We start from the raw sequence: 57112 nt of genomic DNA, 5'->3' as shown, positions 1-57112 counted from the left end.
ATGAGCCCGAACTCCCCCAACTCGCCCACGGTGCCTTTCACTGAGCTCCTCCTCGCAGGGTTGGTTCACACACTTCGCAGTTGTGCTCCGCGGCCCGACTCGCCGCGCGCGCCGCGCGGGTCTCCCCGCACCGTGCGGTGACGCGGTACCGTGGCGTCTCTTCTTTCCACATGATCCTCGTCGCCGCCCTGGAGGTTCCGTGGTACAGGCGTACATCCTGATCCAGACCGAGGTCGGCAAAGCGTCGACCGTGGCCGAACTCATCGCCAAGATTCCTGGGGTGATTCAGGCCGAGGACGTAACCGGTCCGTACGACGTCATCGTGCGCGCCCAAGCGGACACGGTTGATGACCTGGGCCGCATGGTGGTCGCCAAAGTCCAGCGAGTGGACGGCATCACCCGCACCCTGACCTGCCCGGTCGTCCATATCTAGCTCCCCCGTATGCTCGGCCGGTGACTTTTGAACCTCACCGGCCGTTCCGCTGCCTGCCCGTCGTCGCCGTGCTGTTCGCCGCCATCGGCTGCTCATCGACCGACGACGCGGCGGGGCCGACGGTTCCCACGCCGTCGGCGCGGGCCGCCGGATTCTGCCGGGCGTTGCACAAGGAGCTGCCCAAGTCCGTGGACGGGCTGAAGCGGCGTACCGCCGATCCCGTCTCGGACTTCACCGCGATATGGGGCGATCCCGCCGTGCGACTGCGCTGCGGGATGCCGCGGCCCGGCGTTCTCACTCCGGGGAACGAACATTACAACGCCGACGTGGACGGGGCTGAAGTGAACGGCGTCGGATGGGTCCTGGAGAAGCGGCCCGACGGCTACCGCTTCACCACCACGCTGCGCAAGACCTACGTCGAGGTGACGGTTCCCGGGAAGTACGCCCCCGAGATCGATGTGTTGACCGACCTCGCGGCCGCCGTCAAGAAGACCGTCCCGTTCGGCCTCTGACGGTCCGGACCCCGGCTTCCCAGGGCCCGGACCGACGCGCTCGGGCCTCAGCGCAGGCCCGTCGGGCGACGCAGCGCCGCCTGGACGAGCCGGTCCACCAGCTCCGGGTACTCGACGCCGGACTCCTGCCACATCCGCGGGTACATCGAGATGGGCGTGAAGCCGGGCATCGTGTTGATCTCGTTGATGACAAACTCCCCGCTGTCCAGCAGGAAGAAGTCCGCGCGGACCAGGCCCTCGCAGGACACCGCGTCGAAGGCGAGCACCGCCAGCGCCTGGACCTCGGCGGTCTGCTCGGCGGTGAGCGGCGCGGGCACCAGGCCGGTCGCCGAGTCGATGTACTTCGCCTCGAAGTCGTAGAAGTCATGGGCGGTGACCGGCGGGATCTCGGCGGGCACGCTCGCGCGCGGACCGTCCTCGAACTCCAGCACACCGCACTCGATCTCGCGGCCGCGCAGCAGTGACTCGACGAGGATCTTCGGGTCGTGCCGCCGGGCCTCGGCCACTGCCTCGTCCAGGCCATCGAGGCCGTCGACCTTGGTGATGCCCATGGACGAGCCACCGCGGGCGGGCTTCACGAAGACCGGCCAGCCGTGGTCGCCGGCGAAGTCCACGATCCGCTTGCGGGCCGCGGCCGGGTCCCGGTCCCACTCGCGGGGCCGGATCACCTCGTACGGGCCGACCGGCAGCCCGAAGGAGATGAACACCCGCTTCATGTACTCCTTGTCCTGGCCGACGGCCGACGCGAGCACGCCCGCGCCGACGTAGGGCACCCCGGACAGCTCCAGCATCCCCTGCAGGGTGCCGTCCTCGCCGTACGGGCCGTGCAGCACCGGGAAGACGACGTCGACCTCGCCCAGCGCCTTGGGCACCGCGCCGGGCTCGGTGTAGACGACCTCGCGGTTGCCCGGGTCGACCGACAGCACCACGCCGCCGTCCGCCGAGTCGGTGAGTTCCAGGACGTTCGGCAGTTCGCGGTCCGCGATGGCCATCCGTTCGGGATCGTCCGCGGTCAGCGCCCAACGGCCGTCCGTCGTGATGCCGATCGGCAGCACGTCGTACTTCGTCCGGTCGATCGCGCGCAGCACGGCGCCCGCGGTCAGTACGGAGATGGCGTGTTCGGAACTGCGGCCGCCGAAGACGACGGCCACCCGCGGCTTGCGCCCGCCGCCGACGGAATCGGCCCCTCCGGGTCGGGAGGGGACAGGGCTCTGGGAGGAGGTCTGGCTGCTCATCGCGTTGAGGTTACCCTGCGGTTCGCTTGCGGGTCGGCGGCGTTCCGGTCCGAACGGAGTCGGATGAGGGAAGTCAGTGCCGCTCGGGCTTGGCGCTGCGCGACATGAGTTCCTTGAGCGCGACGAGCGGCGGCTTGCCCCCGTGGACGATGTCCACGACCGTCTCGGTCAGCGGCATGTCGACGTCGTGCCGGCGGCCCAGATCGAGCACGGACTCGCAGGACTTGACGCCCTCCGCGGTCTGCTTGGTGACCGCGATGGTCTCCTGGAGCGTCATGCCGCGGCCCAGGTTGGTGCCGAAGGTGTGGTTGCGGGACAGCGGCGAGGAGCAGGTGGCGACCAGGTCGCCCATCCCCGCGAGTCCGGCGAAGGTGTGCGCGTCCGCGCCCATCGCCAGGCCGAGCCGGGTGGTCTCGGCCAGGCCGCGGGTGATGAGCGAGGCCTTGGTGTTGTCGCCCAGGCCCATCCCGTCGGCGATGCCGACCGCCAGCGCGATCACGTTCTTCACCGCGCCGCCCAGCTCGCAGCCGACCACGTCGGTGTTGGTGTACGGGCGGAAGTACGGGGTGTGGCAGGCCGCCTGCAGCGCTCGCGCGACCGATTCGTCGCGGCAGGCGACGACGGCGGCGGCGGGCTGCCGGGCTGCGATCTCCTTGGCCAGGTTGGGGCCCGTGAGCACCGCGACCCGCTCCGGCGGGGCCTTGGCGACCTCGCCGATGACCTCGCTCATCCGCTTGGCGGTACCGAGTTCGACGCCCTTCATGAGGCTCACGAGCACCGTGTCGGCGGGCAGCAGCGGCGCCCACACCGCGAGATTGCCGCGCAGCGTCTGGGACGGCACGGCGAGCACGGTGAAGTCGGCGCCGCGCGCCGCCTCGGCCGGGTCGGTGGTGGCGCGCACCGAGGACGGCAGCTCGACGCCGGGCAGGTAGTCCGGGTTGGTGTGCCCGGTGTTGATGGCGTCGACGAGCTCGGCCCGGCGGCCCCAGAGGGTCACCTCGCAGCCGGCGTCGGCGAGCACCATCGCGAAGGCGGTCCCCCAGGAACCGGTGCCGTAGACGGCGCAGCGCGTCACGTGTTCTCCCCTTGATCCAGCTTGTCCAGCCGCTCCGACTGTCGTGCCGCCTTCTCGCGCTGCTCGGCGCGGGCCTTGCGGTGGTCGTACGGCTCGGCGGGGGCCGGCTCCTCGCGCAGTTCGGCGAGGAGTTCGGTGATCGCGGCCATGATGGTGTCGGTGGCCCCGCGCAGCACTTCGGCGGTCGGGTCGCGCCCGTAGTACTGGGAGAGGTCGACCGGCGGGCCGGCGAGCACCTTCAGCGTCTTGCGCGGGAAGAGCCGCAGCTTCTTGTCCGTCGCGTAGGGCGGCATCGCCTCGTTGGCGCCCCACTGGGCGACCGGGATCACCGGCGCCTGGGTGACCAGCGCGACCCGCGCCGCACCGGTCTTGCCCTGCATCGGCCACTGGTCGGGGTCGCGGGTGAGGGTGCCCTCGGGATAAAAGGCGACGCACTCGCCGCGCTCGATCGCGTCGATGGCGGCCCGGAATGCGCCGACCGCGTCCGTGGACTCGCGGTAGACCGGAATCTGGCCGGTGCCGCGCAGCATCATGCCGATGAAAGGCGTGTCGAAGAGGCCCGCTTTGGCGAGCAGTCGCGGCACCCGTCCGCTGTTGTACTGAAAGTGCGAGTAGGACAGCGGATCGAGATACGAGTTGTGGTTGACCGCGGTGATAAATCCGCCATCGGTCGGAATGTTCTCCATTCCCCGCCAGTCCCGCTTGAACAGAACCACGAGCGGTGGCTTTGCGATGACCGCGGCCAAGCGGTACCAGAAGCCGATTCTGTGGCGGGGCACTCGGACATCCTCCTCATTGGGCTTGTCTGCCGCAGCCGGTCCGTCTGTCGGGCAGCCGCACAAGTGTCGCCCCAGGTCCCCGGTCTGTCGAGAACACCGTACGCCCAGCGAAAAGCGACGCCCCACGGGCAACCGGGGGCTGCGAGTGACAATGGTGCCCATCGAGGAGACGGAGCGTTCGTGGCGTGGACCCTGGTGGTACCGCTGAAGCCGTTGGCGCGGGCCAAGAGCAGGCTGGCCGCGGCGACGGGCGAGCTGCTGCGCCCCGGTCTCGCCCTGGCGTTCGCCCAGGACACCGTGGCCGCGGCGCTGGCCTGCCCTTCGGTGGCGGGTGTGGTGGTCGTCACGGACGATCAGCTCGCCGGGGCCGAACTGTCGGCGCTCGGCGCCCGCGTCGTGCCGGACGCCCCCGGCGCGGGGCTGAACGCCGCGCTCGCGCACGGCGCGCTCTGCGTACGGGCGCTGCGGCCGGCGGCGGCCGTGGCGGCGCTCAACGCCGATCTGCCCGCCCTGCGGCCGGCGGAACTGGCGCGGGCGCTCGACGCGGCGGCGGCTCACCCCCGCGCGTTCCTCGCCGACGCGGCGGGAATCGGCACCACCCTGCTGGCCGCCGCCCCCGGCGTGGCCCCCGCGCCCGCCTTCGGCGGCCCCTCCCGCGACCGGCACCGCGCCTCCGGAGCCCGTGAGATCACGCTGAACGGCGTCGACTCCGTACGGCGGGACGTGGACACCGGCGAGGACCTGCGGGCGGCGCTGGCGCTGGGAGTGGGGCCGCGGACGGCGGCTGTGGCGGCGGGCATGCTGATCGCGGACCGGTAGTTCCTCGACCGGCGATGTTTGCCCCGTGAGGCAAAACTTGCCGGGAGGGGCACTCACGGCGGGCGGGAAGCGGCTGCCCGCCGGAGCGGGCCGACTACTCTTCTCGCCATGCAGGCGACCTCTTTCACCTATGACCCCGCGACCCGCTCCGGCAGCGTGCTGCTGGACGACGGCACCCCGCTGCCCTTCGGCACGGCAGCGTTCGACGCGGGCGGCCTGCGGCTGCTGCGCCCCGGTCAGCGGGTGCGGATCGAGGTGACGGGCGAGGGTGCGGAGCGCCGCGTCGACTTCATTACGCTCCAGACGTTCTGAATCCCGGTCCGGACGTTCGGGATGCCGGTCCCGGTGCTCTGAGAACGCCGACCCGGGCGCTCTGAACGCGCTCCGGCCGCGCTGAGCGGCGCTGCCGGGCCTCGCCCCGCGCCTGCCGGGCCTCGCCCGAACCCGTACCGACCCCCGGGGCCCACCGCGTCGGGCGTCCTCCGGACGTACCGCGGGCCGGGCTCCCCTCGGGGAGCCCGGCCCGGCGCGTCGTGTACCGCTGGTCACTTCTTCTTGGCGGTCGCCTTCTTGGCGGTGGTCTTGCGCGCGACGGTCTTGCGCGCGGGGGCCTTCTTCGCCGTGGCCTTGGTGGCCGGCGCCGTCTTCTTGGCGGTGGCCTTCTTGGCCGGTGCGGCCTTCTTGGCGGTGGCCTTCTTGGCCGTCGCCTTCACTGCGACCTTCTTGGCCGTCGCCTTGACCGGCGCGGCCTTCTTGGCCGTGGTCTTCTTGGCCGTCGCCTTCTTGGCGGTGGCGGTCACCGGAGTGGCCTTCTTCGCGGCCACCTTCTTCGCGGTGGCCTTCTTGGCGGTGGCCTTCTTGGCCGCGGCCTTGGCGGTCGTACGGGTGGAAGAACCTCCCGAGAGGCTGCCCTTGGGCGCCTTCTTGACGGCCACGTCGTTCTTGGGGAGCTTCTTCGAGCCGCTCACCAGGTCCTTGAATCCCTGGCCCGCGCGGAATCGCGGCACCGAGGTCTTCTTGACCCGGACGCGCTCTCCGGTCTGCGGGTTGCGGGCGTACCGGGCCGGACGGTCGACCTTCTCGAACGAGCCGAATCCGGTGACCGAGACCCGGTCACCCGAGACGACCGCACGGACGATCGCGTCGAGTACCGAGTCGACTGCGTCGGCGGCGTTCTGCCGGCCGCCGACCTTGTCGGCAATCGCTTCAACGAGCTGCGCCTTGTTCACGTCTTCCCCTTCGGAGACATTGCCCGAACGAATGCGTTCAAGCTCTTTTCGCACGTTAGGCAGATATATACCGCAAATCAAACACGAAACGGGCTAATCACCCTTGTGCCGCAACGAACTCGACCTTCTCGGAGTTCCGTCGGCACGCCCGTCGGGGAAACGCCCCTCGTCGAGGTCCTTCATCAACCGGTCCAGACGCCTTGCTGCGTCAGTGAGATCGTGCTTGGCCGCCGCCGTGATGACGAGCAGCTTCCGGGACAGCGCCATCCGTACGCTCTCCGGCACTTGCAGTGTGCGCACTTTGGTGTGCGCATCCTTGAGTTGGGCGGCGACGACCGCGTAAAGCTCGAGTTGGTCGTCGCGTTCCATGCACTGATTGTGCCATCTGCGGTGAGTTGTCGCCTCAGGGCCCCTCAACAAGCCAATACACCCCCCACCTCATGGTGGGGGGTGTATCCGGCCAATCAGGCCATGAGCAGGGGAAAAGCGGAGTTCAGGCTTCCAGGGTGCGCGGTTTGAAAGACGCCCGATTGGCCTCGTAGGCCGCGATGTGCGGCTCGTTCTTGAGGGTCAGGCTGATGTCGTCCAGCCCCTCCAGCAGCCTCCAGCGGGCGTTTTCGTCGAGTTCGAAGTCGGCCACCAGTTCGGCTCCGTCGAGTCCAACGGTGCGGACCTGCCTGGCGACCAGGTCGACGGTGATCTCCGCGGCCGGGTCGGCCTCGATGACCTGCCACAGCCGCTCGACGGTCTCCTGGGGCAGTACGACCGTCAATAGTCCGTTCTTGAGCGAGTTTCCGCGGAAGATATCGGCGAAGCGGGACGAGATAACTGTCTTGAACCCGTAGTTCTGCAGCGCCCAGACCGCGTGCTCACGCGAGGAGCCGGTTCCGAAGTCGGATCCGGTGACCAGCACGGTCGCTCCGGCGTGCCGCGACTGGTTGAGGATGAACTCCGGGTCCTTGCGCCAGGCCTCGAAGAGCCCGTCCTCGAAGCCGTCCCTGGTGACCTTCTTCAACCAGTGCGCGGGGATGATCTGGTCGGTGTCGACGTTGCTGCGGCGCAGCGGAACGGCCCGGCCGGTGTGTGCGGTGAAAGCTTCCATGATTCAGGCCCCCACGGGAGTACGAGCGTCGGCGAGGTCGGCCGGCGAGGCCAGATGGCCGAGCACCGCGGTGGCGGCGGCGACCTGCGGCGAGACCAGGTGCGTACGGCCGCCCTTGCCCTGCCTGCCCTCGAAGTTGCGGTTGGAGGTGGACGCGGAGCGCTCACCGGGTGCGAGCTGGTCGGGGTTCATGCCCAGGCACATCGAGCAACCCGCGTGCCGCCATTCGGCTCCAGCGGCGGTGAACACCTTGTCCAGCCCCTCCGCGACGGCCTCCAGCGCGACCCGCACCGAGCCGGGCACGACCAGCATGCGTACGTTCTCGGCGATCCGGTGGCCGCTCACGATGCCCGCGGCGGCGCGCAGGTCCTCGATCCGGCCGTTGGTGCACGAACCTACGAAGACGGTGTCGACCTTGATGTCCCGCAGCGGCTGACCCGCCGTCAAACCCATGTATTCCAGGGCCTTTTCGGCGGCTATGCGCTCCGATGCGTCTTCGTACGAAGCGGGGTCGGGGACCCGCGCGGAGAGCGGTGCGCCCTGGCCGGGGTTGGTTCCCCAGGTGACGAAGGGGGTCAGCGCGGTGGCGTCGATGACCACCTCGTGGTCGAAGGCCGCCTCGTCGTCGGTGCGCAGTGTGCGCCAGTACTCGACGGCCGCGTCCCACTCGTCGCCCACGGGGGCGTGGTCCCGGCCCCTGAGGTACTCGAAGGTGGTGTCGTCCGGGGCGATCATGCCCGCGCGGGCGCCCGCCTCGATGGACATGTTGCAGATGGTCATCCGGGCTTCCATCGACAGCTTCTCGATGGCCGAGCCGCGGTACTCGATGACGTAGCCCTGGCCGCCGCCGGTGCCGATCCTGGTGATGACGGCGAGGATCAGGTCCTTGGCGGTGACGTCCTCGGGCAGTTCACCGTCGACCGTGATGGCCATCGTCCTGAACGGGGCCAGCGGCAGCGTCTGGGTGGCCAGCACATGCTCGACCTGGCTGGTGCCGATGCCGAACGCGAGGCAGCCGAAAGCGCCATGGGTGGAGGTGTGGCTGTCGCCGCAGACCACCGTCATGCCGGGCTGGGTCAGGCCCAGCTGCGGGCCGACGACATGTACGACGCCCTGCTCGACGTCGCCCAGCGGGTGCAGCCGGACGCCGAAGTCGGCGCAGTTCTTGCGCAGCGTCTCCAACTGGATCCGGGAGACCGGGTCGGCGATCGGCTTGTCGATGTCGACGGTCGGGGTGTTGTGGTCCTCGGTCGCGATGGTGAGGTCGGTCCGGCGCACCCGGCGGTCGTTCTGCCGGAGGCCGTCGAAAGCCTGCGGGCTGGTCACCTCATGGAGCAGATGCAGATCGATGTAGAGGAGGTCGGGCTCGCCTTCGGCGCGCCGGACGACGTGGTCGTCCCATACCTTCTCCGCGAGTGTCCGTCCCATCGCTTTCCCTTCGGCCGGCGGTATCTCCGGCCCAATCTCGATTCGGGTGTCCTCGCCCGGTTCACCGCGCGGGGCTGCGTCCGCGAGCCCTATCTGTAAGGCCGGGTCGCGAGCCGCCAACTACAGATTGGCTGCTTCAGCGGAAAATTGAACTTGCGTTTCACAGTGTGAGACGCGAATATCGTCGTATGGACAACTCTAGCGGCGTCGGCGTTCTCGACAAGGCGGCTGTGGTACTCAGCGCTCTGGAGTCCGGTCCGGCCACCCTCGCGGGATTGGTCGCGGCGACCGGACTCGCGCGCCCCACGGCCCATCGGCTCGCGGTGGCGCTCGAACACCACCGGATGGTGGCGAGGGACATGCAGGGCCGGTTCATCCTCGGCCCGCGGCTGTCCGAGCTCGCCGCGGCGGCCGGCGAGGACCGCCTGCTGGCGACGGCCGGGCCGGTGCTCACCCACCTGCGGGACGTGACGGGCGAGAGCGCGCAGCTCTACCGGCGGCAGGGCGAGATGCGGATCTGTGTGGCCGCGGCCGAGCGGCTGTCCGGCCTGCGGGACACCGTGCCGGTCGGCTCCACGCTGCCGATGAAGGCCGGGTCCGCCGCCCAGGTGCTGATGGCCTGGGAGGAGCCCGAGCGGCTGCACCGCGGCTTGCAGGGCGCCCGCTTCACCGCCACCGCGCTCTCCGGCGTGCGGCGGCGCGGCTGGGCCCAGTCGATCGGCGAGCGGGAGCCGGGCGTCGCGTCCGTCTCCGCCCCGATCCGCGGCCCCTCGAACCGGGTGGTCGCCGCCGTCTCGGTATCCGGACCGATCGAACGGCTGACCCGGCATCCCGGCCGGATGCACGCCCAGGCGATCATCGACGCCGCCGCCCGGCTCTCCGAGGCGCTGCGCCGCACCGGCTGAGCAGCCGGCACGGCTGCCCCGGTCGGCGCCTTCGGCGCTTCTTCAGCGCCGTTCGGCGTTGCGGGGCCCGGCGAAGCGCAGCCTGATCCGTACCCGGGACCGCCCGGCCCGCACCTCCACCGACTCACAGAGGCTGCGGGCCAGCCACAGTCCGTCCTCCAGTCCGGCGGCCTCGCCCGGCGGCCGGAATCCCAGGAACGCGTCGGGTGAGGGCCTGGTCACGCTGGGTCCGTGCAGATCACAGACCACCAGGCCCGATTCGGCCCAGATCCGTACCGCCACCTCCTCGCCGCGTGCGCTCACCAGGTAATCGACCACCTCGTGGACGGCCAGTTCGGCTAGCGCGAGGCGTTCATTGGCCAGCCCGAGCGCGGCGGCCCGGTCCCGTACGAAGCCGCGCACCGCCGCGGGCTCGCCGGTGGGCGGCAGCCGGTCGGCGTGCGCGGGCACGGCGGGCAGCGGGGCGTCCCCGGCCGCCGCGTAGACGTGCGGATCGATGTACGCCGCGGACGGCAGCACGCTGCTGCCGGTCACACAGGCCGGGTGGGTGGCCCGCGCCGCCTCCAGTACGTCCGGTGGCACGACCCGGGTGTCGTAGGGGCAGATCATCCACAGGTCGGCGTCCTCCAGCAGCACGTTGAGACCCGACTCCATCCGCTTCCATTCGGCGATCTGGCGGGCGGACTTGCCGCCCCACACCGGCTCGGCGATCATCCGGATCTGCCGGCCGGGCTCGGTCCGGCTGTCCTGGTAGCGCTGGAAGGCCGCGACCCGGTCGACCGGGCGGCGGCCGAAGTACGCGGTCTCGGCGGTGTCCAGACCCTTGGCCCGCTCCCCCAGCGCGTCCTGGAGCAATTCGATGTTGGCGGGGGTGGTGGCGGCCAGCACGGACCCGCCCTCGTCGAGTCCGGCCTCGATGAAGGGCACGGCCATCGCGAGGAATGCCTCGTCGGAGCCGTACAGACAGGCGTGGTGAACGAATCCGTCACCGCCGCGCTCGTTGTGGTCAGTGGGCACCGGCAACTCCCAGGCGCAGGCCGGGGGTGTCGTCCCAGCCGATGAGCGAGATGACGTGCCGCAGGTGCGGCAGCAGGCCGGCCAGCTCCACATGGCGCCGGTCGGCGCGGTCGCGGGCGAAGCCGGCGATCAGCCGCAGGCCGCCCAGGTCGAGGAACTCCAACCCGGACAGATCCAGCAGCACGTCGTCGTCCACCTCCGCGATGGAGTCCAAGGCGGCGCACAGATGGCGGCGGGCGCCCGGATCCACCACTCCCGTGATCCGCAGACCGTGCGGGGCGTAGGTCCTGACGACACGCAGTTCGGCGGTCAGTACGAGCAGGTCCACTGCGACTCTTCTCGGAGGGGCCGGTTCGACGGCGTCCGGTTGAGCCCGCTCCGGCCGCGGGGCGTCGCGCCGGCCTCCGGCGCGTCCCTCGCGGGTCCGGAACTCGCGGGCGGTCGGGGCTTCATGGCGCGAGCGCCGGTCATCGGCCGGCCGCGTGCGGCGGGCGGCGTCTGCGAAAGCCATGCGGGGATTATCCGGCCTGGGCAGGGCCGTGTGAAGGTCCGCGCGAACAGGCCGTGTGAAGGTCCGCGGGAAGGTCTGTACGAAAAAGCCCCCCGCGTCAGCGGAGGGCCTTGAAGATTTTGTACCCCCGACCGGATTCGAACCGGCGCTACCGCCTTGAGAGGGCGGCGTGCTAGGCCGCTACACAACGGGGGCCTGTCGTACCACTGATGCACTGCTACACCTGTGTGAGCTGGGGTACCAGGACTCGAACCTAGACTAACGGAACCAGAAACCGTCGGGCTGCCAATTACCCCATACCCCATGGGACCTGCGTACCCCCGACCGGATTCGAACCGGCGCTACCGCCTTGAGAGGGCGGCGTGCTAGGCCGCTACACAACGGGGGCCCTAGCGATCCATTCGTCGCCGCTTCCAGGTGCGACCCGGATAGAGGCGGAGGCAGGATCTGTACCCCCGACCGGATTCGAACCGGCGCTACCGCCTTGAGAGGGCGGCGTGCTAGGCCGCTACACAACGGGGGCTCGCACTGCACTGCTGTACTGCATGCGCTGGGATACCAGGACTCGAACCTAGACTAAGGGAACCAGAAACCCTCGTGCTGCCAATTACACCATATCCCACCAAAACGCAATCCCTTGCGGGATTTTGTTTGGTTTGCGCCTCCGGTTCGAGCTATTCAGCCCTCCAGTGCGGCGCAGGAAGAACATTACCTGACGGGAGGCGGGGCTCCAAAACCGATAACCCCGGGCAGTGGATCACCCGGTGCACAGGACCCGCCCGACCGCTCCCCGAGCACCGGAAAGCGGGTCGGCGGGCCGGGGACTCGCGTCCACCGCTCCGGGGGCCCGCAGGCCCCCGGAGCGTGCCGGCAGCGGCACAGCGGGGCCCCGCTACTCGGTTACGGACTCCAGGGCGGCGCGCAGCCGCCGGAGCGTCTCCTCGCGCCCCAGCAGCTCCATCGACTCGAAGAGCGGCGGGGAGACCCGGCGGCCGGTGACCGCGACGCGCAGCGGCGTGAAGGCGAACTTGGGCTTGATGCCCAGCCCCTCCACCAGCGCCTCGCGCAGCGTGGCCTGGATGGGCTCCGGGGTGAAGTCCGTCAGGTCCTCCAGGGCCGTGACGGAGGCCGCCAGGACCGGCTTCGCGTCGGCGATCAGCACCTTGGCGGCGTCCGCCTCGTCCAGCCGGAAGTCCTCGGGCCGCACGAAGAGGAAGCCGAGCATGCCGACGACCTCGCTCAGGACGACCATCCGCTCCTGGGTCAGCGGCGCGGCCTTCGCGAGCAGCTCCAGCTGATCGGCGGTCGGCTCGGCGTCCGGGAAGAGGAACGGCACGACGCGGCGCACGAACTCCTCGGGCGCGAGCGCCCGCAGGTGCGTGGCGTTGATCGACTCGGCCTTCTTGAGGTCGAAGCGCGCCGGGTTGGCGTTGACGTCCGCGACGTCGAAGGCGGCGACCATCTCCTCCATGGAGAAGATGTCGCGGTCCTCGGCGAGCGACCAGCCGAGCAGCGAGAGGTAGTTGAGCAGCCCCTCGGGCAGGAAGCCGCGCTCGCGGTAGAGGTTGAGGTTGGCCTGCGGGTCGCGCTTGGAGAGCTTCTTGTTGCCCTCTCCCATCACATACGGCAGGTGCCCGAACTTCGGGGTGCTGCCGTTGCCGACGCCGATCTCGGCGAGCGCGGCGTAGAGCGCGACCTGCCGCGGGGTGGAGGACAGCAGGTCCTCGCCGCGCAGCACGTGCGTGATCTCCATCAGCGCGTCGTCGACCGGGTTGACCAGGGTGTACAGCGGAGCGCCGTTGGCCCGGACGATGCCGAAGTCCGGCACGTTCTCCGGGGTGAAGGTCGTCTCGCCGCGCACCAGGTCGGTGAAGGTGATCGGCGCGTCCGGCATCCGGAAGCGGACGATCGAGGTGCGGCCCTCGGCCTGGTAGGCGGCGATCCGCTCGGCGCTCAGGTCGCGGCAGTGGCCGTCGTAGCCGGACGCCTTGCCGGCCTTGCGGGCGGCGTCGCGGCGGGCGTCGAGCTCCTCGGTGCTGCAGTAGCAGGAGTAGGCGTAGCCGCCGTCCTGGAGCTTGCGTGCGACGTCGGCGTAGACGTCCATCCGCTGCGACTGCCGGTAGGGCTCGTGCGGGCCGCCGACTTCGGGGCCCTCGTCCCAGTCGAAGCCGAGCCAGCGCATGGCCTCCAGCAGCTGGCCGTACGACTCCTCGGAGTCGCGGGCCGCGTCGGTGTCCTCGATGCGGAAGACGAGCGTGCCGCCGTGGTGGCGGGCGAACGCCCAGTTGAACAGAGCGGTGCGGACCAGACCCACGTGCGGGTTTCCGGTCGGAGACGGACAGAAACGAACACGTACGTGCTCGTCGGGGACGATGGGTGCGCTAGCCACGCTTGATCACCTTGTTGGTGAGAGTGCCGATGCCTTCGATGGTGACGGCGACTTCGTCGCCGACGTTGAGCGGGCCGACTCCGGCCGGGGTCCCGGTGAGGATGACGTCGCCCGGAAGCAGCGTCATGGCCTCGGTGATGTGCACGACGAGGTCCTCGATCGAGCGGACCATGTCGCTGGTGCGGCCCAGCTGACGCTGCTCGCCGTTGACCGTGCACATGATGGCCAGGTCCGCCGCGGCGGCCAGGTCGAGGTCCGTCTCGACCCAGGGGCCCAGCGGGCACGAGGTGTCGAAGCCCTTGGCGCGCGCCCACTGGTTCTCGCTGCGCTGGATGTCACGGGCGGTGACGTCGTTGGCGCAGGTGTAACCGAGGATGACGTCCTTGACGCGCTCGCGCGGGACCTCCCGGCACATCCGGCCGATGACCACGGCCAGCTCGGCCTCGTGGTGCACCTCCTGGGAGAAGGAGGGGTACGCGATGGTGTCGCCGGGGCCGATCACCGAGGTGGAGGGCTTGAAGAAGGCCACCGGTACGTCCGGCACCTCATGGCCCAGCTCGGCGGCGTGCTCGGCGTAGTTGCGGCCGATCCCGATCACCTTGTTGGGCAGGACGGGCGGCAGCAGCCGGACCTTGTTCAGCGGGACCTTCCGGCCCGAGCGCTCGAACTCGGCGAACGGGTGGCCCTTGATGATGTCGAGGACGAGACCGTCGGGTGACGACTGATCCCCTTCCACGACGCCGAAGGCGACGTTGCCGTCGATGGAGAACCTGGCGATGCGCACGGGAAGCTGCTGCCCCTCACTTGCTGGCTGGAGACGGAGAGCCCGCCGTCGGGTCCGACCCGTCGGCAGGCTCGTGTCCCCAGGCTATCGCGGGGAGGGTGCGCGGCCGGGTCAGCCGGTGGGGGCGTCCATGAGGATCGTGCGGCGCGGGTTGGCGGTCCGCGCGGGCAGCTCGGCGGCCTGTTCCGGTGCTGCGGCCTCTTCGGTCCGCAGGTCCGCCGCGTCGGTGAGATGGGTCAGCGTCGTGCGGCGCGGGTTGGCTATGTTGCGGAACAGCATCGTCGTCTTCATCCGGTCTGGGACCTTCATCGGTATAGGCGCCTCTGCGGCGCGGCTTGTCGGATCGGCTATCCCTGTAAAACGCCAGGCTAAACGCGCCATTCCCCGCCGCAGGGTGCCCGAGTCGGCGATCTCCATGTGAGTTTCCTCACGACTCCTGCGACAAATGCCGCGAAGCGAATGATCATTTTCCTTACCCGAAACGGATATCAACGGATTGAACCGCACATTCCGCCCCTGATCACCGCAGCCGGGACAGCACGTACTTCTGGTCGACTCGTAGGCAATAGTCCGTTATCTCGAGGCGGACTTTCTACATCTCGTGATTCAATCCGCACTGAGCGTCACACGAATCACCACTCGGCACTCGGGTCTTGTTGGAGATCCTGCACTGTGTTGGAATTCCACGGACCGCCGCAGGTTTCAGACGGCGCGCAAGGCGCAAGGCAGCGTCGAGCGGCGGATGAAATGGGGAAGCGCGCCGGTCTCACGACCGCCCAGGGGATCATGTGTCCCCCCACGACTCGACACCGTCCCGCCGCTCACCCGGAGGGACGCCTGGTCCAGAGGTTGCGACGCTAGTGCAGGGACGTTTCAAGAGGGATGGCAGCGCCGCGGCGGACCCGGAGCTGCCCGGTGGGACCACCCACAGCTCCGACGCATCCGCGCGTACGAACGCGAAGGGCGCCGGTGACTCCGGCGACGCCAAAAAGAAGGTGCCCAGTGGGCCGGGCACTCGAATAGCCCTGCGCAACTGGCGGATCAGCACCCGCCTGGTGTCCCTGCTCGCGCTGCCCGTCGTCGCCGCGACCACGCTGGGCGGCCTGCGCATCGAGAGCTCGATGAGCAACATCGAGCAGCTCGAGCACATGAAGCTGCTCACCGACATGACCGAGCAGGCCACCAAGCTCGCGGACGCGCTCCAGGAGGAGCGCGACAAGTCGGCGGGCCCGCTGGCCGGCGCCGGCGACGCCAAGGACGACCGGGTCGTCGCGCCTCGTGAGAAGACCGAGCGCGCGATCCAGACGTTCAACGCGGCCACCGGGGACATCAAGACCGACGACCCGACCATGGACGGCGTCCGCTCGACGGTGCTCGACATCTCCCGTCAGCTGGGCACGATCCAGTCGGTCCGGGAGAAGGCCTACGCGAACGACGACTACATCGCGCAGACCATCACCAACTACAACGCGCTGATCACCTCCCTGCTGGCGCTGTCCCAGGACATGGCGCAGGCCACCAGCAACCCCGAGATGATCCGCAGCACCCGTGCGCTGGCCGCGTTCTCCTCCGCGAAGGAGTACGCCTCGATCCAGCGCGCGGTCATCACCGCCGGCCTCGCCCACAAGGACGGTCCCCGGCTCTCGGCCAACGACCGTGCCTACGGCGGCACCGCCGAGGAGAACGAGCGGGCCGCCCTCAAGCGCTTCTCGCGGCTCTATCCGAGCGCCTCCGAGCTGACCCGCGGTCTGGACGAGGGCATCGTCGAGATCCAGTCCGCCGACACGTTCGCCGGCCGCGCCTTCAAGACCCCGGGCGGCATCAAGGCCGAGAACCGCTCGTACATGGACTGGTACGACCAGGACAGCAACAAAATCGACGAGATGTCGAAGATCGAGACGACTCTCCTCTCGCAGATGGACCAGAAGGCGCGTGAGCTGCAGTCCGCGGCCACCCAGGACGCGCTGATCAACGGTGTCGTCATCCTGCTGGTGCTCGGCATCTCGCTGGTCGGCGCCTTCGTCGTCGCCCGCTCCATGGTCCGCTCGCTGCGCCGGCTCCAGGAGACCGCCAAGACGGTCGCCCAGGAACGGCTGCCCGAGCTGGTCAAGCAGCTCTCCGAGGGCGACCCGCAGGAGGTCGACACCTCGGTCGAGTCGGTCGGTGTGCACAGCCGGGACGAGATCGGCCAGGTGGCCGCGGCTTTCGACGAGGTGCACCGCGAGGCGGTGCGGCTCGCCTCCGAGCAGGCGATGCTGCGAGGCAACGTCAACGCGATGTTCACCAACCTCTCGCGCCGCAGCCAGGGGCTCATCCAGCGCCAGCTCTCGCTCATCTCCGAGCTGGAGAGCCGCGAGGCCGACCCGGACCAGCTCTCCAGCCTCTTCAAGCTCGACCACCTCGCGACCCGTATGCGCCGCAACGGCGAGAACCTGCTGGTCCTCGCGGGCGAGGAGCCGGGCCGCCGGTGGACCCGGCCGGTCCCGCTCGTCGACGTGCTGCGCGCCGCGGCCTCCGAGGTGGACCAGTACGAGCGCGTCGAGCTGACCGCCGTGCCGACCACCGAGGTCGCCGGACGCGTCGTCAACGACCTCGTGCACCTCATCGCCGAACTGCTGGAGAACGCCACCTCGTTCTCCTCGCCGCAGACCAAGGTCAAGGTCACCGGCCACGCGCTGCCCGACGGGCGGGTGCTCGTGGAGATCCACGACACCGGCATCGGGCTGTCGCCCGAGGACCTCTCCGCGATCAACGAGCGGCTCGCCAGCCCGCCGACCGTCGATGTGTCGGTCTCCCGCCGGATGGGCCTGTTCGTGGTCGGCCGGCTGTCGCTGCGCCACGGCATCCGCATTCAGCTCAGGCCGTCCGACTCGGGCGGCACCACCGCACTGGTCATGCTGCCGGTCGACGTCGCCCAGGGCGGCAAGAAGCCGGTTCCGACCAAGGCCCAGAACGCGCCCGCGATGGGCGGACAGGGCCAGGGCGGTCGCGGCGGGCTGAGCGGCATGCAGCCGCGCGGCCAGGTCGGCCAGGGCAATACCTCCGCCCCCGGCGGGCAGGGCGGCGCGGCCGGCTGGGCCGGCGGCGCGGAACCGCGCGGCCAGGTCGGCGGCGGCCAGCGCCCCGCGCTGCCGGGCCGCGGACAGGGCAACGGCCAGCCGAACGGCGGCGGGCTGCCCACCCGTACGGGCAGCGCGGCCGGCAACGGCGGACACGGCGGCAGCCCGCAGGGCAGCGCCTTCGCCGGCACCGGCAACGCCTTCGCCGGCGGTGGCCGCCCCGGTACGCCCAACGCCGCGCCGTCCGGCTCGGGCTTCGGCTCGGGGGACGCCTTCGGCGGCAACCGTACGAACGCACCCGGCGGCGCCGCCCCCGGCCAGAACGACTCCGGACAGCGTCCGCCGCTGCCGCCCCGCGGCGGTTCGCCGAGCGTCGCACCTCCGACCGGCGCCCCCGGGCAGTCCGGCGGCGCGCACTCGGCCGGGTCCCAGGGCCGTCGGCCGCAGCTGCCGCCGCGCGGTCCCGCAGCCGAGCTGCCGGGCGGCTCCGCGCCGTCCGGCCGGAGCACTCCGCCCGACCAGAACAGTCAGAACGAGCAGAACGGCCAGGCCGGCTCCAGCTGGCGCGCCCGGCAGCAGGGCTCGGCCCCGGCCGACGACTGGCCCACCACGCCCCGTCCCGCCGAGGACACCCCCCGCGGCCACGAGGACCACGAGAACACGGGCCGTCCGCCGCGTCCGGAATCCACCGGCTCGTACCAGCCGCAGCGGCCCGGCACGCAGCAGCCCGGTACGCAGACCGGTACGCAGCAGAACAGCTCGCAGCCGTCCCCGACCCTGGGCGGCCGGATCCAGGGCGGGCCCGCCGACACGGCCGCCTTCGTCCGCCCGGACTTCGGCGCGCAGCGACCGCAGCAGAGCGGCCCGCCGCAGAACGCCCTCCAGCAGGACGGCGGGTTCGGCGCCCGGCAGAGCCAGGGGCCCGGCGACACCGCCGAGTTCGTGCCGCCGGACTTCGACGGCCCGCCGCCCGGCCGCACCCCGCGAGCGGACTCCGCGCCACAGGCCCGCCCGACCCCGAACCTTCCGGTCCCGAATCGGCCCGCGCCCAACCTGCCGCAGCCGCGGCAGGACCGCGGCGACTTCCAGCTTCCGCCGGGCGCGCTGCCGCCGGCCGGGCCCGGTGACGGACGGACGCCGATCTTCGAGGCGATCGAGTCCAACTGGTTCCGCGGTCCCGGCGGCAGCGAGGCGCCAGCGGCTCCCACGCCCCCCGCACAGCCTGCCCAGGCAGCGCCTTCAGCGTCGGCGGCCACAGCGCCCACGGCTCCCGCCGCACCCACGATGCCGCGCCGCGAACCCGCGTCCGCGACAGGCACCAGCGGCGGTACCGGCGGCGGCAATGGCGCCGCCAACGGGAACAGCTGGCGCACGTCCCCCAACGACGAGCGCTGGCGGCAGGCCGAACAGGTCCGCGAACCCGCGGCGGGCGGAGTCACCTCCTCCGGTCTCCCCGTCCGGGTACCCCGCGCCAACCTCGTCGCGGGCACCGCCCAGCAGCAGTCCCACTCGACCGGTCCGCAGGTCTCGCGCGCTCCCAGTGACGTGCGCGGCCGGCTGACCAACCTTCGCCGGGGCATCCAGCAGGGCCGCGAGGTCGGCAACGGCCCCGGCACCGACGGCCGCGGTATTGATCCCACTTATCAGCAGGAGCGTTAGTTGAGTCCGATGAGCCAGGCGGCGCAAAATCTGAACTGGTTGATCACCAATTTCGTGGACAACACCCCTGGGGTGTCGCACACGGTGGTGGTGTCGGCCGATGGACTCCTTCTGGCGATGTCCGAAGGCTTCCCCCGTGACCGGGCCGATCAATTGGCCGCGGTCGCCTCCGGTCTGACCTCCCTCACCGCCGGGGCCTCGCGTATTTTCGAGGGCGGCGCGGTCAACCAGACCGTGGTGGAGATGGAGCGCGGTTTCCTCTTCCTGATGTCTGTCTCCGACGGTTCCTCGTTGGCCGTACTCGCCCATCCCGAGTGCGACATCGGTCTGGTGGGCTACGAAATGGCCCTCCTCGTCGACCGGGCGGGCACCGTACTGACCCCCGACCTCCGCGCCGAACTGCAGGGCAGCCTGTTGCACTGATTCGCTGACTCGTTGAAATGCTGCGTCGCCGCATCGATGCGGCGATGAATCGCTGAACCGTTTGATTTCAGTCCGTCTGCTCAACGGCCGACCGTCCCCCCACCGGCCCCGCCCGACGGCACTTCCGCCGTCCTGCCGTTCCGCCCGGAGGATCCATGACCCCGCCCGCCTCGCCCGGCCCCTACGGTGCGCCTTACCACGCGTCGTACGGGGACGAAGGCGACCAGCCGCTGGTGCGGCCGTACGCCATGACGGGAGGCCGGACCCGGCCGCGCTACCAGCTCGCCATCGAGGCGCTGGTCAGCACCACGGCCGACCCCTCCCAGGTGCCCGGCCTGCTCCCTGAGCACCAGCGCATCTGCCACCTGTGCCGCGAGCTCAAGTCGGTCGCGGAGGTGTCGGCGCTGCTGCACCTCCCGCTGGGCGTGGCACGGATTCTGGTAGCGGACTTGGCCGAGGCGGGCATGGTGGCGATCCACCAGCCCGGCGGCGGCTCGGAAGCCGGCGGCACTCCTGATGTGACATTGCTCGAAAGGGTGCTCAGTGGACTTCGGAACCTCTAGCAGCGCGCCGGCCCCGGCCCGCTCCACCACCTCCGCGAAGATCGTGGTGGCGGGCGGGTTCGGCGTCGGCAAAACCACGTTCGTCGGTGCGGTCTCGGAGATCAACCCGTTGCGCACCGAGGCCGTGATGACCTCCGCCTCGGCCGGGATCGACGATCTCAGTCATGTGAAGGACAAGACCACCACCACGGTGGCCATGGACTTCGGCCGCATCACGCTCGACGACGACCTGATCCTTTATCTGTTCGGCACGCCCGGCCAGGACCGTTTCTGGTTCATGTGGGACGACCTGGTCCGCGGCGCGATCGGCGCCGTCGTCCTCGTCGACACCCGCCGCCTCGCGGACTGTTTCCCGGCCGTCGACTACTTCGAGAACAGCGGCCTGCCCTTCGTCATCGCCCTCAACGGCTTCGACGGACACCAGCCCTACCAGCCCGAAGAAGTCCGCGAAGCACTGCAGATCGGTTCGGACGCGCCCATCATCATCACGGACGCCCGGCACCGCAGCGAGACGAAGAGCGCGCTGATCACTTTGGTCGAGCACGCGTTGATGGCACGGCTCAAGTAGGTCCTTCTACCCATAAGCTGCTGAGGGCGAGCTGTGTCCTTCGACACGGCTCGCCCTGTCCACATAACGTTTAGACAGAGAATTACCCTCTGACGAACACCCCATGCATGCGATCAACTTCGCTGCGCTCACTATTCTCTCGCCATTTGCAGCCGCTCGCTCTTTATGCCCGTTTTATCTACCACTCCCCGCAAGTTAGCGACCTTTGCGCAGTGTTTGGAAAGCACCGCCCTGACGTGCTGAAATTCGCTGAACTCCGGAGTAATAACGGGCCACGTAAGCAGCAGCAGAACGGCACAGCGTAAGTGCCGACGCCGAGAGGTTGTTGGACGAGTGAGGCGAAGCAGCGAGAGCTCCGTGCAGCAGACACGGGGCAATTTCACGCCGCCGCGTGCCGCGGCGTCGCTTTCCGACGTGCCCGAAACCGTCTCGGCCGCGCCCGCGGCGAGCGGTGGCAGGTTCTCCCCGCGCAACTGGCGGGTGCCCACCCGGCTGAACGCGATCCTGCTGATCCCGGTGCTCGTCGCACTGGTCTTCGGCGGGTTCCGGGTGGAGAGCTCGGTGGCGATCTGGCAGGAGGCCCAGGACGCCGAGCGCACGGCACAGCTCGTACGGTCCGCCGCGGTCTACGGCCAGGCGTTGATCAACGAGCGTGACCTCACCGCCGTCCCGCTGCTGACCGGTGAACAGGACGACCCGAAGATCAAGCGGCTGCGGGACGCGACCGACGCGGCGGCCGACGCCTTCGACGCCCGTGTCCGGCAGATGCCGGACCAGGCGGGCCTGCAGCGCCGGCTGGACGTCTTCCGCAAGGTCGAGCCCAATCTGCTGACCCTGCGCGCCGGCGCTTACACCGCGAAGCTCAACGCGGTGAAGACCGAAGAGGGCTACGTCAACGTCCAGCACCCGCTGATGGAGTTCGCCAACGAACTCGGCCTGGGCACCGGAAACATCACCTCCTACGGCCGCACCGTCTACGCCATCTCGCTGGCCAAGGCCGCCGAGTCGCTGCAGCGCTCGATCGGCACCCACCTGCTGGTCAAGCCGGGCCCGGCCGTGAAGGACCGGCTGGCCCAGCAGACCGCCTTCGCCTCCTACGCCTACCTGGAGAACATCGCCCTCGGCGAGTTCAACTCCGGCGGCACCCCGCAGGACGTCGCGCGGCTCAAGCAGGAGCTCTCCCAGGCGCAGAAGGAAGGCGCGGCCAAGACCGATCTGGCCAGGCAGGCCGCCGAGGCCGCCGGGCAGAAGTTCGTCCCGCCGCCGCCCATGAACGACATGATCAAGGCCATCGCCTCCGGCGCGACGCCGCAGCAGCTCAAGGGCCTGGGCATCACCCAGGACACCTGGTTCGCCACCGCGACCGGCAAGTTCGACGCCTACCGGGTCATCGAGAAGGGCCTCACCGACAAGGCGGTCGACGAGGTCCAGCAGATCTCCGAGGACGCCCGGCAGGACGCCATCCTCAACTCCGCGATCGTGCTGATCGCGCTGCTCACGGCCTTCGTGATCGCCGGCCTGATGGCCCGCTCGATGAGCCGCAGCATGCGCCAGCTGCGCAACGCGGCCTTCAGCATCGCCGAGCAGCGGCTGCCGATGCTGGTCGACCAGCTCTCCCGTACCGATCCGGGCCGGGTGGACACCCGCGTCCAGCCGATCCCGATCAACACCCGCGACGAGATCGGCGAGGTCGCCCGCGCCTTCGACCAGGTGCACCGCGAGGCCGTCCGGCTCGCCGCCGAGCAGGCTCTGCTGCGGGGCAACGTCAACGCGATCTTCACCAACCTCTCGCGCCGCAACCAGGGCCTCATCGAGCGCCAGCTGACGCTGATCACCGACCTGGAGAACAACGAGGCGGACCCGGACCAGCTGGAGAACCTCTTCCGGATGGACCACCTGGCGACCCGCATGCGCCGCAACGGCGAGAACCTGCTGGTCCTCGCCGGCGAGGAGCCCGGCCGCCGCTGGAACCAGCCGGTCCCGCTGGTCGACGTGCTGCGCGCGGCGGCCTCCGAGGTCGAGTCGTACGAGCGCATCGAACTGACCGGCGTGCCGGAGAGCGAGATCCACGGCACCGCCGTGACCGACCTCGTGCACCTGCTCGCCGAGCTGCTGGAGAACGCCACCATGTTCTCCTCACCGCAGACCAAGGTGAAGGTCACCGCGACCCGGCTGCCGGACGGCCGGGTGATGGTGGAGATCCACGACAAGGGCATCGGCCTCACCGCCGAGGACTTCGCGGACATCAACCACAAGCTGGCCAACCCGCCGTCGGTGGACGTCGCGATCTCGCAGCGGATGGGCCTGTTCGTGGTCGGCCGGCTCGCCGACCGGCACGGCATCCGGGTCCAGCTGCGCCCCTCCGGCGAGCAGGCGGGCACCACCTCGCTGGTCATGCTCCCCGACCCCATCACGCACGGCGGCGGCGGCGAGGATCTGATCGAGGACGACTTCGACGTCCGGCCGCTCGCCCCCGAGCCCGAGCCGCAGCAGATCGCCCAGCTGCCCGACCAGGCCGCCCACCGGGGCAGCATGCGTACAGCCGCCGAACTGGGCTTCGACGAGTCGCGGTACCCGGCCGTGCCGGACGACGCCCGCGACCTCGACCCGGTGGGCCGCTCGCTGCAGCGTGACGAGCGGCGCGCGGCGCTGGAGTCGCAGTCCGAGGAGCGCCCGCTCTTCAGCGACCAGGCCGAGCCGTCCTACCCGGACCAGCAGGGCTACCCGGACCAGCAGGGGCAGGACCAGCGGTACACCCCCGACGGCTACCCCGAGCAGAGCTACCAGGAAACCGGCTACCAGGACCCGCACCAGCAGGGCGCGGCCTATCCCGCCGCCGGCTACCAGGCGCCCTCCGGTTTCCAGCAGCCGGCGGGCTTCCAGGACCCGGCCGAGTTCCAGGGCCCCGGCGGCTACCAGGACGGTTTCCAGAACCCCTCCGCTTTCCAGGACCCGGGCTTCCGGCAGGACGGCGGGCAGCAGGCGTACGACACCTACGAATCGTCGAACCGGCAGGGCGACTGGCCCGGCACGAGCTCCTACGACGGGCAGTACGACCGGAAGGCGCAATCCGCCCCGGACGCCCCCGCCGACGGCTCCGACCGCGTAGGCTTGCGCCCTCCGGGCCCCTCTCCGAGCGACCCCCAATCGTTGACCGACGCCGGGCTTCCGCGCCGCGGTCGGCAGGGGCAGCCCGAGGAGCCGGAGCCCGAGCAGCCCCAGGATTCCGCACCGGAGGACCGCCCGGAATGGCGTACCACCAATGACGAGCGCTGGCGACAAGCCGAAGCGCTCCGCGACCCGAAGGCGGGCGGGGTCACCCCCTCCGGCCTGCCTCGGCGCGTGCCCAAAGCCAACCTGGTCGAGGGCACCGCAGAGCAGACCCCGCAGGGCGGCCCCCAGGTCTCCCGCAATCCTGAAGACATCCGCGGCAGGTTGAGCAACCTGCGCCGCGGTGTCCAACAGGGGCGCAACGCGGGCACGGAGGGCACTCAGAATGACCCCCAGGGCTTTGGCCCTGGCAGCACCTACGAGCAGGAGCGTTAGTGTGAGTCCGATGAGCCAGGCGGCGCAGAATCTGAACTGGTTGATCACCAATTTCGTGGACAACACCCCTGGGGTGTCGCACACGGTGGTGGTGTCGGCCGATGGACTCCTTCTGGCGATGTCCGAAGGCTTCCCCCGTGACCGGGCCGACCAGTTGGCGGCGGTCGCCTCCGGTCTGACCTCCCTCACCGCGGGAGCCTCGCGTATTTTCGAGGGCGGCGCGGTCAACCAGACCGTGGTGGAGATGGAGCGCGGTTTCCTCTTCCTGATGTCCGTCTCCGACGGTTCCTCGTTGGCCGTACTCGCCCATCCCGAGTGCGACATCGGTCTGGTGGGCTACGAAATGGCCCTCCTCGTCGACCGGGCGGGCACCGTCCTGACCCCCGACCTCCGCGCCGAACTGCAGGGAAGTCTTCTCAACTAACAGACAGACAGTGCGTTCAGCGCCGCCGCGCCATAGGGTTCGGTGGCGCGACCGGCAGACAGGCACGTTGGAGGAGGAACCGTGGCAACGCCCCCAAGCGGCTATCCCTACGGCGACGGGCAGCAGCCCCAGCCGAACGGCGATGGCCGGCTGAAGCGCTTCAACTTCCCCTCCGCGCCGAGCCAGGACCAGCAGGCGCCCCCGCCGCCGCCGCCGCACCGGCAACCGTACGGACAGTCGTACGAACCGCCGCAGCCTCCGCCGCCGCGCGCACCGCGCATCCAGCCGGTGCAGCACAGCCGGCGCCCGGCGTCGCAGTCCGCGCCGCCCGGCAGCGCGCACAACCCGTTGGTGCGGCCGTACGCCATGACCGGCGGCCGGACCCGCCCGCGCTACCAGCTCGCCATCGAGGCGCTGGTGCACACTACTGCTCAACCCGGCCAGATGCAGGGCCAGTTGCCCGAGCACCAGCGCATCTGCCACCTTTGCCGTGAGATCAAATCGGTCGCCGAGATCTCGGCGCTCCTCACTATTCCCCTCGGCGTAGCCCGCATCCTCGTCGCCGACTTGGCAGAGGCCGGACTAGTCGCCATTCATCAGCCGGGCGGCGACGAGTCCGCCGGCGGTCAGCCTGACGTGACACTGCTCGAAAGGGTGCTCAGTGGACTTCGGAACCTCTAGCGGGGAACCAGCTCGCTCCACCACCTCCGCGAAGATCGTGGTGGCGGGCGGCTTCGGCGTGGGTAAGACCACGTTCGTGGGCGCGGTCTCGGAGATCAACCCGCTGCGCACCGAGGCCGTGATGACCTCCGCCTCGGCGGGGATCGACGACCTCACGCACGCGCCGGACAAAACGACGACCACCGTGGCGATGGACTTCGGCCGCATCACGCTGGACCAGGACCTGATCCTGTACCTGTTCGGCACGCCCGGCCAGGACCGATTCTGGTTCATGTGGGACGACCTGGTCCGCGGCGCGATCGGCGCGATCGTGCTGGTGGACACGCGGCGGCTGGCCGACTGCTTCCCTGCCGTCGACTACTTCGAGAACAGCGGCCTGCCCTTCGTCATCGCCCTCAACGGCTTCGACGGACACCAGCCGTACCAGCCCGAAGAGGTCCGCGAGGCGCTCCAGATCGGACCGGACGCGCCCATCATCATCACGGACGCGCGGCACCGCAGCGAGACGAAGAGTGCGTTGATCACTCTGGTCGAGCATGCGTTGATGGCTCGGCTGCGGTAGCGGGGTGACCGCGGTGGTTCACCGGTCCGCCGGTGGACAGTGTCCTCAATCGCCTGGGGGCGCCTCCCGGCCGAAGGCTGGGGGAGGGCTAAATTTTTAGACAACGAGGCCCCGACCACGGAAGTGGTCGGGGCCTCGTCTGCGTCGTGCGGCCGTGTGGTCGCGGCTCAGCGCTGCCAGCTGTGCGGGGCGCGGAAGCCCGGCGTGCGCTCCGGGCGGCGCCAGCGCGCGGCGGAGAAGGCGCGCCGGTGGCCGGGGGCGGTGGCGGCGTGCCGGCCGGCCGTCGTCGCGGCGGCTCGGGCCAGCAGCACCGCGGTGACCGCGGCCAGTTCCTCGGCGTCGGCGTGGCCCTTCTCGACGCGTACCAGGTTGTCTGAACTCACTTGTGTCTCCGTCGTCTTCGTCATCGCAGTCGGTGGTCGCGGCGGTGGCCGCGGGACTTACTGCGGGGGGTTGCCGTGCTTGCGGGAGGGCAGGTCCGCGTGCTTGGAGCGCAGCATGGCCAGCGAGCGGATGAGGACGTGCCGGGTCTGGGCCGGGTCGATCACGTCGTCCACCAAGCCGCGTTCGGCGGCGTAGTAGGGGTGCATCAGCTCGGCCTTGTACTCCTTGACCATGCGGGCGCGCATGGCGTCGGGGTCGTCCGCTTCGGCGATCTGCTTGCGGAAGATGACGTTGGCCGCGCCCTCCGCGCCCATCACCGCGATCTCGTTGGTGGGCCAGGCGTAGGTGAGGTCGGCGCCGATGGACTGCGAGTCCATGACGATGTACGCGCCGCCGTACGCCTTGCGCAGCACGATGGAGATGCGCGGCACGGTCGCGTTGCAGTAGGCGTAGAGCAGCTTCGCGCCGTGCCGGATGATGCCGCCGTGCTCCTGGTCGACGCCGGGCAGGAAGCCCGGGACGTCCAGCAGGGTCACGATCGGGATGTTGAAGGCGTCGCACATCTGGACGAAGCGGGCGGCCTTCTCGGACGCCTCGATGTCCAGCACGCCGGCCAGCGACTGGGGCTGGTTGGCGACGATGCCGACGACCTGGCCGTCGAGCCGGGCCAGGGCGACCAGGATGTTGGTGGCCCAGCGCTCGTGGATCTCCAGGAAGTCGCCGTCGTCGACGAGTTCCTCGATGACCTCGCGCATGTCGTAGGGGCGGTTGCCGTCGGCCGGGACCAGGTCGAGCAGCACATCGCCGCTGCGGTCGGCCGGGTCGTCGGTCTCGGCCTGCGGGGGGTTCTCCCGGTTGTTCTGCGGGAGCATCGAGAGCAGGTAGCGGACCTCTTCGAGGCAGGTCTGCTCGTCGTCGTAGGCGAAGTGCGAGACGCCGGAGACCTCGGAGTGCACGTCCGCGCCGCCGAGCCCGTTCTGGCTGATCTTCTCGCCGGTGACCGCCTGGACCACGTCGGGCCCGGTGATGAACATCTGCGAGGTCTCACGGACCATGAAGACGAAGTCGGTCAGCGCCGGCGAGTAGGCCGCGCCGCCCGCGCACGGGCCGAGCATCACCGAGATCTGCGGGATGACACCGGACGCCTTGGTGTTGCGCTGGAAGATGCCGCCGTAACCGGCCAGCGCCGAGACGCCCTCCTGGATACGCGCGCCCGCGCCGTCGTTGAGCGAGACCAGCGGCGCGCCGGCCGAGATGGCCTTGTCCATGATCTTGTGGATCTTCTGCGCGTGCGCCTCGCCCAGCGCGCCGCCGAAGATCCGGAAGTCGTGCGCGTAGACGAAGACGGTCCGGCCGTGCACGGTGCCCCAGCCGGTGATCACGCCGTCCGTGTAGGGCTTCTTCGCCTCCAGGCCGAACCCGGTCGCCCGGTGCCGGCGCAGCGGCTCCACCTCGTTGAACGAACCCGCGTCCAGCAGCAGGTCGATCCGCTCGCGCGCGGTGAGCTTGCCCTTCGCGCGCTGCGCCTCGGTCGCCCGCTCGCTGGGGCCTCGCCGGGCTTGCTCGCGGATGGCGTGCAGCTCGGCGACTCGCCCGCGAGCGTCATGATTGGCCTCGGCGGGCGGATCTTCGAGTGTGGTCATACGTCGACGGTACGTGGCCGGGGTGCCCGAACCGTATGTCGGTTCCCGACAACGTCCGGCCCAATTTCGTGGGCAGGCGGCACAGAACTGCGCAGCGGGACTCGCGTACGCACTGGTCCATCCGGGTGTCCGGCTCTGTCGGGGCCCCACAAATCCGGGCCAGGGCCGGATGTGGGGTGCGCCTCACCGCAGGGCGACTTCGCAACCGTGCGTCGCGCCGTCCGTACCCGCGGTGACGCGCAGCCGGAGCGAGCGGCCGGTGCTGAGCACCCGCACCGCGGGGTCCTGGGAGACCACCGCGCGGACCGGGTGGGCCCAGCCGACGTCGATCGCCGCTCCCGTGCGCATCGGGTCCGAGACACGGATGGCAGCCGTGCGGCCGCTGTTCCGGATGCGTACGAGGACGCTCGCGGGGGCCCCGGCGGTGAGGGGGCCAACCGTGCCGGGAAACCAGAAGTTGACGGCTGTTAGGCCGAGTGAGGCGATGGTGACGCCCTGCGCCTCGTCCGTGTTGGCCAGGACGGTCAGCCACCGCTCGTCGGCGGCGCGGGCGGCGAGGGTGTGCGGGCTCGCGCCGGGCATCAGCAGGCAGGCGTACGAGGCGTCGGTCGGGTCGGTGCCGTGGTCGTGCCAGAGGGTGAGGTAGCGGCGGGTGAGGGGGGCCGGTGAGCTGCCGGTGTTGATGTCCCGCCAAGCGCCGGTGCGGGCCTGGCGCAGCGCCTTGAGGCGGGCGCCGGGGCGGCCGTCCCGGGCCCCGGGGACGCCGGGGAACACGTAGCCGCCGTGTCCCGCGAGATGGGCCCAGCGGGCGCGCTCGAAGGTCTTCGTCCAGCCGAGCGTGCCGGGCTGGGCCGCGCCGTCCACGGTGAGCCGGGCGGCGCCGCTCTCGCCGAGGCTGCGGTTGTCGACGATCGTCTCGACGGCGGTGCCCGCGCCGTCCCGGCCCGTGATGCCCGCGCCGAGGCAGACGACGGTGTCGGCGGCGCAGAACCAGGACTTCCTCGCCCGCAGAGTGCTGGCCAGCCCCTTGACGTGCTGTCCGACGGCCGCGAACTCGCCGTCGCTCGCGCCGCCCACCCACTTCACGGCGGGCTTGGGCTCGCCCCAGCCGCCGCCCTCGTTGTCGGCGAGCCGCTTGCTGGACACGGTGGTGCCCGGCAGCCGGTACCAGTCGACGGTGGGCCAGAAGCCGTCCGTGTACTGGCCGCCGCCGAAGTCCGCGCCCCACCAATAGAGCATCCCCGCGCCGGTGTGCCAGCCGCGCGGGTTCTCGCCGTTGCCGTTCTCGTAGTACGCGATCCGCTCCGAGGCCATCGAGATGTTCGCGGCCCAGCCGGGGCGGCGGTGCACCGCGCGGTCCATCGCGGCGAACAGCCGGTGGCCGACCCGCTCGGGCGTCGCCAGGCCGCCGCCGTCGGCGACCGCCTTGAGCCGGGCCAGGTCCCCTACCTCGAACTGCCGGTCGGCCAGCACCGGGCTCGTGGTGTCGCGCGCGATCCAGCCCTTGACCAGCCCGTTCCAGCGCTGCCGCTCGGCGCTGCCGGCTCCCAGCGCGAGCAGCGCGACGGCGGCGACCAGCAGATGGCCGTGGTAGTGGTCGCCGCGCATGATCCCGCGCTCGTCGTTGAGGAGGTATCCGCGGCTGATGGCGCGCCCGTTGACGCTGTCCATCATCAGTCCGTTGTGGAGCAGCGGGGCGTACGCCTTCTCCACGCTGTCGAAGATGATCTGGCGCTTGGGGTCGGTGACGGCCCAGGAGCTGTCGGCGAGCAGGGTGAAGAGGCGGCCGAGGCCGTCGAGCAGTACGTAGCCGTAGGTGCCGGAGTAGGCGACCCAGCTGTGCTGGATGAAGGAGCCGTCGGCGTAGAGGCCGTCGCCCGTGGTGACGTAGGGGAAGACCGGCGACAGCGCGTCGCGGGCGAGCGCGATCTTGGCCGCGGTCTTGCCCAGGACGCCGCGCAGGGCGACGACGCGGCAGAGGTCGACGCGGTTGGCGCCGGTGCTGGTGCCGGTGTAGTCGCCGAGCATCGAGTCGGGGACGAAGTGGTCGACGGCGGCGAGAGCGCGGCCCCGGCGGCCCTCTCCGAGCAGGTCGTACAGCAGCGCGACGGTGTCGAGCAGCAGCCGGGGGCTGCCGATCTGCCATTCCCACCAGTTGCCGTAGCGGGTGGTGGCGGGGTGGTAGACGGTCGCGTCGAGGTGGTCGAGCCCGGTGACGATGTCGGCGGCGAGGCCCGCGTCGCCGGTCAGGCCGGTGCCGGGCTGGACGTACGCCTGCGCCATGGTGTTGAGCCGGGAGTACGCCTGGGTGATGCCGGTGGGCGGGTCGAAGGGCCAGTCGGGCCACAGCGAGGTGGCGGTGGGGCGCATGCTCGCGCGGAACTGCCGGGCGAGTGCGCCGGTCTCCTTGAGCCGGGAGGCGTACGGCTCCTCGCCCGCCTCGACGCCGGTGCCGAGCAGCAGGTCGAGCCAGCGGCGGCGCAGGGTGTCGAACTCGTCGACGGCGGCCGGCGCGCCGCCGGGCCCGGTCGCTCCGATGGCTCCGCCGGCTCCCGCGCCCCGGGCTTCGTCCGGTGGCACGGCGAGGGTCAGACCGAGAGCGCTTGCCCCGGTGGCGGTCATGAAGCCCCGGCGGGACCAGGCGGGCGAAGGCGACAAGGGGAGTCCTCCCGACGGGACCGCAGTACGTACGCGGCGGCGGCGAAGTGGCATGGACCTGCTGGAAGCTGACGCTTGGTCTAGCACGAGGTCGCGGTACCCGGCAATGGCCGTGCCGACATGGGGCGGATGCGGCGGGAAAGCGCTGTCTGCCGGGCTGTCTCCGCTGCCCGGACGGGCACCCCGGACCCCGGACGGGCACGCCGGACCCCGGCCGCCCCGCCGCGGCACGCCCGCCGCCCTGCCGCCGCTATTCGGACGTGGCGTACGCGGCCCAGATCCGGGGCGGGAGGTTGTTGCCGCGCTCCGAGTCCGCGCCCCCCACGCCCTGCATCGGCAGCAGCTGCGGTGTGCCGGGCTTGGTGCGGAACAGCGTGATGGCCGTGGTCTCGTCCCCGGTGTGGCCGATGAACCAGGCGGACTTCATCCGGTCGTCCGTGCTGGTCCCGCCCGCCGTGACGTCGCCGAGCGACTTGACCGACTCCTGGTCGATCATGCGCCAGGAGGCGAACCGCAGCGCGTCGCTGACGTCGCGGGCCACCGAGGTGTCCATCACCCGCTGCACGCGCGGCTTCGCGAAGCCGTCGACCGGGGCGCCGCCCCGCACCACCCGGGTCACCGAGTACGGGTCGGCCCGGGTGCCGCCGTTCGTGAAGGTCGTGTACGCGCCCGCCATACGTACGGCGCTGGGCGTGGACGTGCCGAGCGGGAAGGTCCGGTCCAGCCGGGCCATGCTCTCCTCGCGCAGCCCGGAGGCGACCGCCAGGTCCCGGACCGTCTTCAGCCCGGTGTCCTTGCCGAGCTGCACGAAGGTGGCGTTGGCGGAGGTCAGCAGCGACTCGCGGAGCGTCGTGGGCGGCTCGTACTTCTTGCCGGCCGGGGTGGCGGGCCGGAGCTGCGGTCCGCCGGAGATCAGCCGGTTGTGCTCGTCGTAGTAGCTGTCCAGCGAGACCTGGCTGCTTCCGGAGCGCGGGCCGTGCTGGAGGGCCGCGGCCAGGACGAAGGGTTTGAAGGCGGAGCCCACCGGCACCCCGGAGGTGTCCGCGTTGTTGGCGAAGTGCTTGGTCGCGTCGGCGCCGCCGTACGCGGCGGTCATCGCCCCGTCGGCGGGCCGTACGGTGGCCGCGCCGACCTCCACATGCCGGTCCTTCGCGCGCTTCTTCGGGTCGAGGTCGCGCTCGCGCACCTGCCGCACGGCCTTCTCCAGCCGCCGCACCTTGTCCTTCTCGAAGGTGGTGTGGACGCGGTAGTCGCCGCGGGCGAGATCCTCGTCGGTCAGTCCTGAGCGCTTCTTGATGTACTTGTTGGCGATGTCGACGAGATAGCCGGTCTGGCCGCTCAGGCTGGTCGGCTTGGAGATCTTCCGGGGCTCGGGGTAGCTGCGGTACTTCGCGCGCTGCTCCGCGCTCATCGCGCCGGCCTTCACCTGCCGGTCGAGTATCCACGACCAGCGGGCGACGGCGCGCTGGTGGTTCGCCGCTCCGTCCGCCGGGTCGTACTCCTCGGCGCCCTTCAACAGGGATGCCAGCATGGCCCCCTGACTGGGGTTCAGGTCCTTGGCGGGGATGCCGTAGTACGCGTTGGACGCGGCCTGGATTCCGTACGCGCCACGGCCGAACCAACTGCTGTTGAGGTAGCCCTGGAGGATCTCGCGCTTGCTCTTGCTGTTGTCCAGCTTCAGCGAGATGAAGAATTCCTTGAGCTTGCGCTCGGCCGTCTGGTCCTGCGAGAGGTAGGTGTTCTTCACGTACTGCTGGGTGATGGTGGAGCCGCCCTGGACCTCCCCGCCGCCCGCCATGCTGACGACGGCGCGCGCGATGCCGGTCACCGAGACGCCCGAGTCGGTGTAAAAGCTCTCGTTCTCGGCGGAGATGACCGCGCTCTCCACCGAGTCGGGTATCTGCGAGAGCTCGACGTTCTGCCGGTCGACCGCGCCGACGCTCACCATCTGGCTGCCGTCGGCCCAGTAGTAGACGGTGGCCTGCCGGCGCGCCTCCGCGTTCTCGTCGGGGATCTCCACGCTGACGTACACGGCGGCGAACAGCCCGACGAACAGTCCGGCGCCGAGCAGGAGCCCGCTGAGCTGCTGCCGCCAGGACGGCAGCCAGCGGCGCGGACCGGTTCTGCCCCGGCGGGGGTAGTCGATGCGACGTTGGCGCCTGCGGCGTTCAGCCATGCTCCGGCAACTCCTCGCTCACGAGCCCGCGCCGGCATGGCGCGGGCTTGTGGGACAAGAGGGGCCGGGCCGCTGCCGGGTTGTCTGCCGGAGCGGAGAATGTCGGGTCAGCAGCCGCCGCAGTCGTAGTAGAGGACGTCCCAGTGGCTGCCCTCGCGGGCGTAGATGTTGCCGGATCCGGACTGGTACATCCGCGCGCCGTCGCCGCGCGTGCCGATGTAGGGGAAGGTGCCGGTGATGTAGTTGCTGACGCAGGCGGACGGGCTGAAGTCCAGTTTGTAGCCGTTCCAGTGGCTGTACGTGCCGCCGGCGTGGCCGGTCTCGGTGCCGCCGGTGATGTTGAGCGCGCAGCCGCTGGCGCTCCTGAGGGTCTGCGCGCCCTGCGCCGAGGCCAGGTTGAGCTGGCTGAAGGACGTGCAGGTCGGGTTGTTCCGGTCGGAACAGCCGCCGGACGACGACCAGGTGATGCCGGACGAGGTGAAGCGGGCGGTGGCCTGTGCGTGGCTGAGCTTGGTGACGGCGGCGGTGTCGGCGCGGCCGGGGCTGTCGGGACCGGCGGTGGCAGGGGCCGCGTGGGCCGGGCCGGCGGCCGATCCGGTGGCCGCGGCGGCCGGGCCGGCGCCGGGCGCGAGAAGCGCGCCGAGAACTCCGGGAACGAGGACGAGCGTGCTGAGGACGGAGCGGAATCTCACGGGAGGACCCTCCTGCTGTGGACCGTGCTGCGAATGAGTCGGCTGTGCAGGGGCGAGCGCGTGGAACACAAGGATGGCGCCCGAGTTCTACGCGCGTCCGCCTGACCCCCGCACGACCCGTCGCACGACCGTCGCGTGAGACGTCGCAGGACCCGTCGATGGCGCGGCCCACGCGTCACCAGGACGCGCCGCAGGAAAGGTTGAAAACTTAACAAGATGGAGCTAGAGTGAATCTCGTTGAACGTTAAACCATATCGTCATCGAGGAGGAGCCATGGCTCTGTTCACCCGCAATCGCAACGCCGCCCCGGCCACCACCGGCACCGTCCTCGAGACGGACCCCGCGCTCGCCGCCCTGACCGGCGACTACGCCATCGACCCGGCGCACACCAGCATCGGCTTCGTCGCCCGGCACGCCATGGTCACCAACGTCCGCGGCTCCTTCCTGGAGCACGAGGGCACGCTGCACCTGGACGGCTCCGCCCCGGCCCGCTCGCACGTCGCCCTGGACGTCAAGATCGCGAGCATCGACACCGGGTCCAAGGACCGCGACGGGCACCTGCTCAGCGCCGACTTCCTCGACGTCGAGGAGTTCCCCCGGATGACCTTCCGCAGCACCGCCGTCGAGCAGGCCGACGGGGACGAGTACCGCGTCACCGGCGAGCTGACGATCAAGGACGTCACCCGCCCGCTCACCATCGACCTCACGTTCACCGGCGCGGCCACCGACCCGTTCGGCAACGAGCGCGTCGGCTTCGAGGGCAGCGCCCAGATCCTGCGCTCCGACTGGGGCCTGACCTGGAACGCCACCCTGGAGACCGGCGGCGTCCTGGTGAGCGACAAGATCAAGCTCACCTTCGACATCTCGGCTATCAAGTCCGCGCCGCAGGCCTGACCCCACCGGCTCGACGGCACCGACTCGACACAGGCGCCGGCGGACCCACCCGGCGCGGCGGCGGGCCGCCTCTCTGATCGGACTGACCGGAGACGCCCGCCACGGCGCCGGCGGCCGCGCTCCACCGGCCCCCGGCCGCGCCAATCCCGCTCCAGGGTGAACAATCGCCTCATGAACCAGGAACACGCTCAGGACGGCGGAGACCCAGCGTGCTGGCTGGACCAGATCTGCGACGCGTGCGGACGCGTCCGGGAGGGGTCCGCGACGGGCGACGTCTGCGAGCACTGCGGGGCGGGCCGATCGGACCGCGCGGACCTCGCGGGGCGGCGACCGGGTGGAGGGGGTCCGGCCGGTAGCGAGGACGGCGGGGATGGCGCGGGTGGCGGCCCCGACGCGGATGCCGGTCTTGGCGCGGGCGGCGCGGATGCTGGTCCCGACGCGACTGCCGCTCCCGACGCGGGCCGCGGCCCCGACGCCACTGCCGCCTCCCGTACGGACTCCCCCGCGGCGAGCCGCCGCGACCGCGACCCGGAGGGACGCGCGCGCAACGCCCGTCCGCGCGACGGCCTGGGCCGCCCGCTCCCGTACGGCACGCCGGGCGTGGAACGGCAGCCCGAAGGGGTCGTGCGCACGCCCGACGCCGCGCTCACCGAGGCCCAGCGCCTGCTGGACGCCGGGATGCCCTTCCACGCCCACGAAGTGCTGGAGGACGCCTGGAAGTCGGCCCCGGAAGCCGAACGGGCGCTGTGGCGGGGCATGGCCCAACTGGCCGTTGGGCTCACGCACGCCGCCCGAGGCAACATCTCGGGCGCGCGAACCCTGCTGACCCGGGCCGCGGACGGCATCGCCGCGTACCGGCAGGACCCGCCGCACGGCATCGACATCGCGGGCCTCATCGACTGGGCCCGCCGGCTGACCGCCGACATCGGCACCGGCCCCCCGGTGGACGCGGGGCGGGCTGCGCCCGTTTTGCGAGTGGGGTGACCGCAATCGTTGCCCGGTCCGCCCGGTGGGCGGTGTCCTCAAACGCCTGGGGGCACCTCCCGGGGAGGGCTGAATTCAGCCCTCCCCCAGCCTTCGGCCGGGAGGTGCCCCCAGGCGATTGAGGACAGCCCGCGCAGGGGCCTACTCCTGCGGCTCAACGCCCGCGCGCAGCAACCCGTACACATACGCGTCGTCCAGCGCCGCCCAGGAGGCCGCGATCACGTTCTCCGCGACGCCGACCGTGGACCACTCGCCCTGCCCGTCGCTCGTGGAGACGAGCACCCGGGTGATGGACTCGGTGCCGCTCTTGCCCTCCAGGATGCGGACCTTGTAGTCCACCAGCTCCAGCTGGGCGAGCTGCGGGTAGATCCGCTCCAGGGCGACGCGCAGCGCGCGGTCCAGGGCGTTGACCGGGCCGTTGCCCTCCGCGGTGGCGACGATGCGCTCGCCCTTCGCCCACAGCTTCACCGTCGCCTCGTTGGCGTGCGTGCCGTCGGGGCGGTTCTCGACGATGGCGCGCCAGGACTCGACGCGGAAGTAGCTGCGGGGGCCGCCCTCGACCTCTTCGCGCAGCAGCAGTTCGAAGGAGGCGTCGGCGGCTTCGTAGGTGTAGCCGCGCTGTTCGCGCTCCTTGACGCGTGCGACGACCCGGCCGACCAGTTCCCGGTCGCCGCCGAGGTCGATGCCCAGTTCCTTGCCCTTGAGCTCGATCGAGGCGCGGCCCGCCATGTCGGAGACCAGCATCCGCATGGTGTTGCCGACCTGCTCCGGGGAGATGTGCTGGTAGAGGTCGGGGTCCACCTTGATCGCGGAGGCGTGCAGGCCGGCCTTGTGGGCGAAGGCCGAGACGCCGACGTAGGGCTGGTGGGTGGAGGGCGCGAGGTTGACGACCTCGGCGATCGCGTGCGAGATGCGGGTCATCTCGCGCAGCGAGCCGGGGGGCAGCACCGTGCGCCCGTACTTGAGTTCCAGCGCCGCCACGACCGGGAACAGGTTGGAGTTGCCGACCCGCTCGCCGTAGCCGTTCGCCGTGCACTGGACGTGAGTGGCGCCCGCGTCGACCGCCGCCAGGGTGTTGGCCACGGCGCAGCCGGTGTCGTCCTGCGCGTGAATGCCCAGTCTCGCGCCGGTGTCGGCCAGGACCGTCGCGGTGACGGCCTGGATCTGGGCGGGCAGCATCCCGCCGTTGGTGTCGCAGAGCACCACGACGTCCGCGCCGGCCTCGTGCGCGGCCCGTACGACCTGCTTGGCGTAGGCCGGGTTGGCGCGGTAGCCGTCGAAGAAGTGCTCGCAGTCGACGAAGACCCGGCGGCCGGCGGCGCGCAGGAAGGCGACGGTGTCGCGCACCATCGCGAGGTTCTCGTCCAGGGTGGTGCGCAGCGCGAGTTCGACATGCCGGTCGTGCGATTTGGCGACGATCGTGACGACCGGTGCGCCCGCCTCCACCAGCGCCTTGACCTGCGGGTCGTCCTCGGCGCGCACGCCCGGCTTGCGGGTCGCGCCGAAGGCCACCAGTTGCGCGTGCTTGAAGTCGATCTCGGCCTGCGCGCGGGCGAAGAACTCGGTGTCGCGCGGGTTCGCGCCCGGCCAGCCGCCCTCGATGAAGCCCACGCCGAAGTCGTCCAGGTGCCGGGCGATCGTCAGCTTGTCCGCGACGGTCAGGTTGATCCCCTCACGCTGCGCGCCGTCGCGCAGCGTGGTGTCGAAAACGTGGAAGCCGTCGTCGGGCAGCGAAGGGTCTGGGGCGTCCGTCATGCTGAGTGACTCCTGTCGGGATCTCGGCCTACCTGGGATCCCCCGTGCCTGTGGCAGGGGGAGACCGGTTCCACCGTCTTCCTATGATCCCTCGCGCTCCGCGCCCGGCCGTGGGTGGGCCGGGAAACGAAAAAACCCCTCGCGGGTGCGAGAGGTCTGCGCGCGGGTCGTGAGACACGGTGTCCACCGACGCTGCGGGTCTGCTGCGGTTCGGCGGTCACTGCGGACCGGCGCGCCTGCTGCCAATAATGGTGGCGAACGAGAGCACGGACGCAGTCTGGCATACGGGGGCGGGGTTCGGAACGTGGGTCTCATGATGCGGGCGGGGCGGATCGGCCGGGTCGGGGGCGGCTCTCGGGCGGCTCTCGGCAGCTCGCGGCGGGGGCGGCCCGCCGCTGTGGGGCGCCCCCGCCACGTAGTCACGCGCCTGCCTCAGCGCGCCTCGGCCTCAGCGCCTCCCAGTGCCGCTCAGCGCACATAGCGGACGAAGACATCCGAGGTGTCGTTGCCGTCCCCCGGTACGAAGTCCCCGTCGTAGCCGGAGAAGGCCGCGACCGAACCGTCCCGGTCGATCACGCCCTCGCCGCCGTTCGGCTCGCCGTCCGTGCCGGGCGTCACCAGCTTGTCCTCGCCGCTCCGCAGGTCTCGCAGATACAGCCCCTCCTGCCCCGCGCCCGCGGAGGAGAACAGCAGCTTGGAGCCGTCGGCCGAGATCGCGTCCGCCGCCGCGATGTCGGTCGGCTGGACGCCGTCGACCCGCTGGAGGGCGCCGGTGCGCAGGTTCCGTACGAACGGGTTCCAGCCCGTGTTGGGGTCGGCGCCGGGCACCAGGTTGGTGGCGTACGAGTTGAAGGCGACCGTCTTGCCGTCCGCGCTGATCAGCGGTGTCGTGGACGCCTTGTCCGCCTCGGCCCCGTCGTGGGTGGCGTCGACGTGCCGCTCGCGCTTCGTTAGGCGGTCGTGGACGAAGATGTCGCCCCAGTCGTCGCCGCGCGGGCCGTTGCTGTACGAGTCCTGGTAGGCGACCATCCGGCCGTCCGCGCTGATGGACGGGCTGACGCAGCCGCGCCCGTAGTCGTCCGGGGCATGGCTGACCAGTTCGGTGCTGCCGGCCTTCCGGTCGCGGACGTAGATCCGGCTCTCGTTGCCCTTGCCCGCACCGGCTCCGAGCGGTTCGCCGCGAAGGCGACGTAGCACCCGTCGGCGCTGATCGAGGGCGAACCCGCGCGGTCGTAGCCCGGGTCCAGTCCCACGTCGACCCGCTCGGTGCGGCCCGTCCGCAGGTCGCGCACGCGCACGGTGGACGCGCGGTCCACGCTCGATCCATAGGCGAGGTAGCGGCCGTCGGCGCTCAGCGCGGGTGGTCCGCGCTGCCGCCCTCGACCGCGATCCGCTGGAGCTTCCCGGTCCGCAGGTTCCGCACGAAGACGTCCGGCTCGCCGTTGGCGTCCCCCGCCGCCAGGTTCGAGGCGTAGGAGGTGAAGGCCACGACGTGGCCGTCGGGCTGATCAGCGGCGCCCGGCCGTCGCTCGGGTGGGTGACGGCGACCGTCGTGCGGTCCCTTGACGGAGGTGTACGGGACGAGGCGGCCGGGACGGTGCGGCTGTCGGCGCGTCCGGCTGGCGCGTCCGGCTGGCGCGTCCGGCCGGTGCGGCTGTCCGGCGCGGCTGTCCGGCGCGGCTGTCCGGCGCGCGGGAGACGGCCCCGGTCAGGCGTCCGGGCACGCGTCGCCCGGAAGCGTGCCGTCCGGCCGCAAAGTGAGCGACTCGTCCAGGTACTCGCCCACGTCCGCGACGATCCGGGCCCTGTCCGTGCCGGGCAGGCCTATGACCAGGTGGGTGCCGAAGCCGTCGAGCAGCGCCCGGGTGCGGGTCGCGAAGCGCTCCGCGTCGACGGCGCGGAATTCGCCCCGCGAGCCCCCCTCGACCAGCAGCGCGACCAGGTCGCGGTGCCAGGCCAGCTCTATGTCGAGCAGCCGGGCGCGGGTGCTCTCGTCGGCGCTGCGCGAGCGGTTCCAGACCTCCAGCCAGAGGATCCAGTGCGGGTCGCGGTGGTCGAGTGGGAGGTACAGGTCGACAAAGGCGTCGAGCCGTTCGCGCGCGGGCGTGCGCCGGGCCAGTCCGGCGCGGCGGGCCGTGCCGAGCTGCTCCTCGCTCCACTGGAGGGTCTGCAGCAGCAGCTCGTCCGTGGTGCGGAAGTAATAGAGGAGGTGTCCGCTGCTCATGCCGACCTCGCGGCCCAGTCCGGCCATGGTGAGCCGGTCCAGGCCGAGGTCGACGATGGTGTTCATGGCCGCGGCGAGGAGTTGCTCGCGCGGCGGCGCGTTCCGCCGGGAGCGGGTCGGACCGGACACCATGGCTCCTTCCGACTCCGTTCGATCACACCGCGGGCTGCTGCTGGGTGATGCAGTGGATACCGCCGCCACCCGCGAAGATCGTACGTGCGTCCACCAGCGTCACGGTCCGGTCCGGGAACAGTCGGCGGAAGATGCCCGCCGCGTGCTCGTCCCGCGGGTCGTCGAAGGAGCAGAGCACGACGCCGCCGTTGCACAGATAGTGGTTGATGTACGAGTAGTCGGCCAGCTCGCCGTCCACCTCGGTCACGGTGGGCGCGGGCACCTCGACGACCTCCAGGGTGCGTCCCCTGGCGTCCGTCTCGGAGCGCAGCTGGCGCGCGATCCCCGCGCAGAGCTCGTGGTCGGGGTGGCTCTGGTCGGGCTGGCTGTGCACGAGGACGACGCCGGGGCGCGCGAAGGCGGCGACGATGTCCACATGGCCGCGGGTGCCGAACTGCCCGTAGTCGGCGGTGAGCCCGCGCGGCAGCCAGATCGCCTTCTCGGTGCCCAGGTGGGCGTGGATCTCGGCCTCGACCTGCTCGCGGGACCAGTTCGGGTTGCGCCCCGCGTCCCGCTGGACGGTTTCGGTGAGCAGCAGCGTGCCCTCGCCGTCCACGTGGATGGCGCCGCCCTCGTTGACGAGCCGGGAGGCGTAGCGGCGGGCGTCGGCCCGCGCGCTGACGTACGAGCCGATCTTCGCGTCGCGGTCCCAGCGGGCCCATTCCTGCGCACCCCAGCCGTTGAAGACCCAGTCGACGGCGGCGAGCCGTTCGCCGTCGGTGAGGAACGTCGGGCCGATGTCCCGCATCCAGGCGTCGTCGAGCGGCTGTTCGACGACGTCGATGCCGGGGCCGAGCACCTTGCGCGCGTTCGCCCGCTGTCCGGGGCCCGCGACCACGGTGACCGGCTCGAAGCGGCGGACCGCGCGCGCCACGGCGGCCCAGGCCTCGCGTGCCTCGGTCAGTGTCGCGTCGCCCTCCTCGCCGAAGGTGAAATTGGGCCCCGGCCAGGCCATCCAGGTGCGCTCGTGCGGCGCCCACTCCGGTGGCATCCGGAAGCCGTCGGCCATCGGGGTGGTGGTGGTGGTGAGGGTGCTGGGGACGGTGCTGGGGACGGTCATCGTCGCAGTCCTTGCCGGTTGTTCAGCTGGGCGTTCGGGGGGGAGGCCGGGGAGCCGGTGGAGCCGCACCCCAGCCACGCCGCCAGCCAAGATCTCATAGTTCGAGCGTCACTCTAACGAGAAAGTCACAGTACGGGAAGCATTGACCGTAGGGCTGAGGTAAGTCACATTGAGCGCAGCTCTAAGAGTCGCCAACACGTACGCCCCCCAGCGACACGTACGCACCCCCAGGGAGACAGCCCATGCCCGTAGAACAACGCGGCGTCGACACCGTCCCGGACGAGGAACGCACCAGCGGCCCTCGTGACCTCGTCAGCATCCTGCTCGGCTCCAACCTGGCCCTCGGCGTCGTGATCTTCGGCTGGCTCCCGGTCTCGTTCGGCCTCGGCTTCTGGCCCGCGGTGACCTCCCTCGTCGCCGGCACCCTCGCCGGCACGCTGCTCACCGCACCGCTCGCACTGGTCTCGCTGCGCACCGCCACCAACCTCTCCACCAGCAGCGGCGCGCACTTCGGCGTGCGCGGCCGGCTCATCGGCTCGGTGATCGGGCTGCTGCTCTCGCTGGGCTACACCGCGCTGACCCTGTGGGTCGGCGGCGACGCCGTCGTCGGCTGCCTCCACCGGCTCATCGGCCTGCCGACCGGCGACCTGACGTACACGCTCGTCTACGCGGCGCTCGCGGGCTGCACCGCCGTCGGCGCCGTCTACGGCTACAAGCTGCTGCTCCGGCTGAGCCGAATCCTCGCCTTCGGCATGACCGCGCTGCTGCTCATCGGCCTGATCGCGTACGCGGGCACCTTCACCACCGCCGCGCCCGGCGGCAGCGAGTACCTGCTCGGCGGCTTCTGGCAGACCTGGCTGCTGGCCGCCGTCTCGGCCGGGCTCAGCGGCCCCATCGCCTTCATCACGCTGCTCGGCGACTACACCCGCTACATCTCGCCCCGCCGGCACAGCCCGCGCAAGGTCTTCTGGAGCACCTGTCTGGGCCTGGTGGTCGGTCTGCTCGTGCCCCAGCTGTTCGGCACCTTCACCGCGCTGGCGGTCGGCGCGGGCGACGACTACGCGGGGCCGCTCGTCGCCGGGGCGCCCTTCTGGTACCTGGGACTGCTGCTGCTCGCCGCCTCGGCGGGCTCCATCGGCAACGCCGGGCTGATGCTCTACTCCATGGGCCTGGACCTGGACGCGATCCTGCCGCGCGCGACCCGCACCCATGCCACCTACGTCGTCGCCGCGCTCTCCACGGTCCTCGTCTACGCCGGGCACTTCGCCTCGGCCGCGCAGGAGGCGATGACCGCGTTCGTCCTGCTGCTCACCGCGGTCGGCACGCCCTGGGCGGTCATCACCGTCATCGGCTATTTCCGCTGTCGCGGCAGGTACGACTCCGAGGCGCTCCAGGTCTACAACCGGGGCACCCGGGGCGGCGCGTACTGGTACCGGGCCGGGTGGCACATCCCGGCGACGATCGCCTGGGCGGCGGGCTCGGCCGCCGGGCTGCTGGCCGTCGACACCTCGCTCTACACCGGCCTGCTGGTCCCCTGGACCGGCGGCATCGACTGCAGCTTCCTGCTCTCGGCGACGGTCGCGGCGATCGTCTACCCGGCGCTCACCACCCGCGAGCCCCGCCCGACCCCGACGGCGAAGCCCGCCCGGCAGCACGCCGACGCGAGCTGACCACCCGGCTGCGACGGAGCCTCGGAGCCTGGGCCCCGTCTCCGAGGCCCAGGGCTGCGAAGCCCAGGCTGCGGCGCTCCGGCTCCGAGGCCCCGGCGAAGATGCGCGAAGACCCGCGGACGTTACGGCCTCGGGCGGTACCGCCCGGGGCCGGGCCGCCCGAGGGCGGCGACCGGGCGTCAGGCCAGCTCGTGCATCCAGCCGTGGGTGTCGACGGCGTTGCCGGTCTGGATGTCGAGCAGCGCCTTGCGCAGCTCCATCGTGACCGCGCCCGGCTCGCCGTCGCCGACGCTCCACTCGGCGCGGGCCGACTTCACCGAGCCGACCGGGGTGATCACGGCGGCGGTGCCGCAGGCGAAGACCTCGGTCAGGGTGCCGTTCGCGTTGTCCCGCTTCCACTCGTCGGTGGAGATCCGGCCCTCGACGGCCTCGTAGCCGAGGTCGGCGGCGATCCTCAGCAGCGAGTCGCGGGTGATGCCGGGGAGCAGCGAACCGGTCAGCGCCGGGGTGACGATCCGCTGCTTGCCGCCGTCCACGCCCTCGTACACGAAGTAAAGGTTCATGCCGCCCATCTCCTCGACCCAGCGGTGCTCGGTCGCGTCCAGCCAGACGACCTGGTCACAGCCGTGCCCGGCGGCCTGCGCCTGGGCGACGAGGGAGGCGGCGTAGTTGCCGCCGGTCTTGGCCGCGCCGGTGCCGCCGGGGACGGCGCGCACGTACTCCTCGGAGAGCCAGACGGAGACCGGCTTCACGCCGCCGGGGACGTACGCTCCGGCCGGCGAGGCGATGATCATGAAGAGGTATTCGTTGGCGGGCTTCACCCCGAGCCCGACCTCGGTCGCGAACATGAAGGGGCGCAGGTAGAGCGTCTGCTCACCCTGGCTCGGCACCCAGGCCACGTCCTGCGCGACCAGCGCGTCGCAGGCCTCGATGAAGGTCTCGGCCGGCAGCTCGGGCATCGACAGCCGGCGGGCGGACGTCTGGAAGCGCGCGGCGTTGGCCTCGGGGCGGAAGGTCGCGACGCCGCCGTCGGGCTGGCGGTACGCCTTGAGGCCCTCGAAGATCGTCTGCGCGTAGTGCAGCGTCATGTTCGCCGGGTCGATCGACAGCGGCGCGTAGGGCACCAGCTGCGCGTCGTGCCAGCCCCGGCCTTCCGTCCAGCGGATCGTCACCATGTTGTCGGTGAAGTAGCGGCCGAATCCGGGGCTGACCAGGATCGCCTCGCGCTCCGCGTCGGACAGCGGATGCGAGGAGGGTTTGAGCTCGATCGTGGGCGTCGTCATGAGTACGTGTCCTTCACCGTGTGGTTATGGCGGACCGCACTCGCGCCGTCCCGATCGGTACGAGGACGTCCGAGTTTCCCGGCGTACAGCGGCCCCACGTTCGATTATCTCTCGCGTGTGGCGGTACGGCGGGAGCGCCCCCGGACGAACTCCTGGGGAAAAACGGCGCGAATGCGGCCCAAGGGTCGATGGTCGCACCCGAACGCCGAATAGCACAGCGACGGGTGCCGGGATGGCGCCGCCGCTGTGCTGTCAGCGCTGTCAGCGCTGTCGGGGTGAGAGCGGTGCGGCGGTCAGCCCGCTACTCGTACGGCGAGCGCGTCGCCGATCTCTTCCGTGCTCCGGACGCCCTCGCGGGCGCCGAGGTCCTCGGCGACGGCGGTCTCGATGCGGGCCGCCTCCGTCTCGAAGCCGAGGTGGCGCAACAGCAGGGCCACCGAGAGGACGGTCGCGGTCGGGTCGGCCTTGCCCTGCCCGGCGATGTCCGGCGCGGAGCCGTGCACCGGCTCGAACATCGAGGGGAAGGTGCCGGCCGGGTTGATGTTGCCGGAGGCGGCCAGGCCGATGCCGCCGGTGATGGCCGCGGCCAGGTCGGTGAGGATGTCGCCGAAGAGGTTGTCGGTGACGATCACGTCGAAGCGCTCGGGCTGCGTGACGAAGAAGATCGTCGCCGCGTCCACATGCAGATAGTCGGTGCTGACCTCGGGGTATTCCTGGCCTACCCGGTCGAAGATGTTCTTCCAGAGGTGGCCGGCGTAGACGAGGACGTTGTTCTTGTGGACCAGCGTCAGCTTCTTGCGCGGGCGGTCCCTCGCGCGCTCGTACGCGTCACGGACCACGCGCTCGACGCCATAGGCGGTGTTGATGCTGACCTCGGTGGCGACCTCGGCCGGGGTTCCGGTGCGCAGGCTGCCGCCGTTGCCGACGTACGGACCCTCGGTGCCCTCGCGGACGACGACGAAGTCGATGTCCGGGCGGCCCGCGAGCGGGGTCGCGGTGTTCGGGAACAGCTTGCTGGGACGCAGGTTCACGTAGTGGTCGAAGGCGAAGCGCAGCTTGAGCAGCAGCCCGCGCTCCAGCACTCCGGACGGCACGGAGGGGTCGCCGATCGCGCCGAGCAGGATCGCGTCGTGGTTCTTGAGCGACTCCAGCTCAGCGTCCGGCAGGGTCTCCCCCGTCTCGTGCCAGCGCTTGGCGCCCAGGTCGTACTGCTGGGTCTCCAACTTGACGTCCTGGGGAAGCACGGCGGAGAGGACCTTGAGGCCCTGGGCCACCACTTCCCGGCCGATTCCGTCACCGGGGATCACTGCGAGGCGAATGCTACGAGACATGGCAGGACCGTACTCCCCGTCCCATGGAATGACACTAGAGGTCCACTATGCGGACCGTGTGTCAGCCTGTCAGCCGCAGTTCACCCGGAAGGGGACGCAAAGCCGGACGGCGGTGGGAACTTTGGCTGCATGACCGCATCCTCCCGGGGGTCCGCCCCCGAACCCGCGACCCCACGGACCGGGATTCCCGAGCGGCTGTCGAGCCGGATGAGCATGGCCGAGCAGCACGCGTATCTGCGGACGAAGCTGACGCGGCGGCGCGCGCTGCGCGGCGGCGCGGCCACCGCCGGGGTGATCGCGGGCAGCGGCCTGCTCGGCGGCTCCGCAGCGGCCGGACAGCTCTCCCCCGCACTGCCGACCCGCGCCGCCCCGGTCCGCGTCGACGGCTCGCTCGTCGCGCCGTTCGGCCGCCACCTGGCCTTCGGCGCCGACCCGAAGACCCAGATGCGGGTGTCCTGGCAGGTGCCGCTGGCGGTCCGCCGGCCCTTCATCCGGATCGGCGTCGAACCGTGGGAGCTGAGCCGCCGGATCGAGGCCGAGGCGCGCGACCTGCACACCCCCGCGCTCACCGACGCGCTGCCCGCCGTCGACCAGCTCTATCTGCACGCCGCCCTGGACGGCCTGCGGCCCGGCACCACCTACTACTACGGCGTCGGCCACGACGGCTACGACCCGGCCGAGCCGCGCCGTTTCGCCGGCCTCGGCACCTTCCGTACGGCCCCCGCGTCGAGCGAGAAGTTCGTCTTCACAGCCTTCGGCGACCAGGGCGTCAGCTATGACGCGCTCGCCAACGACCAACTGATCCTCGGCCAGAACCCGTCCTTCCACCTGCACGCGGGCGACATCTGCTACGCCGACTCGGCCGGCCAGGGCAAGGAGTCCGACGTCTATGACGCCCGCGTCTGGGACCAGTTCCTGGCGCAGACCGAGTCGGTGGCCAAGAGCGTGCCGTGGATGGTGACGACCGGCAATCACGACATGGAGGCCTGGTACTCCCCGGACGGCTACGGCGGCCAGTCCGCCCGCTGGTCACTGCCGGACAACGGGCCCGACGCCGGGCGCGCGCCGGGGATCTACTCCTTCGTCTACGCGAACACCGCCGTCGTCGCGCTGGACGCCAACGACGTCTCGTACGAGATCCCGGCCAACCGGGGTCATACGGACGGCCGGCAGACGAAGTGGCTGGACCGCCGGCTGGCCGCGCTCCGCGCGAGCCCCGGCGTGGACTTCATCGTGGTGTTCTTCCACCACTGCGCCTTCTCGACCACCAGCGCGCACGCCTCGGAGGGCGGGGTCCGCGAGGAGTGGGTGCCGCTCTTCGAGAAGCACGGCGTCGATCTGGTCGTCAACGGCCACAACCACGTCTACGAGCGCACCGACGCGATCCGCGGCGGCGAGGTCGCCAAGCCGCTGCCGATCGGCGCGAGCGTCGACTCCCGTGAGGGCATCGTCTACGTCACCGCGGGCGGCGCGGGCAAGGCGCTGTACGAGTTCCCGGCGCCGGACAGCTACGAAGGCCATGTCAAGGACATCGAGCGGATCGACAGCTACCACTGGACGAAGGGAGCGCACCGGCAGCGGGACGAGGTCGAGTGGTCGCGGGTGCGCTACACCGGCTTCTCGTTCATCGCGGTCGAGGTCGAACCCGGCCGGAACCCGAAGCTGAAGGTGACCGCGCTCGCCGAGAACGGCGAGCGCGTCGACCACTTCGAGGTGACCCGGCCGGGCCGCGGCTGAGCCCTCACCGCGGCCGTCGGCGGACCGCGGCCCGTGTCAGTGGCCGGTGGCGCCGCCGTTGTCGCGGCGGTCGAGCGCGCGCTGCAGAGCGGCGGCGGCGTTCTTGCGGTCCTCATCGCTCCTGCGAGCGGTGGTGTGGCGGGTCCTGCGAGCGGTTTCGGCCATGGTGCACGTCTCCAATGCCAGAGCCCCGAGAGGAAATGGATTTCGCGGAAAGGGCGGGGGCTTTCAGTGCGGCAGGGGTCACCTGCGAGCGGGCACCAGGCCTCATCCGCCAATCGCTGGATACAGCGAGACGTTCAGCTTCTACAAAAGTAGGGCAGCCCAGCCGTGATGTCTGCACAAATACTTGGGCTTCCTACTATCTGAGACGGCCGCTCCACCGCGACCCGCTATGAGCGCGCCCCGCCGACGGCTCCGCGAGGCCTCCCGGACGCCTCCTCACCGGCCGCCACAGGGCCGCTGACCAGCGCGGACAGTGCTCCGGGCACGCCGAAAGCCCGGTCCCTGAAGAGGGCGCCGGGCCTTCGGGTGTGCTACGCCACAGGCCGGACGAACGGCCTTGCGGGGATCAGCCCATGTGGGGGTAGCGGTAGTCGGTCGCCGGGATCATCGTCTCCTTGATGGAGCGCGTCGAGGTCCAGCGCATCAGGTTCTGCTTGGCGCCGGCCTTGTCGTTGGTCCCGGAGGCGCGACCGCCGCCGAAGGGCTGCTGGCCGACGACCGCGCCGGTCGGCTTGTCGTTGATGTAGAAGTTGCCCGCCGCGAAGCGCAGCACGTCGCAGGTGTGGGCGGCTGCCGCACGGTCCTGGGCGATGACGGCGCCGGTCAGGCCGTACTGCGAGGCCGACTCCATCTGGTGCAGCATCTCGTCGTACTTCTCGTCGTCGTAGACGTGCACGCCGAGGATCGGACCGAAGTACTCGTCCTTGAAGATCTCGTTCTCCGGGTCGGTGGAGACCAGGACGGTCGGACGGACGAAGTAGCCCGTGGAGTCGTCGTAGCTGCCGCCCGCGACGATCTCGATCGTCGGGTCGTTCTTCGCCCGGTCGATCGCCGCCTTGTTCTTGGCGAACGAGCGCTCGTCGATGACCGCGCTCATGAAGTTCGACAGGTCGCTGACGTCACCCATGGCGAGCCCGTCGACCTCGGCCGCGAGCTCCTCCTTGAAGCCGTTCTCCCAGATGGAGCGCGGCAGGTAGGTGCGCGAGAGCGCCGAGCACTTCTGGCCCTGGAACTCGAAGGCGCCGCGGGTCATCGCGGTCTTGAGGACCGCGGGGTCCGCCGACGGGTGGGCGACGATGAAGTCCTTGCCGCCGGTCTCGCCGACCAGCCGCGGGTACGTCTTGTAGTTCTCGATGTTGGCGCCGACCGTCTTCCACAGGTGCTGGAAGGTCTTGGTGGAGCCGGTGAAGTGGATGCCCGCGAGGTCCGGGTGGGTCAGCGCGACCTCGGAGACCGCGATGCCGTCGCCGGTGACGAGGTTGATGACGCCCTTGGGCAGCCCCGCCTCTTCCAGCAGTTGCATCAGCAGCACAGCGGCGTGCGTCTGGGTCGGGGACGGCTTCCAGACGACCGTGTTGCCCATGAGCGCCGGGGCGGTCGGCAGGTTGCCCGCGATCGCGGTGAAGTTGAACGGCGTGATCGCGTAGACGAAGCCTTCGAGCGGCCGGTGGTCGCTGCGGTTCCACACCCCGGGCGCGTTCGCCATCGGCTGCTCGGCCAGGATCTGCCGGGCGAAGTGGACGTTGAAGCGCCAGAAGTCGACGAGCTCACAGGGAGTGTCGATCTCGGCCTGCTGGACGGTCTTGGACTGACCGAGCATCGTCGAGGCGGCGAGCGTCTCGCGCCACGGGCCGGACAGCAGGTCCGCGGCCTTGAGGATGATCGCGGCGCGGTCGTCGAACGACAGCGCGCGCCACGCCGGGGCGGCGGCCAGGGCCGCGTCGACCGCGTCCTGCCCGTCCTTGGCGGTGGCGTTGCCGTAGGTGCCGATCTTCGCGGCGTGGTTGTGCGGCTGTACGACGTCGAAACGCTCGCCGCCGCCCATCCGCTTCTCGCCGCCGATGGTCATCGGCAGCTCGATCGGGTTGCCGGCCAGCTCCTTGAGCTTGGTCTCCAGCCGCGCACGCTCCGGGGTGCCGGGGGCGTAGGTGTGGACCGGCTCGTTGACCGGCGCGGGGACCTGGGTCACAGCGTCCATGATGGCCGTTCTCCTTCGATCGAGGTTCACGTTCGAGAGTTGCGGGTGCTCGGGTGCTCGGGTGCTGACGAAGTCTTGAATTCTTGCGGGTCTTGCAGGTCTTGAGGTCGCGGGCTCAGCCGCGAGTGGCGAGCGCGCGGAGGAAGAAGGCCAGGTTGGCCGGCCGCTCCGCGAGCCGCCGCATGAAGTATCCGTACCAATCGGTGCCGTACGGGATGTACACGCGCATCCGGTGACCTTCCGCCACCAGCCGCGCCTGCTCGGCCGCGCGGATGCCGTAGAGCATCTGGAACTCGAACTCGTCGGCCTTGCGGCCGTAACGCCGCGCCAGCTCCTGCGCGATCGCGACCATCCGCGGGTCGTGCGAGCCGACCATCGGGTAGCCGTCGCCGGCCATCAGGATCTTCAGGCAGCGCACATACGACTTGTCGACCTCGCGCTTGTCCTGGAAGGCGACGTCGGCGGGCTCCTTGTAGGCGCCCTTGACCAGCCGGACCCGGGAGCCTTCCACGGCGAGCGCGCGGCAGTCGTCCTCGGTGCGGAAGAGGTACGACTGGACGACCGCGCCGGTCTGCGGGAAGCGCTTCCGCAGCTCGGCCAGGATGGCGAGGGTGGAGTCCGCGGTGGTGTGGTCCTCCATGTCGAGGGTCACCGTGGTGCCGGCCTCGGCGGCGGCCTCGACCACCGGGATGACGTTCGCCAGCGCGAGATCGTGACCGCCCGCCAGCGCCTGCCCGAAGGCCGACAGCTTGACGGACATCTCGGCGCGCACGCCCAGCCCGGCCCCGGCGAGCGCCGCGGCCAGATCGAGGTAAGCGTCGCGGTTGCGCAGCGCCTCGGTGCGCTCGGTGATGTCCTCGCCCAGATGGTCGAGAGTCACTTCCAGGCCGCGCGCGTTGAGGTCACGCACAGCGGTCATGGAGTCATCGAGCCGTTCGCCGGCCACGAAGCGGTCCACCATCGGGCGGGTGACCGGCGCGGCCGAGACGATACGGCGGATGCTGTCGCTGCGCGCAGCGGCGAGGAGCACAGGGCCCAGCACGGGTACCTCCGGAACGACAGGGTGTTATCACCCTGAAACCTAAGGATCGCTCCGATGTCGGGCCATCGACACCTGTCACGCATCCGTGTCCCGGATCTCAGACATATGTATGAGAATGAAGTGACGGGCAGTGCGGACCGGGCCGCGCGGCGGCGCGAGCGGCCGAATCGTCGGAAGCGACACAGCGCGACACAGCACGGCCCGGCGGACATAACCAGACAGAGCGGACATAAGGGGGCGCTGCGGCGGATGCAAGAGGAGTACCAGCAGTTGGTCGATGAAGTCTCGGCGGCTCTTGGCGCCCCGGCGACCCTGGAGAACCGCGACTTCGGGCTGATCGCCTTCGGCGCGCACGACAGCGACGACGACCTCGCCATGGACCCGGTCCGCACCCGGTCGATCCTGCGCCGCCGGTCCACCGCCGCGGTACGCGAATGGTTTGAGAGCTTCGGCATCACCAGGGCGCAGCAGCCCGTCCGCATCCCGCCCGACCCGGCGGCCGGCGTTCTCAAGGGCCGCGTCTGCCTGCCCGTACGGCACCGCGGGGTGGTCTACGGCTACATCTGGCTGCTGGACGACGGCGTCGTGGAGCTGACCGACCCCCGGCTCGCCGCCGCCATGGAGACGGCCGGCCGGATCGGCGCGCTGCTCGCCGCCGAGGTGCGCTCCGGGGCCGAACTCGGCGGCCTGCTGCGGGCCTTGCTGTCCGGCCCAGCGGCGGGCCGCGACACCGCGGAGGCGGAGTTGCGGGCGGCGCTGCGCGGGGCGGCGGACGGCCCGTTCCTGCTGATCGCCGTCGCCCCCTGGGATCGCACCGGCGGGGACGCCTCGCTGCCGGCGCTGCCCGGCGTCGCGGCCATGAGCGATATGCGGGGCGCGGGGCTGGCCGCGCTGGTCCGGCTGCGTACTCCGCACGCCCTCGAACCGGCCCGCCTCACCGCGGCCCGGCTGCTCGAATCGCCGCGCGCGATCGGCGCGGCGGCGGGCGCCGGCCCGCCCCGGCACAAGCTCGGCGAACTCCCCGCCGCCTGGCACGAGGCGTCGGCCGCGGCCCGCGCCGCGGTCGCCGAGCCCCGGTTGGGCCCGGTCGCCGAGTGGTCCGGGATCGGCCCGTACCGCCTGCTGACCGAACTCCCCCCGGGCAGCGCGGCGGGCGCCTGCGCCGACCCGGCGGTCCGCCCGCTGCTGGACCACGCCCACCGCGAACTCGCCCGCACCGCCGAAGTGTTCCTCGACTCCGCGGGCCAGGCCGGCCGCACGGCCGCCGCCCTCGGCATCCACCGGCAGACCCTCTACTACCGCCTGTCCCGGGTGGAACAGCTCACCGGCCTCGACCTGGACGACGGCGAGGACCGACTGCTGCTGCACATGGGGCTGAAGGCGGCGCGGCTCTGAGGGGTGGGCCGCCCCCGACGACTGCGGACAGTAGCTAGCGCTTACCTCCGGGAAGCGACCTTTCCGGCCGGGCGAGCGTCGATTTTCGGCCCCTCGCCCGGCGGCCGGTGGAAGCGTGCGTTCCATGAGCGCACCGCATATGCCCAGGACCGCCCGATGATTCCCGAGGAATTCCGATCCCCGGCCGATCCGGATTCTTTCATTCCGCGTGGCTGAATCGGACCCGTGCGTGCGGGACATCGAGTTGGGCGGGCGGTCCATCGAGCGCGGACAGACCGTGACCATGCTTCTGGGCGGCGCGAACAGGGATCCACGCGTCTTCCCGGACGCGGACCGGATCGACTTCTCCAGGGACCACACGTCACTGCTGACGTTCGGCCGCGGCGTCCACGCCTGCTCGGGCCGGAACGCGGCCCTCGCGCTGCACACCCGCACGTTCGGAGCCTGCTTCGTCGCTCTGCCGCCGAACGGCCTCGCCCAGACCTGGGAGGAGGACCTCGCGGCGCTGCGGGCGACCCCGCTGCCCGTGGCACGCGGCGAGGTAGCGCGCTGCCTCGCCGCGCGGCCGGTCAACGACCCGCGCGTGCTGGCGGTGCTGCACGACGACAAGGTCGTCGGGCGGATCGCCGACACCCTGGATCACGCCTGGCACGGTCTGCCGGCCCGCGACTGGCTCCAGTTGCGGGCGATCTGCGAGCGCGACGTCGTACACCGCACCGGACAACTCGGCACCTCGGGCTGGGCGGCTGCCCTCGACGGCCTGCACCCCCGGCTGCGCTGGCGCGACGGTGGAATCGACATCCTGAACTCCTCCGCGAACAGCACCGTCACGCTCGCGGGCGAGGGGCTGCTGCTCGTCCCCTCCGTCTTCGTCTGGCCCGGCGTCGCCACCCACACGGACGCCCCCTGGCCGAAGACCGTCATCTATCCGGCCCGCGGCACGGCCGCCCTCCGGGCGAGCCCCGCCCCCGTGGAACCCGCCGCGCTGGCGAACCTGCTCGGCCGCTCCCGGTCCCGCCTCCTCGCGGCGCTCGACCGGCCGGCCAGCACCACCCAACTCGCCCAGAGCCTACGGCTGGCCCCCGGCGCCGTCGGCGACCACCTGACCATCCTCCGCGAGGCCGGCCTCCTGCACCGCGCCCGGTCCGGCCGGTCGGTGCTCTACTACCGCACCCCTCTCGGCGACGCGCTGGCGGCGGGCACGGACGTCACGGGCGGCTGAGCGGGTCCGTACTCGGCTCACTCGCCGAACGAGCCCGGCCCACAACTCGTGCCGGCGATGTCGATCACCACGTCCGCGCCGGCCGGCCTCGCAGACAGACGCTGCCGCCCGGCGGGGTGTGGCGGACCGCCATCCGCGCCGCCCGCCTCACCCCGGCAGAGGCCCTCGCCGCCCCCTGACCGTGGATGCGGCGGCCTTGCCCACCGCACCCGCCCCCGGCCGCATGCCGGTCCACCGGTTCGTCCGCCGCCCGCCCGACGAAGGGTCCGCGACCGCTCACCTCACCGCGGACCCTTCGCCGGCTGCCCCACGTCTCACCTCTCGCGGGCGGCCGGACCGGCGGGCGTCATGCGCCGGTCGTCGAGCACCGGGCGCCGGACTCCGTCACGGCTCCCGGCACGATTCCGCTCGTCGGGCTCCGGGCGTTGGACTCCGGCTTCGGACTCCACGCGTCGGGCTCCGGACGTCAGACCGTCAGACCGTCAGGTGCATCAGGTAGACGTATTTGCCGCCCGCGCCCATGTTCAGGTCCATGTCGTAGCGCTGCCACGGCTTCTGCGGCTGCATGCCCGCGTCGCTGGAGATCAGGACGTCGAGGGCCTCGACCGGAACGCCCGCGTCCCGGTCGTGCGTGTAGGCCGCGTAGATGTACTTGCCGCCGGCGCCCTTGTTGAGGTCGACGTCGATCCGGTGGTACCCGGGCGGCACCTCCTGGCTCGGGTCGAGGGTGAACATGATGTTGGTGATGGGCGCGTAGACGCCGTTCAGCTCGTACGCGAAGTACAGGTAGGCGCCTCCGGCCCCGGCGTTCAGATCCTTGTTGATCTTTATCCAGCCCTCGGGCGCCGGCTGGGAACCCTCCAGAACCATGAGTCCCGTAACGGCCATTTACACCACAACCTTCCGCTTGGTCCCAGTAGATGCATCCCCAAGCTAGGCGGGCTCCCCGGGTGCGCACAGCGGTCCGATCCGGTCACCGGCCGCAACCCGCCATCGCGCGCAGCGACGGCATATGACCTGGCACCCGACGGACGGCGGCGGCCCGCGGCGGCGAGCGGGAAAGGCCGTGACCACGGGGGCGGGCTGGCCGAATCGCTACCTTGGGCGTCTTTCACAGCGCACATTCACCGGCTTATGGCGCGAAACAGGCAATAGATCCATGTCGCCGTCAACAAGGCGATATCACCGACATGCACAACGCCGGACCCGTCGCGCCGTGCGATCCCCATGATCCATACGGACGTATTAAACGAACGTTCTATACAAGCGTCATGTACGTCTGTATATTCCCTGCCATGACGCACTCCACCGCACGTGCCGGGCGCAAGGAATGGACCGCTTTCGTCGTCCTCCTGCTGCCCCTCCTCCTGGTCTCGATGGACGTCTCCGTCCTCTACTTCGCGATTCCGGCCATCAGCCAGGAGCTGGAGCCGACCAGCACTCAGCAACTTTGGATCTTCGACGTCTACGCCTTCGCCCTCGCCGGGCTGCTGATCACGATGGGCTCGCTCGGCGATCGGATCGGCCGCCGCAAGCTGCTGCTGGCCGGAGCGAGTGCCTTCGGCCTCGCGTCGGTCGCCGCCGCGTACGCCACCAGCGCCGAAATGCTCATCGCGGCGCGGGTGCTGCTCGGCATCGGCGGGGCGACGCTGATGCCTTCGACGATGGGGCTGGTGCGCAATCTGTTCCACGACGCGAAGCAGCGGAGCAGCGCGATCGGGATCTGGTCGGGCGCCATGGCCGGCGGGATCGCGCTCGGCTCGGTGATGAGCGGTGTGATGCTCAACCACTTCTGGTGGGGCTCGGTCTTCCTCATCAACGTCCCGGCGATGCTGCTGCTGCTCGTCCTGGTGCCGCTGCTGGTACCGGAGTTCAAGGACCCGAAGCCCGGGACATTCGACCTGCTGAGCGTGCCGCTGTCGATGGGCGCGGTGCTGCCGGTGGTCTACGGGCTCAAGAAGCTCGCCTCGGACGGCTTCAGCGTCCCGATGATCCTGGCGATCGCGGCAGGCCTGGCCGTCGGCGCTCTCTTCGTGCACCGCCAGCGGACCACCGCGCACCCGATGATCGACCCGGCGCTGTTCCGCAGCCGCGGCTTCGGGGCGGGCATCGGGCTCAACAGCCTGGCCACCTTCGCCATGATGGGCTCCGCCTACTTCACCGCGCAGTATCTCCAGTCGGTGCTCGGCAAGGGCGCGCTGGAGGCGGCCCTGTGGAGCCTCGCGCCGTCCGTCGCGGTGGGCGTCGCCGCCCCGACGGCGGCCGTGATCGCCGGCAGGGTGAACCGGGCCTACGTCATCAGCGGCGGATTCCTCATCGCGGCGCTCGGCTACGGGGTGCTGGCACTGGCCGGCACGGATGCGCTGTGGACCGTGCTGATCGGGGCCAGCGTGCTGGCCGGCGGCATCGTCACCGTGATGGCCCTGGTCACCGACATGGCGCTGGCCGTCGCCCCGCCGGAGCGGGCGGGTTCCGCCGCCTCCCTGCTGGAGACCGGCCAGGAGTTCGGCGGCGCGCTGGGCATGGCGGTCCTCGGCAGCATCGGGACCGTCGTGTACCGCGACGACGTCACCGACTCGATGCCGAGCGGGCTCTCCCCGAGCGCACTCGACGCGATCCACGAAACCCTGGGCAGCGCCACGGTAGTGGCCGACCAGCTGCCGGGCCGCACCGGCGACGCGGTCCTCACCGCGGCCCGCGAAGCCTTCACCCATGGCATGAACCTCGCCGCCCTCGCCGGACTCGTCATCCTGATCGGAGCCGCCGCCGTCGCCATGGTGGCCTTGCGGAAGGTAGGGGCGGCGGCCCCGGCTCCGGATGCGACGGCGGACGCGGGCACGCTCAGCCGCGTCTGAGGACGCTCGCCGGACCCGCGAGGACGACGGTGGTCAGCACCCGGCCGACGCAGGTCGGCACGGGCCGGCGCCGGCCGGCACCACGAGCAGTAACCGACGGCCGGCAGAGGCCCCAACCCCCGCACCCCCGCACACACCTGGGCCCGGCCCCCGCAGAAGCAAGGACCGGGCCCAGGCGCACAGCAACAGGCGCACAGCAACACGAACAGGTCAGTCGGTGAGATTGACCGTACGGGCCGAGGTCGCGCCGATCTCCTCGGTGATCTCCGCGAGGACCGCCACCGGGATGTTGTCGTCCACGGTCAGCGCCACCAGCGCCTCGCCGCCGACGGCCGCGCGGGACACCTGCATGCCCGCGATGTTGATGCCGGCCTCGCCGAGGATCCGGCCGACCGTGCCGACGACGCCGGGGCGGTCGCCGTAGCGGAGGAAGCACATGTGGTCGGCGAGAGCCAGGTCCACATCGTGCTCGCCGACCGCGACGATCTTCTGCTGGTGCTTCGGACCGGCCAGCGTGCCGGAGATCGACACCTCTTCGCCGTCCGAGAGGGTCCCGCGGACGATCACCACGTTGCGGTGGTCGGGGGATTCCGAGCTGGTGGTGAGGCGGACCTCGACACCGCGCTCCTGCGCGAACAGCGGAGCGTTGACGTAGCTCACCGTCTCGTCGACGACGTCCTCGAAGACGCCCTTGAGCGCGGAGAGTTCGAGCACCTTGACGTCGTGCTGGGTGATCTCGCCGTACACCTCGACGTCGAGCCGCACCGCGACCTCGCCCGCGAGCGCGGTGAAGATCCGGCCGAGCTTCTCGGCGAGCGGCAGACCGGGACGCACGTCCTCGGCGATCACGCCGCCCTGGACGTTGACCGCGTCCGGGACCAGTTCGCCGGCCAGTGCGAGCCGCACCGACTTGGCGACCGAGACACCGGCCTTCTCCTGGGCCTCACCGGTCGAAGCGCCCAGGTGCGGGGTGGCGACGACCTGGTCGAACGCGAAGAGCGGCGAGTCGGTGCAGGGCTCGGACGAATAGACGTCCAGGCCCGCGCCGGCGACCCGGCCCTCCTTGAGGGCGCTGGCCAGCGCCTGTTCGTCGACGATCCCGCCGCGGGCGGCGTTGACGATCCGCACCTCGGGCTTGACCTTGTGCAGCGCCTCGTCACCGATCAGACCGAGAGTCTCCGGCGTCTTGGGGAGGTGCACGGTGATGAAGTCCGAGACCGCGAGCAGCTCGTCGAGAGTCAGCAGCTTGACACCCATCTGGGCGGCCCGCGCGGGCTGCACATAGGGGTCGTACGCGACGATCTTCATGCCGAAGGCGGACATCCGCTGGGCGACCAGCACGCCGATCCGGCCGAGGCCGACGACGCCGAGCGTCTTCTCGCTCAGCTCGACGCCGGTGTACTTGCTCCGCTTCCACTCGCCCTGCCTGAGGGCCGCGCTGGCCTGCGGGATGTTGCGCGCGGTGGCGACCAGCAGGCCGCAGGCGAGCTCCGCGGCGGTGACGACGTTGGAGGTGGGGGCGTTGACGACCATCACGCCGGCCTTGGTGGCGGCGGAGACGTCGACGTTGTCCAGGCCCACCCCGGCGCGGGCGATGACCTTCAGCTTCTTCGCCGCGGCGATGGCCTCGGCGTCGACCTTGGTGGCGCTGCGCACCAGGATCGCGTCGGCGTCGGCGATGGCGGGCAGCAGTTCGGCGCGGTCGGCGCCGTTGCAGTGCCGGATCTCGAAGTCGGGTCCCAGCGCGTCGACTGTCGCGGGCGACAGTTCTTCCGCGATGAGTACGACAGGCTTCCGGGCGGGTGCAGTGCTCACGTGGTCCTCACTAGTCCTTTGCGGACGACCGTCCCGACGGCCGAAGGCGGTGGAGGGGGCAGCCGCGTGGAAGACGCACGACGCTGTGAGCCTGACGCGCTTGGTGCGACGCAGTCTATCGGCGCTTCCGGCGGCGGCATGCGCCGTTCTGGACGGATCACCCGCACGGGTTGGTCCGATGGGATATTGCGCCGGGCTCGCGCCGGGCGCAATAT

The 57112-nt window shown here is 70.9% G+C and carries 49 protein-coding genes, 5 tRNA genes and 1 pseudogene (1 of these 55 cut by a window edge); 20 read left to right on the top strand and 35 right to left on the bottom strand.

Going from position 1 to position 57112, the window contains the following annotated elements; translation table 11 throughout:
- Positions 1–41, bottom strand: the 5' portion of a protein-coding gene (locus QMK28_RS13440) for a thiamine-phosphate kinase (protein ID WP_326437443.1). Its footprint begins 931 nt before the window's first position; 41 of the gene's 972 nt are visible here — the first part of the coding sequence; the start codon lies at positions 39–41; its stop codon lies beyond the left edge, outside the window.
- 158 nt (positions 42–199) lie between these two features.
- Here QMK28_RS13440 and QMK28_RS13435 point away from each other — a divergent pair, with 158 nt between their 5' ends.
- Together QMK28_RS13435 and QMK28_RS13430 are read left to right on the top strand one after the other, a co-directional pair.
- On the top strand, positions 200–433 hold the full coding sequence (locus QMK28_RS13435; RefSeq protein WP_326437441.1) for an Lrp/AsnC family transcriptional regulator: 234 nt from the start codon (positions 200–202) through the stop codon (positions 431–433).
- Between the two features lie 20 nt (positions 434–453).
- On the top strand, positions 454–945 hold the full coding sequence (locus QMK28_RS13430; RefSeq protein WP_326437439.1) for a DUF3515 domain-containing protein: 492 nt from the start codon (positions 454–456) through the stop codon (positions 943–945).
- Positions 946–992: 47 nt separating this feature from the next.
- Here QMK28_RS13430 and QMK28_RS13425 read toward each other — a convergent pair whose 3' ends face one another.
- From QMK28_RS13425 to QMK28_RS13415, 3 genes are all read right to left on the bottom strand, one after another.
- Positions 993–2180, bottom strand: a complete 1188-nt coding sequence (locus tag QMK28_RS13425; RefSeq protein WP_326437437.1) for a D-alanine--D-alanine ligase family protein — start codon at positions 2178–2180, stop codon at positions 993–995.
- A gap of 73 nt (positions 2181–2253) precedes the next feature.
- Entirely contained in the window at positions 2254–3255 is a 1002-nt protein-coding gene (locus tag QMK28_RS13420; protein WP_326437435.1) for an NAD(P)H-dependent glycerol-3-phosphate dehydrogenase, read from the bottom strand.
- Positions 3252–4034: a lysophospholipid acyltransferase family protein gene (locus tag QMK28_RS13415; RefSeq protein WP_326437433.1), complete on the bottom strand. Its 783-nt coding sequence runs from the start codon at positions 4032–4034 to the stop codon at positions 3252–3254. The genes QMK28_RS13420 and QMK28_RS13415 overlap by 4 nt, the downstream gene beginning before the upstream one ends.
- A gap of 180 nt (positions 4035–4214) precedes the next feature.
- Here QMK28_RS13415 and cofC point away from each other — a divergent pair, with 180 nt between their 5' ends.
- Positions 4215–4853, top strand: a complete 639-nt coding sequence (gene cofC / locus QMK28_RS13410) for a 2-phospho-L-lactate guanylyltransferase (RefSeq protein WP_326437431.1) — start codon at positions 4215–4217, stop codon at positions 4851–4853.
- A 108-nt stretch (positions 4854–4961) separates the two neighbouring features.
- Complete coding sequence (locus QMK28_RS13405; protein WP_326437429.1) at positions 4962–5165, top strand: hypothetical protein; 204 nt, start codon at positions 4962–4964, stop codon at positions 5163–5165.
- A 233-nt stretch (positions 5166–5398) separates the two neighbouring features.
- Here QMK28_RS13405 and QMK28_RS13400 read toward each other — a convergent pair whose 3' ends face one another.
- The 4 genes from QMK28_RS13400 to leuC form a co-directional block, all read right to left on the bottom strand.
- Positions 5399–6082: an HU family DNA-binding protein gene (locus QMK28_RS13400; protein WP_326437427.1), complete on the bottom strand. Its 684-nt coding sequence runs from the start codon at positions 6080–6082 to the stop codon at positions 5399–5401.
- A gap of 93 nt (positions 6083–6175) precedes the next feature.
- On the bottom strand, positions 6176–6451 hold the full coding sequence (locus QMK28_RS13395; RefSeq protein ID WP_326437425.1) for a hypothetical protein: 276 nt from the start codon (positions 6449–6451) through the stop codon (positions 6176–6178).
- A 124-nt stretch (positions 6452–6575) separates the two neighbouring features.
- Complete coding sequence (gene leuD / locus QMK28_RS13390) at positions 6576–7184, bottom strand: 3-isopropylmalate dehydratase small subunit (protein ID WP_326437423.1); 609 nt, start codon at positions 7182–7184, stop codon at positions 6576–6578.
- A gap of 3 nt (positions 7185–7187) precedes the next feature.
- Positions 7188–8612 (bottom strand): 3-isopropylmalate dehydratase large subunit, encoded by a 1425-nt coding sequence (gene leuC, locus QMK28_RS13385; RefSeq protein ID WP_326437421.1) that lies wholly within the window; start codon positions 8610–8612, stop codon positions 7188–7190.
- Between the two features lie 188 nt (positions 8613–8800).
- Between leuC and ndgR the strand changes: the two genes are divergently transcribed.
- Positions 8801–9517, top strand: a complete 717-nt coding sequence (gene ndgR, locus QMK28_RS13380) for an IclR family transcriptional regulator NdgR (RefSeq protein WP_326437419.1) — start codon at positions 8801–8803, stop codon at positions 9515–9517.
- A 42-nt stretch (positions 9518–9559) separates the two neighbouring features.
- On the opposite strand, the gene QMK28_RS13375 is transcribed toward ndgR, so the two are convergent.
- From QMK28_RS13375 to QMK28_RS13330, 10 genes are all read right to left on the bottom strand, one after another.
- Positions 9560–10534 carry an MEDS domain-containing protein gene (locus QMK28_RS13375; protein ID WP_326437417.1) on the bottom strand — a complete coding sequence of 325 codons (975 nt, stop codon included), beginning with the start codon at positions 10532–10534 and terminating at the stop codon, positions 9560–9562.
- A complete protein-coding gene (locus QMK28_RS13370; protein WP_326437416.1) occupies positions 10524–11045 on the bottom strand; it encodes an STAS domain-containing protein in 522 nt (173 codons plus the stop codon). Before QMK28_RS13370 ends, QMK28_RS13375 begins: the two co-directional genes overlap by 11 nt.
- Positions 11046–11167: 122 nt before the next feature.
- A tRNA-Glu gene (locus tag QMK28_RS13365) sits at positions 11168–11240 on the bottom strand.
- A gap of 37 nt (positions 11241–11277) precedes the next feature.
- A tRNA-Gln gene (locus tag QMK28_RS13360) sits at positions 11278–11349 on the bottom strand.
- Positions 11350–11360: 11 nt separating this feature from the next.
- A tRNA-Glu gene (locus tag QMK28_RS13355) sits at positions 11361–11433 on the bottom strand.
- 62 nt (positions 11434–11495) lie between these two features.
- Positions 11496–11568 (bottom strand) — tRNA-Glu (locus QMK28_RS13350).
- A 27-nt stretch (positions 11569–11595) separates the two neighbouring features.
- A tRNA-Gln gene (locus QMK28_RS13345) sits at positions 11596–11667 on the bottom strand.
- 270 nt (positions 11668–11937) lie between these two features.
- A complete protein-coding gene (gene gltX, locus QMK28_RS13340) occupies positions 11938–13434 on the bottom strand; it encodes a glutamate--tRNA ligase (protein ID WP_326437414.1) in 1497 nt (498 codons plus the stop codon).
- On the bottom strand, positions 13427–14218 hold the full coding sequence (locus tag QMK28_RS13335; protein ID WP_326437412.1) for a fumarylacetoacetate hydrolase family protein: 792 nt from the start codon (positions 14216–14218) through the stop codon (positions 13427–13429). The genes gltX and QMK28_RS13335 overlap by 8 nt, the downstream gene beginning before the upstream one ends.
- Positions 14219–14329: 111 nt before the next feature.
- The gene (locus QMK28_RS13330; protein ID WP_326437480.1) at positions 14330–14509 is read right to left on the bottom strand and encodes a hypothetical protein; all 180 of its coding nucleotides are present in this window, start codon (positions 14507–14509) and stop codon (positions 14330–14332) included.
- A gap of 569 nt (positions 14510–15078) precedes the next feature.
- Between QMK28_RS13330 and QMK28_RS13325 the strand changes: the two genes are divergently transcribed.
- The 8 genes from QMK28_RS13325 to QMK28_RS13290 all read left to right on the top strand — a co-directional run bounded on the left by QMK28_RS13325 (position 15079) and on the right by QMK28_RS13290 (position 25703).
- A complete protein-coding gene (locus QMK28_RS13325; RefSeq protein WP_326437410.1) occupies positions 15079–18936 on the top strand; it encodes a sensor histidine kinase in 3858 nt (1285 codons plus the stop codon).
- A gap of 9 nt (positions 18937–18945) precedes the next feature.
- Positions 18946–19359: a roadblock/LC7 domain-containing protein gene (locus QMK28_RS13320; protein ID WP_326437478.1), complete on the top strand. Its 414-nt coding sequence runs from the start codon at positions 18946–18948 to the stop codon at positions 19357–19359.
- Between the two features lie 155 nt (positions 19360–19514).
- Positions 19515–19922, top strand: a complete 408-nt coding sequence (locus QMK28_RS13315) for a DUF742 domain-containing protein (RefSeq protein ID WP_326437409.1) — start codon at positions 19515–19517, stop codon at positions 19920–19922.
- Positions 19903–20490, top strand: a complete 588-nt coding sequence (locus QMK28_RS13310) for a GTP-binding protein (RefSeq protein WP_326437407.1) — start codon at positions 19903–19905, stop codon at positions 20488–20490. Before QMK28_RS13315 ends, QMK28_RS13310 begins: the two co-directional genes overlap by 20 nt.
- Before the next feature lie 333 nt (positions 20491–20823).
- Entirely contained in the window at positions 20824–24036 is a 3213-nt protein-coding gene (locus QMK28_RS13305) for a sensor histidine kinase (protein WP_326437405.1), read from the top strand.
- A 10-nt stretch (positions 24037–24046) separates the two neighbouring features.
- A complete protein-coding gene (locus tag QMK28_RS13300) occupies positions 24047–24460 on the top strand; it encodes a roadblock/LC7 domain-containing protein (protein ID WP_326437476.1) in 414 nt (137 codons plus the stop codon).
- A gap of 81 nt (positions 24461–24541) precedes the next feature.
- Positions 24542–25141, top strand: a complete 600-nt coding sequence (locus QMK28_RS13295) for a DUF742 domain-containing protein (RefSeq protein ID WP_326437403.1) — start codon at positions 24542–24544, stop codon at positions 25139–25141.
- Positions 25122–25703, top strand: a complete 582-nt coding sequence (locus QMK28_RS13290; RefSeq protein WP_326437401.1) for a GTP-binding protein — start codon at positions 25122–25124, stop codon at positions 25701–25703. Before QMK28_RS13295 ends, QMK28_RS13290 begins: the two co-directional genes overlap by 20 nt.
- A 167-nt stretch (positions 25704–25870) precedes the next feature.
- Here the strand turns inward: QMK28_RS13290 and QMK28_RS13285 are convergent, their stop codons facing one another.
- The 5 genes from QMK28_RS13285 to QMK28_RS13265 all read right to left on the bottom strand — a co-directional run bounded on the left by QMK28_RS13285 (position 25871) and on the right by QMK28_RS13265 (position 33256).
- Positions 25871–26110, bottom strand: coding sequence for an acyl-CoA carboxylase subunit epsilon (locus QMK28_RS13285; RefSeq protein ID WP_443050716.1), 240 nt, complete (start codon positions 26108–26110; stop codon positions 25871–25873).
- A 33-nt stretch (positions 26111–26143) separates the two neighbouring features.
- On the bottom strand, positions 26144–27730 hold the full coding sequence (locus QMK28_RS13280; RefSeq protein WP_326437398.1) for an acyl-CoA carboxylase subunit beta: 1587 nt from the start codon (positions 27728–27730) through the stop codon (positions 26144–26146).
- A gap of 183 nt (positions 27731–27913) precedes the next feature.
- Positions 27914–30352: a polysaccharide lyase 8 family protein gene (locus QMK28_RS13275; protein ID WP_326437474.1), complete on the bottom strand. Its 2439-nt coding sequence runs from the start codon at positions 30350–30352 to the stop codon at positions 27914–27916.
- Between the two features lie 286 nt (positions 30353–30638).
- Complete coding sequence (locus QMK28_RS13270; protein ID WP_326437396.1) at positions 30639–32564, bottom strand: transglycosylase domain-containing protein; 1926 nt, start codon at positions 32562–32564, stop codon at positions 30639–30641.
- A 107-nt stretch (positions 32565–32671) separates the two neighbouring features.
- Positions 32672–33256 (bottom strand): hypothetical protein, encoded by a 585-nt coding sequence (locus QMK28_RS13265; RefSeq protein WP_326437394.1) that lies wholly within the window; start codon positions 33254–33256, stop codon positions 32672–32674.
- A gap of 273 nt (positions 33257–33529) precedes the next feature.
- On the opposite strand from QMK28_RS13265, the gene QMK28_RS13260 reads away from it, so the two are divergent.
- The gene (locus tag QMK28_RS13260; protein WP_326437392.1) at positions 33530–34150 is read left to right on the top strand and encodes a YceI family protein; all 621 of its coding nucleotides are present in this window, start codon (positions 33530–33532) and stop codon (positions 34148–34150) included.
- Between the two features lie 510 nt (positions 34151–34660).
- A pseudogene (locus QMK28_RS34260) lies at positions 34661–35134 on the top strand (DUF309 domain-containing protein); the annotation flags it as partial.
- Between the two features lie 141 nt (positions 35135–35275).
- Here QMK28_RS34260 and cimA read toward each other — a convergent pair.
- From cimA to QMK28_RS13230, 5 genes are all read right to left on the bottom strand, one after another.
- The gene (gene cimA, locus QMK28_RS13250; protein WP_326437388.1) at positions 35276–36889 is read right to left on the bottom strand and encodes a citramalate synthase; all 1614 of its coding nucleotides are present in this window, start codon (positions 36887–36889) and stop codon (positions 35276–35278) included.
- A 468-nt stretch (positions 36890–37357) separates the two neighbouring features.
- Positions 37358–38086 carry a TolB family protein gene (locus QMK28_RS13245; protein ID WP_326437386.1) on the bottom strand — a complete coding sequence of 243 codons (729 nt, stop codon included), beginning with the start codon at positions 38084–38086 and terminating at the stop codon, positions 37358–37360.
- Positions 38087–38240: 154 nt separating this feature from the next.
- Positions 38241–38378, bottom strand: coding sequence for a hypothetical protein (locus tag QMK28_RS13240; RefSeq protein WP_326437384.1), 138 nt, complete (start codon positions 38376–38378; stop codon positions 38241–38243).
- A 219-nt stretch (positions 38379–38597) separates the two neighbouring features.
- Entirely contained in the window at positions 38598–39245 is a 648-nt protein-coding gene (locus QMK28_RS13235; protein ID WP_326437382.1) for a TetR/AcrR family transcriptional regulator, read from the bottom strand.
- A gap of 22 nt (positions 39246–39267) precedes the next feature.
- Positions 39268–40344: an agmatine deiminase family protein gene (locus QMK28_RS13230; RefSeq protein ID WP_326437380.1), complete on the bottom strand. Its 1077-nt coding sequence runs from the start codon at positions 40342–40344 to the stop codon at positions 39268–39270.
- A gap of 242 nt (positions 40345–40586) precedes the next feature.
- On the opposite strand from QMK28_RS13230, the gene QMK28_RS13225 reads away from it, so the two are divergent.
- Positions 40587–42014 carry a cytosine permease gene (locus QMK28_RS13225; RefSeq protein WP_326437378.1) on the top strand — a complete coding sequence of 476 codons (1428 nt, stop codon included), beginning with the start codon at positions 40587–40589 and terminating at the stop codon, positions 42012–42014.
- A gap of 179 nt (positions 42015–42193) precedes the next feature.
- Here QMK28_RS13225 and QMK28_RS13220 read toward each other — a convergent pair whose 3' ends face one another.
- Complete coding sequence (locus QMK28_RS13220; protein ID WP_326437376.1) at positions 42194–43297, bottom strand: branched-chain amino acid aminotransferase; 1104 nt, start codon at positions 43295–43297, stop codon at positions 42194–42196.
- Between the two features lie 293 nt (positions 43298–43590).
- Positions 43591–44628: a 3-isopropylmalate dehydrogenase gene (locus QMK28_RS13215; RefSeq protein WP_326437374.1), complete on the bottom strand. Its 1038-nt coding sequence runs from the start codon at positions 44626–44628 to the stop codon at positions 43591–43593.
- A gap of 129 nt (positions 44629–44757) precedes the next feature.
- Between QMK28_RS13215 and QMK28_RS13210 the strand changes: the two genes are divergently transcribed.
- Positions 44758–46365, top strand: coding sequence for a purple acid phosphatase family protein (locus QMK28_RS13210; RefSeq protein WP_326437372.1), 1608 nt, complete (start codon positions 44758–44760; stop codon positions 46363–46365).
- A 36-nt stretch (positions 46366–46401) separates the two neighbouring features.
- On the opposite strand, the gene QMK28_RS13205 is transcribed toward QMK28_RS13210, so the two are convergent.
- The 3 genes from QMK28_RS13205 to QMK28_RS13195 form a co-directional block, all read right to left on the bottom strand.
- Positions 46402–46530 carry a hypothetical protein gene (locus QMK28_RS13205; protein WP_326437370.1) on the bottom strand — a complete coding sequence of 43 codons (129 nt, stop codon included), beginning with the start codon at positions 46528–46530 and terminating at the stop codon, positions 46402–46404.
- Positions 46531–46936: 406 nt separating this feature from the next.
- A complete protein-coding gene (gene pruA, locus QMK28_RS13200) occupies positions 46937–48568 on the bottom strand; it encodes an L-glutamate gamma-semialdehyde dehydrogenase (protein ID WP_326437368.1) in 1632 nt (543 codons plus the stop codon).
- Positions 48569–48683: 115 nt separating this feature from the next.
- The gene (locus tag QMK28_RS13195) at positions 48684–49610 is read right to left on the bottom strand and encodes a proline dehydrogenase family protein (RefSeq protein WP_326437366.1); all 927 of its coding nucleotides are present in this window, start codon (positions 49608–49610) and stop codon (positions 48684–48686) included.
- Positions 49611–49859: 249 nt separating this feature from the next.
- On the opposite strand from QMK28_RS13195, the gene QMK28_RS13190 reads away from it, so the two are divergent.
- Both QMK28_RS13190 and QMK28_RS13185 read left to right on the top strand, forming a co-directional pair.
- Positions 49860–51005: a PucR family transcriptional regulator gene (locus tag QMK28_RS13190; protein WP_326437364.1), complete on the top strand. Its 1146-nt coding sequence runs from the start codon at positions 49860–49862 to the stop codon at positions 51003–51005.
- 208 nt (positions 51006–51213) lie between these two features.
- Positions 51214–52227 carry a DUF5937 family protein gene (locus tag QMK28_RS13185; RefSeq protein WP_326437362.1) on the top strand — a complete coding sequence of 338 codons (1014 nt, stop codon included), beginning with the start codon at positions 51214–51216 and terminating at the stop codon, positions 52225–52227.
- 474 nt (positions 52228–52701) lie between these two features.
- On the opposite strand, the gene QMK28_RS13180 is transcribed toward QMK28_RS13185, so the two are convergent.
- Positions 52702–53115, bottom strand: a complete 414-nt coding sequence (locus tag QMK28_RS13180; RefSeq protein ID WP_326437361.1) for a hypothetical protein — start codon at positions 53113–53115, stop codon at positions 52702–52704.
- A 407-nt stretch (positions 53116–53522) separates the two neighbouring features.
- On the opposite strand from QMK28_RS13180, the gene QMK28_RS13175 reads away from it, so the two are divergent.
- On the top strand, positions 53523–55082 hold the full coding sequence (locus QMK28_RS13175; RefSeq protein ID WP_326437359.1) for an MFS transporter: 1560 nt from the start codon (positions 53523–53525) through the stop codon (positions 55080–55082).
- Positions 55083–55292: 210 nt separating this feature from the next.
- Here QMK28_RS13175 and serA read toward each other — a convergent pair whose 3' ends face one another.
- Positions 55293–56897, bottom strand: a complete 1605-nt coding sequence (serA, locus tag QMK28_RS13170; protein WP_326437357.1) for a phosphoglycerate dehydrogenase — start codon at positions 56895–56897, stop codon at positions 55293–55295.
- Positions 56898–57112: the final 215 nt, after the last annotated feature.

It is taken from the genome of Streptomyces sp. H27-D2, from assembly GCF_035828615.1.
In the GTDB taxonomy this organism is placed as follows: domain Bacteria; phylum Actinomycetota; class Actinomycetes; order Streptomycetales; family Streptomycetaceae; genus Streptomyces.
This window is presented reverse-complemented; position numbering and strand designations above follow the sequence as displayed.

Bases quoted from the DNA above. Each gene is read 5' to 3' on its own strand.
- cimA (WP_326437388.1), bottom strand. From the start codon at position 36,889: ATGACGGACGCCCCAGACCCTTCGCTGCCCGACGACGGCTTCCACGTT.
- QMK28_RS13225 (WP_326437378.1), top strand. From the start codon at position 40,587: ATGCCCGTAGAACAACGCGGCGTCGACACCGTCCCGGACGAGGAACGC.
- QMK28_RS13190 (WP_326437364.1), top strand. From the start codon at position 49,860: ATGCAAGAGGAGTACCAGCAGTTGGTCGATGAAGTCTCGGCGGCTCTT.
- QMK28_RS13405 (WP_326437429.1), top strand. From the start codon at position 4,962: ATGCAGGCGACCTCTTTCACCTATGACCCCGCGACCCGCTCCGGCAGC.
- QMK28_RS13215 (WP_326437374.1), bottom strand. From the start codon at position 44,628: ATGTCTCGTAGCATTCGCCTCGCAGTGATCCCCGGTGACGGAATCGGC.
- QMK28_RS13235 (WP_326437382.1), bottom strand. From the start codon at position 39,245: ATGGTGTCCGGTCCGACCCGCTCCCGGCGGAACGCGCCGCCGCGCGAG.
- QMK28_RS13220 (WP_326437376.1), bottom strand. From the start codon at position 43,297: ATGACGACGCCCACGATCGAGCTCAAACCCTCCTCGCATCCGCTGTCC.
- ndgR (WP_326437419.1), top strand. From the start codon at position 8,801: ATGGACAACTCTAGCGGCGTCGGCGTTCTCGACAAGGCGGCTGTGGTA.
- QMK28_RS13180 (WP_326437361.1), bottom strand. From the start codon at position 53,115: ATGGCCGTTACGGGACTCATGGTTCTGGAGGGTTCCCAGCCGGCGCCC.
- QMK28_RS13370 (WP_326437416.1), bottom strand. From the start codon at position 11,045: ATGGCTTTCGCAGACGCCGCCCGCCGCACGCGGCCGGCCGATGACCGG.
- QMK28_RS13205 (WP_326437370.1), bottom strand. From the start codon at position 46,530: ATGGCCGAAACCGCTCGCAGGACCCGCCACACCACCGCTCGCAGGAGC.
- QMK28_RS13320 (WP_326437478.1), top strand. From the start codon at position 18,946: ATGAGCCAGGCGGCGCAAAATCTGAACTGGTTGATCACCAATTTCGTG.
- QMK28_RS13315 (WP_326437409.1), top strand. From the start codon at position 19,515: ATGACCCCGCCCGCCTCGCCCGGCCCCTACGGTGCGCCTTACCACGCG.
- QMK28_RS13300 (WP_326437476.1), top strand. From the start codon at position 24,047: ATGAGCCAGGCGGCGCAGAATCTGAACTGGTTGATCACCAATTTCGTG.
- pruA (WP_326437368.1), bottom strand. From the start codon at position 48,568: ATGGACGCTGTGACCCAGGTCCCCGCGCCGGTCAACGAGCCGGTCCAC.
- QMK28_RS13270 (WP_326437396.1), bottom strand. From the start codon at position 32,564: ATGGCTGAACGCCGCAGGCGCCAACGTCGCATCGACTACCCCCGCCGG.
- QMK28_RS13175 (WP_326437359.1), top strand. From the start codon at position 53,523: ATGACGCACTCCACCGCACGTGCCGGGCGCAAGGAATGGACCGCTTTC.
- QMK28_RS13285 (WP_443050716.1), bottom strand. From the start codon at position 26,110: ATGACGAAGACGACGGAGACACAAGTGAGTTCAGACAACCTGGTACGC.
- QMK28_RS13425 (WP_326437437.1), bottom strand. From the start codon at position 2,180: ATGAGCAGCCAGACCTCCTCCCAGAGCCCTGTCCCCTCCCGACCCGGA.
- QMK28_RS13230 (WP_326437380.1), bottom strand. From the start codon at position 40,344: ATGACCGTCCCCAGCACCGTCCCCAGCACCCTCACCACCACCACCACC.
- QMK28_RS13260 (WP_326437392.1), top strand. From the start codon at position 33,530: ATGGCTCTGTTCACCCGCAATCGCAACGCCGCCCCGGCCACCACCGGC.
- QMK28_RS13280 (WP_326437398.1), bottom strand. From the start codon at position 27,730: ATGACCACACTCGAAGATCCGCCCGCCGAGGCCAATCATGACGCTCGC.
- QMK28_RS13330 (WP_326437480.1), bottom strand. From the start codon at position 14,509: ATGAAGACGACGATGCTGTTCCGCAACATAGCCAACCCGCGCCGCACG.
- QMK28_RS13395 (WP_326437425.1), bottom strand. From the start codon at position 6,451: ATGGAACGCGACGACCAACTCGAGCTTTACGCGGTCGTCGCCGCCCAA.
- QMK28_RS13275 (WP_326437474.1), bottom strand. From the start codon at position 30,352: ATGACCGCCACCGGGGCAAGCGCTCTCGGTCTGACCCTCGCCGTGCCA.
- leuD (WP_326437423.1), bottom strand. From the start codon at position 7,184: ATGGAAGCTTTCACCGCACACACCGGCCGGGCCGTTCCGCTGCGCCGC.
- QMK28_RS13210 (WP_326437372.1), top strand. From the start codon at position 44,758: ATGACCGCATCCTCCCGGGGGTCCGCCCCCGAACCCGCGACCCCACGG.
- leuC (WP_326437421.1), bottom strand. From the start codon at position 8,612: ATGGGACGGACACTCGCGGAGAAGGTATGGGACGACCACGTCGTCCGG.